At 72.2% G+C, this 57671-nt stretch carries 46 protein-coding genes, 1 tRNA gene and 1 riboswitch (2 of these 48 running past the window's edge); of the genes, 29 read left to right on the forward strand and 18 right to left on the reverse strand.

The genetic code is table 11. The features are described 5' to 3' along the window. Positions 1-209, forward strand: partial view of a phosphoenolpyruvate carboxylase gene (gene ppc, locus ACZ4D5_RS31785; protein WP_467775907.1) — the final stretch only. Its footprint begins 2536 nt before the window's first position; the window shows 209 of its 2745 coding nt (coding positions 2537-2745); its start codon lies beyond the left edge, outside the window; the stop codon is at positions 207-209. A gap of 199 nt (positions 210-408) precedes the next feature. Beyond that, positions 409-3342 (forward strand): hypothetical protein, encoded by a 2934-nt coding sequence (locus tag ACZ4D5_RS31790; RefSeq protein WP_467775908.1) that lies wholly within the window; start codon positions 409-411, stop codon positions 3340-3342. 266 nt (positions 3343-3608) lie between these two features. On the opposite strand, the gene ACZ4D5_RS31795 is transcribed toward ACZ4D5_RS31790, so the two are convergent. From ACZ4D5_RS31795 to ACZ4D5_RS31820, 6 genes are all read right to left on the reverse strand, one after another. Further along, positions 3609-4073 carry a hypothetical protein gene (locus tag ACZ4D5_RS31795; RefSeq protein ID WP_467775909.1) on the reverse strand — a complete coding sequence of 155 codons (465 nt, stop codon included), beginning with the start codon at positions 4071-4073 and terminating at the stop codon, positions 3609-3611. A gap of 79 nt (positions 4074-4152) precedes the next feature. Continuing rightward, entirely contained in the window at positions 4153-4755 is a 603-nt protein-coding gene (gene pth, locus ACZ4D5_RS31800) for an aminoacyl-tRNA hydrolase (RefSeq protein ID WP_467775910.1), read from the reverse strand. Positions 4756-4827: 72 nt separating this feature from the next. Then, positions 4828-5421 (reverse strand): 50S ribosomal protein L25/general stress protein Ctc, encoded by a 594-nt coding sequence (locus ACZ4D5_RS31805; protein ID WP_467775911.1) that lies wholly within the window; start codon positions 5419-5421, stop codon positions 4828-4830. Between the two features lie 203 nt (positions 5422-5624). Continuing rightward, the gene (locus tag ACZ4D5_RS31810) at positions 5625-6599 is read right to left on the reverse strand and encodes a ribose-phosphate diphosphokinase (RefSeq protein ID WP_362339488.1); all 975 of its coding nucleotides are present in this window, start codon (positions 6597-6599) and stop codon (positions 5625-5627) included. A gap of 115 nt (positions 6600-6714) precedes the next feature. Continuing rightward, complete coding sequence (gene glmU / locus ACZ4D5_RS31815) at positions 6715-8148, reverse strand: bifunctional UDP-N-acetylglucosamine diphosphorylase/glucosamine-1-phosphate N-acetyltransferase GlmU (protein WP_467776040.1); 1434 nt, start codon at positions 8146-8148, stop codon at positions 6715-6717. A gap of 171 nt (positions 8149-8319) precedes the next feature. Then, a tRNA-Gln gene (locus ACZ4D5_RS31820) sits at positions 8320-8391 on the reverse strand. Positions 8392-8727: 336 nt separating this feature from the next. Between ACZ4D5_RS31820 and ACZ4D5_RS31825 the strand changes: the two genes are divergently transcribed. Continuing rightward, positions 8728-10050 carry a sensor histidine kinase gene (locus ACZ4D5_RS31825; protein WP_467775912.1) on the forward strand — a complete coding sequence of 441 codons (1323 nt, stop codon included), beginning with the start codon at positions 8728-8730 and terminating at the stop codon, positions 10048-10050. A gap of 95 nt (positions 10051-10145) precedes the next feature. Here the strand turns inward: ACZ4D5_RS31825 and ACZ4D5_RS31830 are convergent, their stop codons facing one another. Next, a complete protein-coding gene (locus ACZ4D5_RS31830) occupies positions 10146-10706 on the reverse strand; it encodes an SUKH-3 domain-containing protein (RefSeq protein WP_467775913.1) in 561 nt (186 codons plus the stop codon). An 89-nt stretch (positions 10707-10795) separates the two neighbouring features. Then, positions 10796-11377: a YwqJ-related putative deaminase gene (locus ACZ4D5_RS31835; protein ID WP_467775914.1), complete on the reverse strand. Its 582-nt coding sequence runs from the start codon at positions 11375-11377 to the stop codon at positions 10796-10798. A 263-nt stretch (positions 11378-11640) separates the two neighbouring features. Between ACZ4D5_RS31835 and ACZ4D5_RS31840 the strand changes: the two genes are divergently transcribed. The 4 genes from ACZ4D5_RS31840 (at position 11641) to ACZ4D5_RS31855 (ending at position 17825) form a co-directional block, all read left to right on the forward strand. Further along, complete coding sequence (locus ACZ4D5_RS31840; protein WP_467775915.1) at positions 11641-12636, forward strand: SMI1/KNR4 family protein; 996 nt, start codon at positions 11641-11643, stop codon at positions 12634-12636. Positions 12637-12643: 7 nt separating this feature from the next. Then, the gene (locus ACZ4D5_RS31845) at positions 12644-15649 is read left to right on the forward strand and encodes an SUKH-4 family immunity protein (RefSeq protein ID WP_467776041.1); all 3006 of its coding nucleotides are present in this window, start codon (positions 12644-12646) and stop codon (positions 15647-15649) included. A 164-nt stretch (positions 15650-15813) separates the two neighbouring features. Continuing rightward, positions 15814-16803 (forward strand): LCP family protein, encoded by a 990-nt coding sequence (locus ACZ4D5_RS31850; RefSeq protein WP_467775916.1) that lies wholly within the window; start codon positions 15814-15816, stop codon positions 16801-16803. A gap of 119 nt (positions 16804-16922) precedes the next feature. Continuing rightward, a complete protein-coding gene (locus ACZ4D5_RS31855) occupies positions 16923-17825 on the forward strand; it encodes a cellulose-binding protein (protein ID WP_467775917.1) in 903 nt (300 codons plus the stop codon). 174 nt (positions 17826-17999) lie between these two features. Here ACZ4D5_RS31855 and ACZ4D5_RS31860 read toward each other — a convergent pair whose 3' ends face one another. The 3 genes from ACZ4D5_RS31860 to ACZ4D5_RS31870 form a co-directional block, all read right to left on the reverse strand. Further along, positions 18000-19610 carry a sodium/solute symporter gene (locus ACZ4D5_RS31860; protein WP_467776042.1) on the reverse strand — a complete coding sequence of 537 codons (1611 nt, stop codon included), beginning with the start codon at positions 19608-19610 and terminating at the stop codon, positions 18000-18002. A 17-nt stretch (positions 19611-19627) separates the two neighbouring features. After that, positions 19628-20065, reverse strand: coding sequence for a DUF485 domain-containing protein (locus ACZ4D5_RS31865; RefSeq protein WP_467775918.1), 438 nt, complete (start codon positions 20063-20065; stop codon positions 19628-19630). A gap of 111 nt (positions 20066-20176) precedes the next feature. Further along, positions 20177-21808: an MFS transporter gene (locus ACZ4D5_RS31870; RefSeq protein ID WP_467776043.1), complete on the reverse strand. Its 1632-nt coding sequence runs from the start codon at positions 21806-21808 to the stop codon at positions 20177-20179. A 296-nt stretch (positions 21809-22104) separates the two neighbouring features. Here ACZ4D5_RS31870 and ACZ4D5_RS31875 point away from each other — a divergent pair, with 296 nt between their 5' ends. Both ACZ4D5_RS31875 and ACZ4D5_RS31880 read left to right on the forward strand, forming a co-directional pair. Next, a complete protein-coding gene (locus ACZ4D5_RS31875) occupies positions 22105-22893 on the forward strand; it encodes an ABC transporter ATP-binding protein (protein ID WP_467775919.1) in 789 nt (262 codons plus the stop codon). Further along, positions 22890-25478 (forward strand): ABC transporter permease, encoded by a 2589-nt coding sequence (locus ACZ4D5_RS31880; protein ID WP_467775920.1) that lies wholly within the window; start codon positions 22890-22892, stop codon positions 25476-25478. Before ACZ4D5_RS31875 ends, ACZ4D5_RS31880 begins: the two co-directional genes overlap by 4 nt. Positions 25479-25570: 92 nt before the next feature. On the opposite strand, the gene ACZ4D5_RS31885 is transcribed toward ACZ4D5_RS31880, so the two are convergent. From ACZ4D5_RS31885 to ACZ4D5_RS31895, 3 genes are all read right to left on the reverse strand, one after another. After that, positions 25571-27055: a DUF2079 domain-containing protein gene (locus ACZ4D5_RS31885; protein WP_467775921.1), complete on the reverse strand. Its 1485-nt coding sequence runs from the start codon at positions 27053-27055 to the stop codon at positions 25571-25573. A gap of 134 nt (positions 27056-27189) precedes the next feature. Next, positions 27190-27597 (reverse strand): hypothetical protein, encoded by a 408-nt coding sequence (locus tag ACZ4D5_RS31890; RefSeq protein WP_467775922.1) that lies wholly within the window; start codon positions 27595-27597, stop codon positions 27190-27192. Next, on the reverse strand, positions 27590-28093 hold the full coding sequence (locus ACZ4D5_RS31895; RefSeq protein ID WP_467775923.1) for a SigE family RNA polymerase sigma factor: 504 nt from the start codon (positions 28091-28093) through the stop codon (positions 27590-27592). The genes ACZ4D5_RS31890 and ACZ4D5_RS31895 overlap by 8 nt, the downstream gene beginning before the upstream one ends. A gap of 330 nt (positions 28094-28423) precedes the next feature. Here ACZ4D5_RS31895 and mfd point away from each other — a divergent pair, with 330 nt between their 5' ends. Beyond that, positions 28424-31954, forward strand: coding sequence for a transcription-repair coupling factor (mfd, locus tag ACZ4D5_RS31900; protein WP_467775924.1), 3531 nt, complete (start codon positions 28424-28426; stop codon positions 31952-31954). 6 nt (positions 31955-31960) lie between these two features. On the opposite strand, the gene ACZ4D5_RS31905 is transcribed toward mfd, so the two are convergent. Further along, complete coding sequence (locus ACZ4D5_RS31905; protein WP_467775925.1) at positions 31961-32401, reverse strand: nuclear transport factor 2 family protein; 441 nt, start codon at positions 32399-32401, stop codon at positions 31961-31963. Positions 32402-32534: 133 nt separating this feature from the next. Next, positions 32535-32723: an antitoxin gene (locus ACZ4D5_RS31910; RefSeq protein WP_467775926.1), complete on the reverse strand. Its 189-nt coding sequence runs from the start codon at positions 32721-32723 to the stop codon at positions 32535-32537. 150 nt (positions 32724-32873) lie between these two features. Here ACZ4D5_RS31910 and ACZ4D5_RS31915 point away from each other — a divergent pair, with 150 nt between their 5' ends. The 3 genes from ACZ4D5_RS31915 (at position 32874) to ACZ4D5_RS31925 (ending at position 35170) form a co-directional block, all read left to right on the forward strand. After that, the gene (locus ACZ4D5_RS31915) at positions 32874-33581 is read left to right on the forward strand and encodes an MOSC domain-containing protein (RefSeq protein ID WP_467775927.1); all 708 of its coding nucleotides are present in this window, start codon (positions 32874-32876) and stop codon (positions 33579-33581) included. Further along, positions 33578-34315, forward strand: a complete 738-nt coding sequence (locus ACZ4D5_RS31920; protein WP_467775928.1) for an HNH endonuclease family protein — start codon at positions 33578-33580, stop codon at positions 34313-34315. Before ACZ4D5_RS31915 ends, ACZ4D5_RS31920 begins: the two co-directional genes overlap by 4 nt. Before the next feature lie 108 nt (positions 34316-34423). Then, positions 34424-35170 carry an N-acetyltransferase gene (locus ACZ4D5_RS31925; RefSeq protein ID WP_467775929.1) on the forward strand — a complete coding sequence of 249 codons (747 nt, stop codon included), beginning with the start codon at positions 34424-34426 and terminating at the stop codon, positions 35168-35170. Positions 35171-35189: 19 nt separating this feature from the next. On the opposite strand, the gene ACZ4D5_RS31930 is transcribed toward ACZ4D5_RS31925, so the two are convergent. Further along, a complete protein-coding gene (locus ACZ4D5_RS31930) occupies positions 35190-36002 on the reverse strand; it encodes a hypothetical protein (RefSeq protein WP_467775930.1) in 813 nt (270 codons plus the stop codon). Between the two features lie 221 nt (positions 36003-36223). Here ACZ4D5_RS31930 and ACZ4D5_RS31935 point away from each other — a divergent pair, with 221 nt between their 5' ends. The 16 genes from ACZ4D5_RS31935 to ACZ4D5_RS32010 all read left to right on the forward strand — a co-directional run bounded on the left by ACZ4D5_RS31935 (position 36224) and on the right by ACZ4D5_RS32010 (position 55693). After that, positions 36224-38296 (forward strand): N-6 DNA methylase, encoded by a 2073-nt coding sequence (locus tag ACZ4D5_RS31935; RefSeq protein WP_467775931.1) that lies wholly within the window; start codon positions 36224-36226, stop codon positions 38294-38296. A gap of 100 nt (positions 38297-38396) precedes the next feature. Then, complete coding sequence (locus ACZ4D5_RS31940; protein ID WP_467775932.1) at positions 38397-38984, forward strand: hypothetical protein; 588 nt, start codon at positions 38397-38399, stop codon at positions 38982-38984. 2 nt (positions 38985-38986) lie between these two features. Then, positions 38987-40555, forward strand: a complete 1569-nt coding sequence (locus ACZ4D5_RS31945; RefSeq protein ID WP_467775933.1) for a protein kinase domain-containing protein — start codon at positions 38987-38989, stop codon at positions 40553-40555. A 203-nt stretch (positions 40556-40758) separates the two neighbouring features. After that, positions 40759-41445 carry a SurA N-terminal domain-containing protein gene (locus ACZ4D5_RS31950; protein WP_467775934.1) on the forward strand — a complete coding sequence of 229 codons (687 nt, stop codon included), beginning with the start codon at positions 40759-40761 and terminating at the stop codon, positions 41443-41445. A gap of 42 nt (positions 41446-41487) precedes the next feature. Further along, a complete protein-coding gene (locus tag ACZ4D5_RS31955) occupies positions 41488-42510 on the forward strand; it encodes a nucleoside triphosphate pyrophosphohydrolase (protein WP_467775935.1) in 1023 nt (340 codons plus the stop codon). A 42-nt stretch (positions 42511-42552) separates the two neighbouring features. After that, the gene (locus tag ACZ4D5_RS31960) at positions 42553-44487 is read left to right on the forward strand and encodes a sel1 repeat family protein (RefSeq protein ID WP_467775936.1); all 1935 of its coding nucleotides are present in this window, start codon (positions 42553-42555) and stop codon (positions 44485-44487) included. Beyond that, positions 44484-45788 (forward strand): cytochrome P450 family protein, encoded by a 1305-nt coding sequence (locus ACZ4D5_RS31965; protein ID WP_467775937.1) that lies wholly within the window; start codon positions 44484-44486, stop codon positions 45786-45788. The genes ACZ4D5_RS31960 and ACZ4D5_RS31965 overlap by 4 nt, the downstream gene beginning before the upstream one ends. A 149-nt stretch (positions 45789-45937) precedes the next feature. After that, positions 45938-47020: a transglycosylase family protein gene (locus ACZ4D5_RS31970; protein ID WP_467775938.1), complete on the forward strand. Its 1083-nt coding sequence runs from the start codon at positions 45938-45940 to the stop codon at positions 47018-47020. A 194-nt stretch (positions 47021-47214) separates the two neighbouring features. Beyond that, a riboswitch (cyclic di-AMP (ydaO/yuaA leader) is annotated at positions 47215-47362 on the forward strand. Positions 47363-47367: 5 nt separating this feature from the next. After that, positions 47368-48093, forward strand: a complete 726-nt coding sequence (locus ACZ4D5_RS31975) for a transglycosylase family protein (protein ID WP_467775939.1) — start codon at positions 47368-47370, stop codon at positions 48091-48093. 335 nt (positions 48094-48428) lie between these two features. Then, entirely contained in the window at positions 48429-49715 is a 1287-nt protein-coding gene (eno, locus tag ACZ4D5_RS31980) for a phosphopyruvate hydratase (RefSeq protein ID WP_306338692.1), read from the forward strand. Between the two features lie 119 nt (positions 49716-49834). Next, on the forward strand, positions 49835-50314 hold the full coding sequence (locus ACZ4D5_RS31985) for an FtsB family cell division protein (RefSeq protein WP_362339517.1): 480 nt from the start codon (positions 49835-49837) through the stop codon (positions 50312-50314). Positions 50315-50337: 23 nt separating this feature from the next. After that, positions 50338-50871 carry a DUF501 domain-containing protein gene (locus ACZ4D5_RS31990; RefSeq protein WP_467775940.1) on the forward strand — a complete coding sequence of 178 codons (534 nt, stop codon included), beginning with the start codon at positions 50338-50340 and terminating at the stop codon, positions 50869-50871. Continuing rightward, the gene (locus ACZ4D5_RS31995; protein ID WP_467775941.1) at positions 50868-51839 is read left to right on the forward strand and encodes a Ppx/GppA phosphatase family protein; all 972 of its coding nucleotides are present in this window, start codon (positions 50868-50870) and stop codon (positions 51837-51839) included. Before ACZ4D5_RS31990 ends, ACZ4D5_RS31995 begins: the two co-directional genes overlap by 4 nt. 166 nt (positions 51840-52005) lie before the next feature. Further along, positions 52006-52356 (forward strand): hypothetical protein, encoded by a 351-nt coding sequence (locus ACZ4D5_RS32000; protein WP_467775942.1) that lies wholly within the window; start codon positions 52006-52008, stop codon positions 52354-52356. Between the two features lie 420 nt (positions 52357-52776). Beyond that, positions 52777-54180, forward strand: a complete 1404-nt coding sequence (locus ACZ4D5_RS32005; RefSeq protein ID WP_467775943.1) for an NAD(P)/FAD-dependent oxidoreductase — start codon at positions 52777-52779, stop codon at positions 54178-54180. A 202-nt stretch (positions 54181-54382) separates the two neighbouring features. Next, positions 54383-55693 (forward strand): class I SAM-dependent methyltransferase, encoded by a 1311-nt coding sequence (locus tag ACZ4D5_RS32010; protein ID WP_467775944.1) that lies wholly within the window; start codon positions 54383-54385, stop codon positions 55691-55693. Between the two features lie 63 nt (positions 55694-55756). Here ACZ4D5_RS32010 and ACZ4D5_RS32015 read toward each other — a convergent pair whose 3' ends face one another. Beyond that, positions 55757-57671, reverse strand: partial view of an ABC transporter permease gene (locus ACZ4D5_RS32015; protein ID WP_467775945.1) — the 3' portion only. It continues 602 nt past the right edge of the window; 1915 of the gene's 2517 nt are visible here — the last part of the coding sequence; the start codon falls outside the window, past its right edge — the gene reads right to left on this strand; its stop codon occupies positions 55757-55759.

Here is a 57671-nt window from a genome sequence, read left to right on the forward strand (position 1 = left end):
GGGAGCAGCTCCTCGACTCCCACCCGGCGCTGCAGCAGACCTTCGCGATCCGCGACGCCTACCTCGACCCGATCTCCTACCTCCAGGTCGCGCTGCTCAAGCGCCAGCGCGACGCGGCGGCCGCCGGTGACGAGCCGGACCCGCTGCTCGGCCGCGCCCTGCTGCTCACCGTGAACGGTGTCGCGGCGGGTCTGCGCAACACCGGCTGACGTCCGCGCGACACCGGCCGGCGTCCCGGACCGACCAGGGCCCCGCACCTCCTCGGGAGGCGCGGGGCCCCCGTCGTACGCCGATCGGCACCTAATCAGGTGAAACGGCGGTCGTACCGACTCGTCATGGGGCCGCTCGCGCCGCCTCGGGGAGCACAGTTGACGGGCCATCAAGTTCCCCCCGGCGGTCGGGAGCACTGTGATCCCCCTTCCTCTCCGGTCGCGCCGCGGTCTCACCGCGGTGACGGTCGTCCTCCTCGCGCTCCTCGCGGCGCTCGCCCTCGTGCCCTACGGCATCGCGCACGCGGACGCCCGGATGAATGTCCGCCTGGACCCGGCGACCTCGCCCGTGCCCTCCGGCGACCACGTCACGTACAACGGAAGCATTCAGTGCTCGATCCCGGGCGACTGCCGGTCGGTGACCGTCACCTTCACGCCGCCGCCGGGTGCCTCCGGGCCCGGCCAGGTGTCGCAGCCCTACCCGCCCGGCGTCACCGCCGTCACTCCGAACGCCGACGGCAGCGTCACCGTCACCTACGACAAGATCCCCAGCGGCCAGAGCTCGCAGCTCACCGTCAGCTGGCCCACCGAGGACTACTGGACGCCGCCGGGCGCGCAGACCGCGGGGATGTCCGCCACCGCCTCGAACGGCGACGGCACCCCCAGCACCGACGACGCCTCCGTCACGGTCACCGCCACGCCCAACCCGGCGATCAGGAAAGAGGGCCCGAAGGCGGCCCGGCCCGGCGACACCGTGGCGTACAAGGTCACCGCGACCAACGACCCGCGCGACTCCAACCGGCCGCGCGGCAACCTCGCCCTGGAGAACACCGTCCTGACCGACGTGCTCCCCGAGGGCGTGGACCTCGTCGACGCCACCCCCTCCGGCTACACCTACGACCCGGCGACCCGCACCATCAGCTGGCCCGTGGACACCGAACCCGGCCGCCCCGGCGACCAGTTGGCGCAGGTCAAGGAGTATCCGTACGGAGTCGTCCACGAGATCAGGGTCAAGGTGCGCGACGACGTCGCCGACGGCACGGTGCTCACCGACACCGCCTCCATCAGCGGTGACCCCTACGGCCCCGACACCGGGAAGATCACCGAGAGCGCCACGGCGGAGACGACGGTCGGCACCGGCTCGGGCGAGGTCTCCGGCACCCTCGACAAGTCCGTCGACACCCCGCTCGCGGGCGACGGCCAGCGCATCTCGTACGTCCTCAGGTTCGGCAACACCGGTACCGAGGCCGCCGACGCCCGCCTCGTCGAGGTGATGCCCGCGGGCTTCGACGCGCAGACGCTGCGCCTGTCGACCCCCTCCGGCGGTACCTACGGCGGCCGTTGGACGGTCGTGGTCACGCGGCGCGACGGCGGCACCGAGACGCTGACGCCCACCGACCAGCAGGTGAGCCTCGGCGAGGACCCCGTCTCCGTGCGCATCGACATCCCCGGTCTCGCCGCCGGGGCCAGCCTCGTCGCCCAGTTCACCGGCCGGGCCGACGCGTCCGAGGTCCCCGGCGGCAGCGGCGACGTACGCAACTGCGCGCAGCTGGAGCTGACGGGCAGCGGCGGCGGCAGTGCGCGCGAGGAGTCCTGCGCGGGATTCCGCATCGAACCCGAGGTCTCCCAGCCCGAGTTGACGAAGTCCACCGACCCGGCGCCCGTCGGCCCCGGCGGCACCCACACCTGGCGCATCACCATGCGCAACGACCGCTACCGCACCGACTCCTCGCCGCTGCGCCCGCACTTCGTCGACCTGGTGCCCCGTCAACTCTCGTACGAGGAGGGGTCCTGGGCCCTGGCGGACGGACAGCCCGCCTACTGCCCGGCCGCCGACCGCTTCACCGAGAAGGTCGGTGCGGGCCCCGACGGGCGCACCCGCGTCGAGCTGACCGCCGAGCGCGGCGCCGAGATCCCGGCGAACGACTCGACGTGCGTCTACACCTTCCGTACGACGGTCAAGCCCGGTGTCGCCAGCGGAACTTACGGCGGGACGCCGAGCGACGCCGACTACGCGGGCAACCGCGCCGGGCTCTACGACGCGCAGCGCCCCATCAACACCCGGCAGACCGACACCCACGACATCAACGGCAACGGCGACACGAAGGAGAACGTCGCCGAGGCCACCGACGACTTCGCCATCGCCCAGTCCGCGTCGCTCTTCGTCACCAAGGAGGTCAAGGGCGACAAGGACGACGACTTCAAGGGCTCGGCCGAGGTGCCGGGCAAGGAGGACGAGGTCGGGCAGTCGACGGCGGGCGGCACGGTCGAGTACCGCACGGTCCTCGGCAACATGGGCAACACCGACCTCACCAACGTCGTCGCGTACGACCTGCTGCCGGAGCCCGGCACCAAGGGCGTCACCAGCGGGCGGTACGGGGACGACGCGACCAGCGAGTGGCGGCCCGTCCTGACCGGGCCGATCGACGCGGGGTCGGCGCCGGTGACGATCACGTACTCGGAGAAGGCCGATCCGTGCCGGCCCGAGATGGACAACACCCCTGACGACAGCGCGCCGTTCCAGTGCGACGGGAAGCCGGACCCGAGCTTCGAGCCGGCCTCGGCGGTGACGGACTGGAGCAAGATCCGCTCCGTCCGCTTCGACTTCGACGGGCATGTGTTCACGGCGGGGGAGCGCTACACGCTGCGGTGGCGGATGAAGGTTCCCGAGCGGGCGGCGGGTGACGTGCCGTTCGAGGGCGGGGAGCGGACCTGGAACAAGATCGCGATCGCCGGTGACCGACGGGAGCCGGACGGGACGCTTCGTCCGCTCCTTGCGACGGAGGCGCCGTGGGTGGTCGCGGAGGTCGGCAAGTCGCCGTCGCCCACGCCTACGCCGACGCCGCCTACGCCGACCCCGCCGACCCCGACGCCGCCTACGCCGACGCCGCCCACTCCGACCCCGCCGACGCCCACGCCGCCGTCGCCGACTCCGCCGGAGCCGACGACTCCCGAGCCGACGACTCCCGAGCCGACGACTCCCGAGCCGTCGCCGTCCCGGAGCGAGCCGCCGGTTCTTCCGGACACGGGGTCCCCGATCGCTCCGTTGGCTGCTGCGGTTGCCGCGGTGCTGCTTGTGGCGGGCGGGGTGTTCTTCGCCGCTACGCGGCAGAGGCGGGGGAGGCACGCGTAGTTCTTCGGGCGCGGGTGGGCTGTGGCTGATCGCGCAGTTCCCCGCGCCCCTTGAGGGGGTGGTGCTCGTGGTGTTTCGGGTGCGGGTCTGTGGTTGCTCGCGCAGTTCCCCGCGCCCCTAAAAGGGCCCGCGCCCCGTCAGGGGCGCGGGGAACTGCGCGCTCAGCCAAGGACAGCCCGCGGACGAAGAACTGCAAGTACCGCCCCTTTGGGGGCGCGGGGAACTGCGCGACCAGCCGCGACGGAGCCGCAGCAAGGAACCGGCCCCTAGAACGTCAGCGTCACGAACGACGCCGTCAGCAAGGCGCCGCCCGCCAAGGCCATGCCCCACGCCGTGCGCGGCAGGCGCAGACCGCCCGCCACCACCACCGAGGCCAACAGCAACGCGCCGCCCAGCGGCAGCCACGCGTGGAGGAAACCGGGGCCGCCGGTGCGGACGGCCTCGTCCGTGCCCGGCCTCAGGGCCACCGGGATCCGCGCGCCCTTCCTCTCCGCGATGGAGCGGTCGATCTCCACGCGCGCGGGACCCTTCGTACCGCTCGAAGAACCGGAGGCATACGTACCGACGCATGTGTCGGACCCGCACCGCGTCACCGTCATCACGCCCCGCTCCCGCCCCTCCGTGAGCATCACGTGCCGCGCGGTGTCCCAGGACGCCCACACGCCCGCGGCGAGCAGCAGCGCGGCGAGCGCGCCCATGGCCGTGCGGCGTCCCAGGAGCAGCAGATTCATGGCCGGGATCCTTGGCCACTTGACTCCGCTCAGTCAACAGCGGGCACAACGGACCCCGGGCAGGATCTCGGGGCGAACCTCAGGAGTTGTACGTGCTCTGAGCGCGCTCCAGGCCCTCGATGACCAGCGCCTCGACCGCGTCGGCCGCCCGGTCCACGAAGTAGTCGAGCTCCTTGCGCTCGGTCGAGGAGAAGTCCTTGAGGACGAAGTCGGCGACCTGCATCCGGCCGGGCGGGCGCCCGATGCCGAAGCGCACCCGGTGGTAGTCGGAGCCCATCGCCTTCGTCATCGACTTCAGGCCGTTGTGGCCGTTGTCGCCGCCGCCCAGCTTCAGGCGCAGCGTGCCGTAGTCGATGTCGAGCTCGTCGTGGACCGCGACGATGTGCTCGGTCGGCACCTTGTAGAAGTCGCGCAGCGCCGTCACGGGGCCGCCCGAGACGTTCATGTACGACATGGGTTTGACCAGGATCACCCGGCGGCTCGCGAGGCCGGGCGGGCCGATGCGGCCCTCGACCACCTGCGCCTGTGCCTTCGCGGCCCGCTTGAACTTGCCGCCCATGCGGTGCGCGAGCAGGTCGGCCACCATGAAGCCCACGTTGTGCCGGTTCATGGCGTACTCGGGGCCCGGGTTGCCGAGGCAGGCGATCAGCCAGGGGGCGTTGGCGTCGGTCGTCACGTGCATGTCTCCTTCATACGCGGCAGCCGCCGCCCCCCGAGGGAGCGGCGGCTGCCGTGCCGGTGTGCGTCGCGAGGATCAGGCCTCGGCGGCCGCGTCGCCCTCGGCGTCACCCTCGGCCGGGGCCTCCTCGGCCTGCGCGGCCAGGACCTGCAGGACGACGGCGTCGTCCTCGACGGCCAGCGAGACGCCGGACGGCAGGGTGATGTCCTTGGCGAGGACGGACGCGCCGGCGTCCAGGCCCGCGATGGAGACGGTGACCGACTCCGGGATGTGGGTGGCCTCGGCCTCGACCGGAAGCGCGTTCAGGACGTGCTCGAGCAGGTTGCCGCCCGGGGCCAGCTCGCCCTCGGTGTGGACCGGGATCTCGACGTTGACCTTCTCGCCGCGCTTCACGAGGAGCAGGTCGACGTGCTCCAGGAAGCCCTTGAGGGCGTCGCGCTGGACGGCCTTCGGGATGACGAGCTCGGGCTTGCCCTCGACGTCGATGGCGATGAGCACGTTGGACTGGCGCAGGGCCAGGTTCAGCTCGTGGCCGGGCAGGGTGATGTGGGCCGGCTCGTTGCCGTGGCCGTAGACGACCGCGGGGACCTTGTTCTCGCGGCGGATGCGGCGGGCGGCGCCCTTGCCGAACTCGGTGCGGGCCTCGGCGGCGAGCTTGATCTCGGCCATGTCTACTCCTCGTAGGTCAGACGAATCGATGAAGGGGGTCCCCCTGCCCTTGAAGAGCTGGGGAGCAGTCACCCGGCCATACGACTTACTGGCCTGCTACGAAGAGCGCGTCGATAACGGACCGCCGCACCAAGAAGTGCGGCCTCCCTCGCCGAGCAACTTCAGAAGTCTACTCGGCCGGGAGGCCGCACCCAAAAGGATCTTTACTGCTCTTCGAAGAGGCTGGTCACGGAGCCGTCCTCGAAGACCTCGCGCACCGCGTTGGCGATGGTCGGGGCGATCGACAGGACCGTGATCTTGTCGAGCTCCAGCTCGCTCGGGGTGGGCAGGGTGTCCGTGAAGACGAACTCGCTGACCTTGGAGTTCTTCAGGCGGTCGGCGGCCGGGCCGGAGAGCACGCCGTGCGTGGCCGTGACGATGACGTCCTCGGCGCCGTGCGCGAAGAGGGCGTCGGCGGCGGCGCAGATCGTGCCACCGGTGTCGATCATGTCGTCGACCAGGACGCAGACGCGGCCCTTCACGTCACCGACGACCTCGTGGACGGTGACCTGGTTGGCGACGTCCTTGTCGCGGCGCTTGTGGACGATCGCCAGCGGGGCGCCGAGGCGGTCGCACCAGCGGTCGGCGACGCGCACGCGGCCGGCGTCGGGGGAGACGACGGTCAGCTTGTCGCGGTCCACCTTCGCGCCCACGTAGTCCGCGAGGATCGGCAGCGCGAAGAGGTGGTCGACCGGGCCGTCGAAGAAGCCCTGGATCTGGTCCGTGTGCAGGTCGACGGTGAGGATGCGGTCCGCACCGGCGGTCTTCATCAGGTCGGCGACCAGACGCGCCGAGATGGGCTCGCGGCCGCGGTGCTTCTTGTCCTGACGGGCGTAGCCGTAGAACGGCACGATGACGGTGATGGAGCGGGCCGACGCGCGCTTCAGCGCGTCGATCATGATCAGCTGCTCCATGATCCACTTGTTGATCGGAGCGGTGTGGCTCTGGATCAGGAAGCAGTCGGCGCCGCGCGCCGACTCCTGGTAGCGGACGTAGATCTCGCCGTTGGCGAAATCGAAGGCCTTCGTCGGCACGATGCCGACACCCAGCTTGTGTGCGACCTCCTCGGCCAACTCGGGGTGGGCGCGGCCGGAGAAGAGCATCAACTTCTTCTCGCCGGTCGTCTTGATCCCGGTCACAGCACTGTCTCCTCAGAGAGTTCGTCCCGCTGCCGTACTCACGCGTCCCGGTGCGTCGAGTCGGCCGATGTGTGCATCTATCACGGTACGCCGTGTTCGACGCACCTGTTTCCGGTCAGCTTTCGCTGTCCGCTTCCCGGGACGCCGCCTCCGCCGCCTTCGCGGCCGCGCTCCCCGGACGCTTGCGGGCCACCCAGCCCTCGATATTCCGCTGCTGGCCCCGGGCGACGGCCAGCGAACCGGCCGGTACGTCCTTGGTGATCACGGACCCGGCGGCGGTGTAGGCACCGTCCCCGACCGTGACAGGAGCCACAAACATGTTGTCCGATCCGGTGCGGCAGTGGGACCCCACCGTGGTGTGGTGCTTGGCCTGGCCGTCGTAGTTCACGAAGACGCTCGCGGCACCGATGTTGGAGTGCTCGCCGATGGTCGCGTCGCCCACGTACGAAAGGTGGGGCACCTTGGAGCCGTCGCCGATCGTGGCGTTCTTCATCTCCACGTACGTACCCGCCTTGGCCTTCACCCCGAGCCGGGTGCCCGGGCGCAGATACGCGAACGGACCGACGCTCGCCCCCGCCCCGATCTCGGCGCCGTTCGCGACGGTGTTGTCCACGCGGGCGCCCTCGCCCACCGCGGTGTCCGACAGGCGGGTGTTGGGGCCGACCTCGGCGCCCTTGGCCAGGTGCGTGGTGCCCTGCAGCTGGGTGCCGGGGTGCACGATCGCGTCGCGGTCGAAGGTGACCGTGGCGTCGATCCAGGTGGACGCCGGGTCGACGACGGTGACGCCCGCGAGCATGGCCTCGGTCAGCAGGCGGTCGTTCAACGTCCGCCGTGCCTGGGCGAGTTGGACGCGGTTGTTGATGCCCGCGATCTCCTCGTGGTCGTCCGCGACCGCGGCGCCGACGCGGTGCCCGGCCTCGCGCAGGATCCCGAGGACGTCGGTGAGGTACTCCTCGCCCTGGCTGTTGTCGGTGCGCACCTTGCCGAGGGCGTTCGCGAGGAGGCGGCCGTCGAAGGCGAAGACCCCGGAGTTGATCTCGCGGATCGCGCGCTGCGACTCGGTGGCGTCCTTGTGCTCGACGATCGCGGTGACGGCGCCGTTGGTGCTGTCGCGCACGATGCGGCCGTAGCCGGTCGCGTCCGGCACCTCGGCGGTCAGCACGGTCACGGCGTTGCCGTCGCCGCTGTGGGTGGCGGCGAGCTTCTGGAGGGTGGCGCCGGTGAGCAGCGGGGTGTCGCCGCAGACGACCACGACGGTGCCCTCGACGGTGCCGCCGAGCTCTTCGAGGCCGATGCGGACGGCGTGCCCGGTGCCGTTCTGCTGGGCCTGGTAGGCGGTGCGGACCTGCGGGGCCACGGTGCGCAGGTGGTCCTTGACCTGGTCGCTCTGGAAGCCGACCACGGTGACGAGCTGCTCGGGCGAGAGCGCCGACGCGGCGTGCAGCACGTGCCCGATGAGGGAACGGCCGCAGATCTCGTGCAGGACCTTGGGGAGGTCGGACTTCATCCGGGTGCCCTCACCCGCTGCGAGGACGACGACGGCTGCCAGTGGAGTCTCCCCTGCAGGAGCGGAGCCGACTGCTTGGGGAAGGTTGGCGCTCACGGGGGTGCCCTTCGGCTTCGGATGCTTGGGGTGTGGACATCCGCAGGATACCGGGGCGTAGGGGGACGGAAATGGGGGCGGGTCCCGACCGGTTGCGTCGGGACCCGAGAAGTGAGGCTCCCCCGCCAGGACTCGAACCCGGACAAATGGCACCAAAAGCCACGGTGCTGCCAATTACACCACGGGGGATGGATACGGCTTGGGCCGGACATCGCGTCAGGCTGTGGGCCGGGCCCCCCACACTATGCCGCACCGGGCGCCTTCCTCGCGACGGTCTTCGATCGGAGCTTTGCTCCGGCTTCGATCGGAGCTTTGCTCCGGCGCGACCCTTCGTGATCTCCGTCATGCGGTGATCGCACGGCGGCCGATGTCCGGAATGGGGGGTTCCGCCCCGAGAGCGCAGTCGCCTCAACAGTTCGAGGGATAACGGCGGGTTTCGCTTCCCCTCGAAGCGGGGGGCCCGAGGGATCACCGGGCCGGAAACTCAGCGGAAAACCGGGGTGGAACGCCCGTACGCTGGAAGACATGACCACGACGGGGGACGACCGCACCACGGCCATGACCGGCCCGTGGTGGTGGGAGCGGTGGCGCGGGGCCGCGCTGGACGCGGGGCTCGCCGCGCTGTCCGCGCTGGAGTGCGGGGCGGAGGGAGTGGCCTTCGCGCGGGACGCCGGGCTGCCCACGCCGGTGGGGGTCGGCTTCGGGGTGCTCGCGGGGTCCGCGCTGCTGATCCGGCGGCGCTGGCCGATCGCCGTCGTCCTCATATCGATCGCCATCACGCCCGCCCAGATGGGCGTCGTGCTGACCGTCGTCGGCCTCTACACCCTGGCCGCGTCCGAGCTGCCGCGCCGCATCATCGGCGCCCTCGCCGGCATGTCGATGGCCGGCACCCTGATCGTCGCCATGGTGCGCGCCAACCAGGACATCTCGGAGGGCGGCACCCCGCCGCCGGTCGGCAGCGAGTTCATCCCCTTCTTCGCCGTCGCCGCCGCGATCGGCGTGACCGCGCCGCCGGTGCTCCTCGGGCTCTACGTGGGCGCGCGGCGCCGCCTGATGGAAGGCATGCGCGAGCGCGCGGACAGCCTGGAGCGGGAGCTCCAGCTGCTCGCCGAGCGCGCCGAGGAGCGGGCCGAGTGGGCGAGGAACGAGGAGCGGACCCGCATCGCCCGCGAGATGCACGACGTGGTCGCGCACCGCGTGAGCCTGATGGTCGTGCACGCCGCGGCCCTGCAGGCCGTCGCGCGCAAAGACCCGGAGAAGGCCGTCAAGAACGCCGCGCTCGTCGGCGACATGGGCCGTCAGGCGCTGACCGAGCTGCGCGAGATGCTCGGCGTCCTGCGCACGGGCGACGGCACGAAGAGCGCGAAGCCCGCCGAGCCCGTGCCGCTGGCCGCCGTGGGGTACGCGGCCGCCGCCGCGGCGTCCCGCGCGGTCGACGAGGACGGCCCGTGCCTGGCCGAGCTGGACGAACTGGTGGGCCAGTCACGCGCCGCCGGCATGGCGGTCGACCTGTCGGTGGAGGGCGAACCGCGTGACTACGCGGCCGACGTCGAACAGACCGCCTACCGCGTGGTCCAGGAGGCGCTGACCAACGTCCACAAGCACGCGGCGGGCGCGAAGACGTACGTGCGGCTCGCGCACCGCTCGGCCGAGATCGCGATGCAGGTGGAGAACGAACCGCCGCCGGGTGAGGCAGCCGATGTCCGGCTGCCGAGTGGTGGCAACGGCCTGGTGGGCATGAAGGAGCGGGTCGTCGCGCTGGGCGGGGTGTTCGTGTCGGGGCCGACGGATGGGGGCGGCTTTCGGGTGTCGGCGGTACTTCCCGCTGCGAGCGCCGTGGCAGGTTGAGCACTTCGCGCTCTGCGGGTGCGTTGTGGTTGCTCGCGCAGTTCCCCGCGCCCCTTACGGGGCGCGGTTTCCGGCGCCCCTCATGGGAGCGCCGTTCAGCTCGCCGTCAGGCGGATCGGCTGGGCGCCCGTGATGAGCGTGGCCAGGGCCTGGTCGATGTGGGCGCCGATGAACCAGTCGCCGCTGTGGTCGAGGCTGTAGACCCGGCCCTCGGTGTCCATCGCGAGGAGCGCCTGCGTCTCCGTCTCCTCGCCGATGGGGCACACCTCGGACTCCAGGGCGCGGCCCAGGTCGCCGAGGGTGCGGGCCAGGTGCAGGCCGTACATGGGGTCCAGGTGCACGGTGGCCGGGGCTATCTGGCGGCCGGGGCCCTGCGGCGTGATGTGCAGACCGCCGAACTCCGCCCAGGCCTCGACGGCCGCGGGGAAGACCGAGTGCCGGTGCCCGGCGGGCGAGGTGTGGCGGCGCAGGGCGTCGGCCCAGATCTCGGCCTGCTTTATGTCCCAGCGCCCCGGACGCCAGCCGGCCGCGCGCAGGGCGGCGTCGACAGGGACGGGCAGGGGGGTCCCCCCTGCCCGAGCGAAGCCGAGAGCTTGGGGGAGGGTGGTGCCGCCCGCGCCCGGTGCGGCGGTCGTGGCGGTGTGGTCGGCGTGCATGGGGTGGCCCTCGTTCGGTCGGTCGGACGGTCGTGGGGGACGGGCGGATGGACGGTGGGGCGTCGGTCCGGCTGGTGTCCGGGCGACGGTCAGCCGTCGGCGGCCGCCGGGTCCACGACCCGTACCCCGAAGTGCGCCGTGAGAGCGGTGCAGGAGCGGCAGGGCTGCGCGAAACCGCCGTGCAGGGGGTCGCCGTCCTCGCGGATCCGGCGGGTGGTGAGCTTCGCGTGCTTGAGGGACTTGCGCGCCTCGCCGTTGGTCATCGGCTTGCGTGAGGCCCGCTTGGACCGGCTCGCGTCGGCCGCCGTGAGGTGGCGGGAGATGAGGATGGCCTCGGCGCACCGCCCGGTGAAGCGCTCGCGCTGGCCGCTGGTGAGGGTGTCGAGGAAGTCCTGGACGAGCGGGTGGAGCGCGGGCGGTTCCTCGCCGCGCCCCGCGGTACAGGTGAGCGTCGTCTGGCCGCGTACGGAGAGCGCCGCGGCCACGGTCGGCAGGATGCCGTCGCGGCGCTGGCGCAGGACCGGCGCCTGGGCGGCGGTGGCGCTCCAGCCGACGCGGGGATCGCCCGCGGCCGCGGTGGGGATCACTCCCGGTCCGTTCGCGCCGCCCGTGGTCGCGGGCGCCGTCGTGGACAACGTATGGCCGGACATGTCGCTCTGTGCCGTCTGCATCGTGCGTCTTCCCTCCCCCTGCTCGCGGTCGTCACCGCGTGTGCCACGCCCCCGCGTCGCGGGGGACAGCCTGCCAAATGGGGCGGGTGGTGCGGAAGCTGGGGCACTCCGACACGCCTGGCTTTCCGCCGGGTTTCGTCGCACGGTGACCGGCCGGTGGCTGCTGGTCATGGAACCGGAGGCCCGGTGACCGGTGTCGTCCTTGCGCATAGGCTGTGTCGCCAGAACCAGAACCTTCCACAGTGCCGCAGGGGGCAACCGCCATGACGACAGGTCGGCTGGGGCAGCAGTCCGCGCCGCCGAACGCGGCCTACGCCGGGCAGGTCGTGCACTTCCCGGACCCGGTCCGCGCCGCCCGCCACCCCAGAGGGGTGCGCGTGGACGAGCACGGTTACCCGGACTTCTCCCTCTACGCGAGAGCGGCCGCCGAGATCGCCGAACCCCCGGAGGGCTTCGGCGTCGACGAGCTGCGCCTGACGGACTACGTCTCGGCGAACGCGGCGATGGCGGCGGCGGGGCACGACCTGTGGGACACGATTCCCGCGGTGGCGACCCCGCACGGCTGGACCTGGCACCACGTGCCGAACAGCCGCCGCATGGAGCTGGTGCCGGTCGAGGTGAAGGCGCTGCTCCGGCACCACGGCGGGATCGCGACGACGACCGTGGACCAGAACAAGAGGGGGACGCGCCCGCTGCAGGAGACGCGCCCCGCGCACTTCGGCCTGCCCAAGACGTCGGTCGCGGTGACCGAGCAGCAGGTCCAGGGCGTCGAGGAGGACCTGGGCTACCGGCTGCCCGGCGCCTACCGCACCTTTCTGAAGGCGGCGGGCGGCTGCGCGCCGGTCGGCGCCGCGCTCGACGCGGAGCTCGGGCTCCTCGTGGACCAGCCGTTCTTCACGGTGCGGGACGAGGCCGCGGTCAACGACCTCGTGTACGTCAACAAGTGCCTGCGCGACCACCTCACCAAGGACTACCTGGGTGTCGGCTTCGTGCAGGGCGGTCTGCTCGCCGTGAAGGTCAAGGGCGACCGGATCGGCTCGGTGTGGTTCTGCGCGTACGACGACGCGCGCGACGTCTCGGAGGCGGCCGCGTGGCCGCCCGCCGAGCGCGTGCGGCAGCTGCTGCTGCCGTGCGGCGACGACTTCGACGCGTTCCTTTCCCGGCTCGCGGGCAACCCGCCGGAGCTGGAGACCGTGGCGAACCTGATGGTGGACGGCGGCTTCGCGCACGCCGTCCCCGTGTCCTCGGGTGGGGAGTGACGTGGCGATGGTGACTTTCGCGCAGGCGCAGGAGCGCGCCGAGGAGTGGATCAACGGCGATGTGCCGGGCTATCAGCACCGTGAGGTGCGGGTCCGGGAGTTCGACCTGGGGTTCGTCGTCTGGGCCGAGGACCGCGAGAACGGTCCCGTCTCCGACGGCGGCAGCCAGCGGCTCGTCATCGCGCGGGACAGCGGCGAGGCCACGCTGTGGCCGGGCCTGCCCGTCGGTGAGGTCATTCGCCGGTACGAGGAGGAGTACGGCCTGCCGGACACGGGACCGCAGGACGCGGCCCCCGCGCCGCCGGAGCGGGTGGACCTGAACCAGACGTCGTTCCTGCTGAGCCCTCCGGAGTGGCTCCAGGAGGCGGCGGACAAGATGGGGATCCCGGACCGGCGTACGGGGGACTCCGCGGGTGGTTCCGCGAGTGACTCCGTGAGCGACGCGGTGTCCGATTCCGTGAGTGACTCCGTGTCCGACGCCGTGCCCGACGCCGTGTCCGGCCCCATGGGGAGCTCGGGCTCCTCGGGTGCTTCGGGTGCTTCGGGCGTTTCGGATGCGGAGCCTGCGGCCGCGGCGCCCGCGGCCCCGGGCGGCGGCACGCCGTGGCCCGCGGCCGGCGCTCCGGAGGACGGCGCGCCCGCCCGTGACGACAGCCTGCCCGTGACTTCGCCGGGCGTGCCCGCGGGGGCGACCCCCTGGGCCGGTACGGACACCAACGCCGATGCGGGCGAGGACCATTCGGTGCCGCTGCCCGCCACGGTGTTCGCGCCGCCGCTGGCCGGTCTCGACGAGGACGACACCCCGCCGCCGGGCGTCGCGCCGGACGCCAAGACGGCCCTGATGCACGGCGGCAGCCAGCTCCCGAAGACGGCCATCGCCCCGGCCCTGGACGGTCCCGAGGCTCCGGGCGGCCCTGCGACTCCGGGCGCTCCCGCGGCTCCCGGCGTTCCCGCGGCCCCTGCCGCCCCGCCGGCCAACTCTCCGCAGCCGCCTGCCGGTTCGCCGGTACCGCTTCCTCCGCCGGGGGCGCCCGCGGCTGGCGGTGCGTCCGCGTACGGGTATCCGCAGGGTCCCGGTGCCGCTTCGGGTGGCGTCGGGGGTGACTCGCCGCAGCCGCCTGCCGGTTCGCCGGTGCCGCCTCCGTCGGGGGCGTCTGTGGGTGGCGGTGCGTCTACGTATGGGTATCCGCAGGGGGCGGGGGCTTCCAGTGGCGCTGGGGGTAACTTGCCGCAGCCGCCTGCCGGTTCGCCGGTGCCGCCTCCGTCGGGGGCGTCTGTGGGTGGCGGTGCGTCCGCGTACGGGTATCCGCAGGGTCCCGGTGCCGCTTCGGGTGGCGTCGGGGGTAACTCGCCGCAGCCGCCTGCCGGTTCACCGGTGCCGCCGCCTTCCGGGCCCGGTGCTCCCGGTACCCCCGCCGGTGGGTACGTCCCGACGCAGCTCGTCTCCTCGCTCGGTCCGGACGGGCCGAAGCCGCCGGAGGCTCCGGGTGCGCCCGGTGCTCCGCAGCCTCCCGGTCCGCCCGGTGCTCCGGGTACGCCTCCGGGCGGTGGGGTCCACCATGCCGCGACGATGTTGGCCGATCCGAGCCTCGGCGGTCCCGGTGGGATCAAGCCGCCGGGTGCGCCCGGCGCTCCGGGGGCGCCGCAGCCTCCCGGTCCGCCCGGTGCCCCTGGGGCGCCGCAGCCTCCCGGTCCGCCCGGTGCTCCGGGTACGCCTCCGGGTGGTGGGGTGCACCATGCCGCCACGATGCTCGCCGACCCGAGCCTCGGCGGTGGGATCAAGCCGCCGGGCGCCCCCGGTGCCCCCGGTGCGCCGCAGCCGCCCGGTCCCCCGGGCGCACCCGGTGCCCCCGGTGGGGCCACGCCGCCTCCCGGTGGTGGCGTCCACCACGCCGCGACGATGCTGGCCGGACCCGCGGTCGGCGGTCCCGGCGCGCCCGGCATGCCTCCGCCGCCCGCTCCCGGGCAGCCGGGGCCCGGTGCGCCCGGCGCCCCCGGTGGCCGGCCGCCGTACGGCTATCCGCAGCCGCCCACCGGCCAGCCCACCGTCGGCCCCGGCTACCAGGCCGTGCTGCGCTACCGCGCCGCCGACGGCTCCGAGCAGCAGCTCATCCGCCGCTCGGCGCCCGGAACCCCGCACCCGGAGTGGCAGATCCTGCACGAGCTGCGCGGCATGAACGTGCCGCCGCAGCAGGTGCTCGAACTCCACACCGAGCTGGAGTCCTGCGAGCTGCCGGGCGCGTACTGCGCCCGCATGATCCGCGAGACCTGGCCCCAGGCGCGCATCACGTCCATCGCCCCGTACGGCAAGGACCACGCGTCCCGCCAGGGCGGCATGCAGCAACTCCTGGCCCACCAGGGCGAGTTGCACCAGGTCGCGGACGGCCCGGCACGCCCGGCCCCCGTGCGCGCGCCGCTGCAGCAGGTGCCGCCCGCCCCGGCGATCCCGCCGGAGGGCATCGCGCAGGAGCTGGCCGCGGCCTTCGGCCCCGGCATCTTCCGCTTCGACCAGCGTGCGGTGTCCCGCCAGGGCGTGCCGGACATCGTGGCGCACACCCTCGTGGTGGCGGGCCTGCCCGTCGACTTCGGTCCGTTCTTCTGGGCGCAGGCCCAGCCGGGGCGCCCGGTGCCGACGCTGGCCGAGCTGGCGCAGGAACGCGGCGTGCAGCCGGCGTCCGACGCGGGCTCGTACCTGGTCATGGGCAGCGACTTCGGCCGCGCGCTCTGCGTCCAGTACGGCACGGCGAACATCGTGGCCGTGCCGGTGGAGGCGGGGCCCGGCGGTGCGCCGGTGCCGCCGCAGTTCGTGAACACGGGGCTGCCGGAGTTCGCGCGGTGCATGGCGCTGCTGGGTCGTATGTGGCGTCTGCGGTTCGGGTTGAACCAGGAGCAGGCGGGGCGGTGGACGGTCGACTTCCAGAGTCAGTTGGCCGCGCTGGACGCTGCCGCTTTGGCTTCGCCGGAGAGTTGGTGGTCGGTGTTGCTGGAGCAGATGTGGGACGGGTTGCTGTAGGTCTTCGGGTGCGGGTCGTCTGTGGCTGGTCGCGCAGTTCCCCGCGCCCCTGAGGGACTGCGCAGTTCCCCGCGCCCCTGAAAGACTGCGCAGTTCCCCGCGCCCCTTGACAGGGGTGCGGGGCTCGACCTGCGTGAAAGCCCGCGTGGCCCGATCATGCGCTCATGGCAGACAAGGGTTCGCGGGCGGGCAGGCGGCGGTGGCCCAAGAGGGTCGCGCTGAGCCTGCTGGCCCTGGTCGTACTCGTCGCCGCGTACGGAACCGGCCTGTATTTCTGGGCCGGTTCGCGGCTGCGGACCACCGACGCCTTCGCGGCGTACGAGAGCAGGCCCGGCCAGGGCAAGGGCACCGACTGGCTGCTCGTCGGGTCCGACAGCCGGTCCTCGCTCACCCCCGAACAGCGCAAGGAGCTCCACGTCGGCAACGACCAGGGGCTGAACACCGACACGATCATGGTCCTGCACCACGGGGACAGCGGGCCCTCACTGGTCTCCGTCCCGCGTGACTCGTACGTCGCCATCCCCGGGCACGGCAAGGGGAAGATCAATTCGGCGTACGCGATCGGCGGCGCCCCGCTGCTGACCCAGACCGTGGAGCAGGCCACGGGGCTGCGCATCGACCACTACGCCGAGGTGAACTTCCTCGGCTTCGTCGACGTGGTGGACGCGCTGGGCGGCGTCGGGATCTGCGTACCCGAGGGCGGTCTGCACGACGAGAAGTCGGGGGCCGACTTCGAGGCGGGCTGTCAGGACATGGACGGGGTGCAGGCGCTGCGGTACGTGCGGGCCCGCTACTCCGATCCGCAGGGCGACCTGGGGCGGGTCAAGCGGCAGCAGCAGCTGGTGAGCGCGGTCGCGAAGAAGGCCACGAGCCTCTCGGTGCTGCTCCCGCCGTGGAACCTGATCCCCTTCCTGAGCGCCTCGCTCGACGCGCTCACCGTCGACAAGGACACCGGCGTGGGGACGCTGGCCCATATGGGGATCGAGATGGAGGGGCTCTCCAGCGGCTCGGGGGCCACCACGACCGTGCCGGTGGCGAGCGAGCCGGAGATCGCCGGGGTCGGCGACGTCGTCGTGTGGGACCAGGTCAAGGCCGATCGACTCTTCGAAGCGCTCAGAAATGACACCCCGATTCCGGCTTCTGGCGTCAATTGACGCATCCTTGACCGGGTGGGGTGGGCGGAGTGTCGCGTTATGAGCGCTTCCGCTTGATCCATCAAGATGTGCGCCAATCGCGTTGTACGCGCGTGGTACGTCGGAGAGGGGATCCAAGGATGAGCAGCAGCGGTGCACCGTCGTCGCCGCACGGCTTCGTCACCGTGCGCGGACGCGGCTACCGTCCCGCGCAGGTGGAGGCGTACGCCGCCGGTCTTTCACAGGAGCGGGACGGCGCGTGGGAGCGTGCCGCCCGGCTGACCGTCCTGGCCAGGGACATGGAGGCGGAGGCCGAGCACCTGCGGGACGTCGTGTCGCGGCTCGCCCCCCAGACGTACGAGACGCTCGGCGCGCGGGCCCAGGAGATCCTCGCGCTCGCCGAGGCCGAGGCCGCCGCCGTGCGCGAGGCGGCGCGGGACGAGGCGCAGCGGCTGACCGAGGCGGCCGAGGCCGGGGCGCGCGAGGTGCGCGACGCCGCGCGCGCCCACGCGGAGCGGATCGGCGCCGACGCCGACGAGCGGGCGAGGCAGCGGCTGCTCGCGGACAGGACCACGGCCGACGAGATCAGGATCGCCGCCCGGCGCGACGTGAAGGAGTGGCGCGGCGAGGCGCTCGCCGCGCTGCGCGAGATGCGGCAGCGGTGCGAGAGCCTGCTCGCCGAGCAGGAGAAGGAGCAGGCCGAGCGCTGGGAGGCCGCGGAGCGCGAGGCCGCCGAGCGCGAGGCGGCGTCGGACGCGCGGGACGCGGAGCGGATGGCCGCCGCCGAGGCCAGGCTCTCCGAGGCGGGGCGGGCCCTCGCCGAGGCGGAGGAGTCCGCGCGGCACCGGCAGGAGGACGCCGAGGCGCGCGGCGCGGAGCTGGTCGCGGAGGCCGTCCTGGTCGAGGAACGGCTTGCCCGCGAGACCGAGCGGGTGCTGCGCGAGCACGGCGAGGAGTGGGACGAGGTGCGGGCGCACATGGACCACGTGCGCAGCAGTCTGGCCGCGCTGACGGGGCGTGCGCCCGCGGAGGACACCCCCTAGCCCCGTCGCCGCGCAGAGTCATGCGTCGGCCGCGTCGCCGCGCAGAGGGAATCCGCTGGTCGCGCCCGCCGGTCGGCGGGGGCTCCGGGGCGCGCCCATCGCCTCGGGGTCACTCCTGGGCCGCGACCGCCGTCCGGTGGCCCTCTGGTCGTGCGCCCGCGGAGGGGATACTCCCTAGCGGCGCCCGCCACCGTGCCCGTCGCTCAGCGACGTCGTCGTACCACCCCCCGCCAGGATCTGCCCCTCCACCTCCTCGTACTGCCTGCGCTGGTCCTGCGCGCCCCTGCGGTCCGACAGGCGTGTGCCGAGCCAGCCGAGGAGGAAGCCCAACGGGATCGAGGCGATGCCCGTCGTGGTGAAGGGGAACCAGGCGAAGTCGTGGTTCGGGAAGGCCGCCCCGGGGCTGCCGGAGACCAGGTTCGTGCCCGTCATCAGGACCGTGGCGCCGAGCGTGCCGCCGAGCAGGGTGCAGAGCAGGCCGGTGCGCGTGTAGCGGCGCCAGAAGAGGCCGTACACCAGGGCGGGGGCCAGGGCGGACGCGCCCAGGCAGAAGGAGAGGGTGGCCAGGGGCTGCAGGCTGTGGTCCTTGACCAGGACCGCGAGGAGGATCGCCGGGACCCCTATGGCAAGGGCGGAGACACGGGCCAGCGTCATCTCGCGCCGGGGCGAGGGCGGACGGCGGCCGTGCGCGAAGACGTCGTGCGCGAGGGAGTTGGCGCAGGCGAGGATCATGCCGGCCACCGACGCGAGCAGCGTGAGGAAGAGCGCCGTGGTGACCGTCGTGAAGAGCAGCGTCTCGACGGTGGAGCTGTGGTCGCCGAACGCCGCGCGGGAGCCGAGGAGATAGGCCGTGTTGCCCTGCGGGTCGTCCTTCGCGAGGGCCGCGCCGCCGACCAGCGCGGCCGCGCCGAAGCCCACCACGGTGATGATCAGGACGAAGAGGGAGACCGCCGAGACCGCCCAGGACATGGAGCGGCGTATCTCGCGGGCGCTGCGCGCCGTGTACATCCGCATCGTGACGTGCGGGAGCGCCGCGCCGCCGAGGACCACCGTCAGCTCCGAACTGATCATGTCCAGGCGGGGGTTGGGGCTGTGGGCGAACTGCAGTCCGGACCGGAGGAAGGCGGGCCCCGCCCCGCTGCCGCGCTGGGCGGCGGCGAGCAGCGCGCCCGGGTCCCAGTCGAAGCGGCGCAGTATCAGTACGGCGACCACCGCGCCGGAGCCGAGGAGCATGACGATCTTCAGGATCTGGATGAGGGCGGTGCCCTTCATGCCGCCGATCGCCGCGTAGCTGATCATCAGGGCGCCGAGCGCGACGATGCAGCCGGTCTTCAGGCCCTCGTCGGAGAAGCCGAGGATGAAGGCCAGCAGGTCGCCCGCGCCCGCCAGTTGGACCAGCATCAGCGGGAGCAGTGCGGCCAGGGTCGCCACGCACACGGCGACGCGGACGGCGCGGCCCGGCATGCGGCGCGCCAGGACGTCGCCCATGGTGAACCGGCCCGCGTTGCGCAGGGGTTCGGCCAGCAGGAACATCAGCAGGGTCAGGGAGAGCGCCGTGCTCAGGGCGAGGACCACGCCGTCGTACCCGAGGAGGGCGATCACGCCCCCGGTGCCGAGGACGGTGGCCGCCGAGATGTAGTCGCCCGCGATGGCCAGGCCGTTGCGCATCGGGGAGAGCGCGCCGTAGCCGGTGTAGAACTCGTCGAGGTCGTCCCGGTCGGGCACGGTCAGGACGCAGAGCAGCAGCGTGAGGGTGACCACGGCGGTGAAGGCCACCAGGGACATGGTCTGCGCTTGGTCGCTCACGCGTGGCCCCCGCTCGCCCGTGCCGCCGCCAACTCGGCCTGCTTGCGCAGTCGTTCGGCCAGCGGGTCCAGGCGACGGCGCGCCGTGCGCTCGTACAGGACGAGGGCGAGGCAGGTGACGGGGAGCTGGCACAGGCCGAGCAGCAGGCCGGTGCTCAGGCCGCCGGAGACGGTGCCGGTCATCAGGGACGGCGCGAAGGCGGACAGGGCGAGGAAGAGGGTGAAGTAGCCGAGGGCGGTGAGCGTGGCGACGCGGCGCTGTCCGCGGTAGGCGACGCGCAGCTTGCGCAGGTCGCTGTGGCGGCCGGGCGCCGGATGGCGGGGGAGGCGGGGCGCGGGCGGGGCCGGGGGCGGCGGTGGCGGCTGCCAGGGGTAGGTGAGGTGCGGCTCGTGCGGTGGGGGCGGGGGCGGTGGGTCGTACGGTGGGTGGCTCATCCCGGTTCTCCTTGCGCGGCTTCCGGTCCGGTGGTGCGGACCGCAGGGAGCGAGGGGAGCCGAGACGTTACTTGTAAGTAGGGGTGGTGTGTGGGGTTTTCGACAAACCGATCAGTCGGCCTGTTGCGTGGGTGACAACTGCTCTTCCTGTGGGGCCTGTTGTTCCTCCTGGAGTACGGGGAAGCGCCGTGGCGCCACGAACAGCAGCACGAGGAGGGCCGCCACCGCCGCGCAGCCCGCGCCCACGTACACCCAGTCGACCGCCGCGTCCACCGCGCGCCGCAGCCGCTCCGGGTCGGCCACGGCCGCCGGGTCGTCGAGCGAGCGGGCCACCGAGTCCAGCGAGCCCGCCCCGCCGAGGCGCGAGGCCAGCACGCCGTTGGCGACCGCGCCGAAGAGGGCCGCGCCCGCGGTCTGGCCGATCTGCCGGCAGAAGAGGACGGACGCGGTGGCCGTGCCGCGCTCGGACCAGCCGACCGTGGACTGGACGCCGACGATCAGCGGCAGTTGGAAGAGGCCGAGGGCCGCGCCGAGCAACAGCATGAGCAGGGCGGGCTGCCACGCGCTGCCGGGGTAGGGGAGCAGCGGGAAGGCGAAGAGCGTGAGGGCGGCCGCCGCGATGCCGAGCACCGCGCAGTTGCGGAACCCGATCCGCCGGTAGACGTGCTGGCTCAGGGCCGCCGACACCGGCCAGCTCAGCGTCATCGTGGAGAGCACGAACCCGGCGGCGACCGGCGCCAGTTGGAGCACCGACTGGGCGTACGTGGGCAGGAACACCGTCGGGGCGACCATCAGCAGGCCGAGCGAACCGAGGGCGAGGTTCACCGCCGCGATGGTGCGCCTGCGCCAGACCCAGCCGGGGATGATCGGGTCCGCGGCCCCGCGCTCGACGAGCACGACGACGGCCACCAGGGCGAGGCCGGTGCCGAAGAGCGCGAGGGAGGGCGCGGAGAGCCAGTTCCAGGCGACGCCGCCCTGGACGAGCGCGGTGAGCAGCACGCCGCCGCAGGCGAAGACGGCGAGCGCGCCGGGCCAGTCGACGCGGCCGAGGGGGGCCCTGACGCGGCTCGGCTCGTGCAGGTGCCGCGCGATCAGCCAGAGCGCGACGGCGCCCACGGGCAGGTTGATGAGGAAGATCCAGCGCCAGTCCGCGTACGAGGCGAGGAGGCCGCCGAGCGCGGGGCCCGCGATGGCCGAGCCCGCCCACACGGTGGACAGCTTCGCCTGGATCCTGGGGCGTTCCCGCAGCGGATAGAGGTCGGCGGCGAGCGTCTGCACGGTGCCCTGGATGGCGCCGCCGCCGAGGCCCTGGACGATGCGGAAGGCGATGAGCGACGCCATGTCCCAGGCGCCCGCGCACAGCGCCGAACCGACGAGGAAGAGGACGCTGCCCGCGATGAGGACCGGCTTGCGGCCGAAGGTGTCGGAGAGCTTGCCGTAGACGGGCAGGCTGACGGTCACCGCGAGCAGATAGCCGGAGAAGAGCCAGGAGAAGACGGAGAAGCCGCCGAGGTCGCCGACGATCTGCGGCACCGCCGTCGCGACGATCGTGGAGTCCAGGGCGGCCAGCGCCATGGAGAGCATCAGGGCGGCGACGACCGCGCCCCGGCCCCGTATCGCGTCCCGCCCGCTCGCGTCCGCGCGCACGCCCACCGAGATTCCTTCCCCCTGCACCAGTTGCTGAGGGCCACTTTCCCACCCTGCGGGGGGTGGAGGGCAGGGGGTGGACGACCCTGAGTTGATCTCCACCGGCGGGTGGAGACCCCCTAGGGGAGCCTCCGCACTACGGACCGGGGAGCGTTCGTCCCGGCGGATGACGATGCGGGCCGGGGCGGTCCTTAGATTGTCCTTACGAGCCGGACGCGGGGCCGGCGCGGACAACCGCACCACGGGGGTGGGGTTTTCCCCCGCAGAAGACTGCGCCGAGCACCAGCGCGCGGGACCCCCTCACGGCACCAGACTCGAATCGCGCGGCGAACACCCTCGACCGCGCGGCGCACACCCGCGACTCATCACATGACCGACATAGGAGAAAAACCGTGACAACGGCTGTAACCACACCCAGGCACGGGGGCACTGGCGGGCGGACGGCCGTGGCGGCACGGGCGCGCCAGGTCGTGAAGGCCTACGGCTCCGGGGAGACCCGCGTGGTGGCCCTCGACCACATCGACGTGGACATCGCCCGCGGGCAGTTCACCGCGATCATGGGTCCCTCCGGCTCCGGCAAGTCCACCCTGATGCACTGCCTCGCGGGCCTCGACACGGTCAGCGGCGGGCAGATCTTCCTGGACGAGACCGAGATCACCGGCCTCAAGGACAAGAAGCTCACGCAGCTGCGCAGGGACCGGATCGGCTTCATCTTCCAGGCGTTCAACCTCCTCCCCACCCTCAACGCCATCGAGAACATCACGCTCCCGATGGACATCGCGGGCCGCAGGCCCGACCGCGGCTGGCTCGACCAGGTCGTGGAGACCGTGGGCCTCGCCGGGCGCCTCAAGCACCGGCCCACCGAGCTCTCCGGCGGCCAGCAGCAGCGCGTCGCCGTGGCCCGCGCGCTCGCGTCCCGCCCCGAGATCATCTTCGGCGACGAGCCGACCGGAAACCTCGACTCCCGTGCGGGAGCGGAGGTGTTGGGCTTCCTGCGCCGCTCGGTCACCGAGCTCGGCCAGACCATCGTGATGGTCACGCACGACCCGGTCGCCGCCTCGTACGCGGACCGCGTCCTGTATCTCGCCGACGGCCGGATCGTCGACGAGATGCACCACCCGACCGCCGACCAGGTCCTGGACCGCATGAAGTCGTTCGACGCCCGGGGGCGCACGTCATGACCGTCCTCAAGACCTCGATGCGCAACTTCTTCGCGCACAAGGGCCGCATGGCGCTCTCCGCGGTGGCCGTGGTCCTCTCGGTGGCGTTCGTGTGCGGCACGCTCGTCTTCTCCGACACCATGGGCACCACCTTCGACAAGCTCTTCGCCGCGACCTCGTCCGATGTGACGGTCACCCCCAAGTCCGCCGACGACGAGGGCGGTTCGCCCCGCAGCGGCAAGCCCGAGTCGATGCCCGCGTCCGTCGTCGCCGAGGCGAGGAAGGCCGACGGCGTGAAGTCCGCCGAGGGCGCGGTCAGCAGCGAGAGCGTGACCGTCGTCGACTCCGACAACAAGAACCTCGGCCCCACCAGCGGCGGCCCGACCATCGCGGGCAACTGGACGCACAACGACCTGCGTTCGATGGACATCACCTCCGGCCACTCACCGCGCGGCCCCACCGAGGTCATGGTCGACGCCGACACCGCCGACAAGCACGACCTGAAGATCGGCGACGAGCTGCGCACCATCACCGCCACCGGTGACCGCACCGCGAGGATCTCCGGCATCGCCACCTTCAAGGTGACCAACCCCGGCGCCGCGATCTTCTACTACGACACCGAGACCGCCCAACGCCAACTCCTCGGCGCCACAGGACGGTTCACGCACGTCAACCTCACCGCCGACGCGGGCGTCAGCGACGCGCGGCTGAAGGAGAACGTCACCGAGGCCTTCGGCGCCTCCGTGTCCACGTACGACATCAAGACGCAGAAGGAGAGCGCGGACGACGGCCGCAAGGACGTCGGCGGCTTCCTCGACGTCATGAAGTACGCGATGCTCGGCTTCGCCGGAATCGCCTTCCTCGTCGGCATCTTCCTCATCATCAACACCTTCTCGATGCTGGTGGCCCAGCGCACCCGCGAGATCGGCCTGATGCGCGCCATCGGATCCAGCCGCAAGCAGGTCAACCGCTCCGTGCTCGTCGAGGCGCTGCTGCTCGGCGTGTTCGGCTCGGTCCTCGGCGTCGGCGCGGGCATCGGCCTCGCCGTCGGCCTGATGAAGCTCATGTCCGGCATGGGCATGGAGCTCTCCACCGGCGACCTCACCATCAACTGGACGACCCCCGTGGTCGGCATGGTCCTCGGCGTCGTCGTCACCGTCCTCGCCGCCTACCTCCCCGCACGACGGGCGGGCAAGGTCTCGCCGATGGCCGCGCTGCGCGACGCGGGCACCCCGGCCGACGGCAGGGCGAGCGCGCTGCGCGCCGTGATCGGCCTGGTCCTGACCGGCGTCGGCGTCTTCGCCCTCTACACCGCCTCACAGGCCGACAAGGCCAAGGACGGGTCGCTCTTCCTGGGCGGCGGCGTCGTCCTGACCCTCATCGGCTTCGTCGTCGTGGGACCGGTGCTCGCCTCCGGCGTGGTCCGCGTCATCAGCGTGGTCCTGCTGCGGATGTTCGGCCCCGTGGGACGGATGGCCGAGCGCAACGCCCTGCGCAACCCGCGCCGCACCGGCGCCACCGGAGCGGCCCTGATGATCGGCCTCGCGCTGGTCGCCTGCCTCTCCGTCGTCGGCTCCTCGATGGTCGCCTCCGCCACCGACGAGCTCGACAAGTCGGTCGGCGCGGACTTCATCGTCCAGCCCACCCAGCCCGGCATCTCGATCACCCCGAAGGCCGCCGAGGCCCTGGGCAAGGCCGAGCACGTCTCCCACATCACGCGCTACAAGCAGATCGACGCGGACCTGACGACGCCCGACGGCAAGATCGTGGACGGCGTCGGCCTGAGCGCCGCCGACCCGACGTACGCCAAGGACCTGCGCCGCGAGACGACCGCGGGCACGCTGAGCGCCGCGTACGGCAAGGACGCCATGTCGGTCGGCGACGAGTTCGCCAAGAAGCACGGACTGAAGGTCGGCGACGAGCTGAAGGTCGCCTTCGACCACGGCAGGACGGCGGAGCTGAGGCTCGCGGCGATCACCTCGGACGACGGCTCGGTCGACAAGGGCGCGATGTACACCAACGTCACGACCCTGGAGAAGTACGTCCCCGCGGACCGGATGCCGCAGGACGACATCCTGTTCGCCACGGCCGACAAGGGCCAGGAGGACGCCGCGTACGCATCCCTCAAGGAGTCCCTGGAGGCGTACCCGCAGTACAAGGTGATGGACCAGACCGACTTCAAGCAGACGCTGAAGGACCAGGTCGGCCAGATGCTCAACATGGTCTACGGCCTGCTCGGCCTCGCGATCATCGTCGCGATCCTCGGGGTGGTGAACACCCTGGCCCTCTCCGTGGTGGAGCGCACCCGCGAGATCGGCCTGATGCGGGCGATCGGCCTCTCGCGCCGCCAGCTGCGCCGCATGATCCGCATGGAGTCGGTGGTCATCGCCCTCTTCGGCGCGCTGCTCGGCCTCGGCCTCGGCATGGGCTGGGGGGCGACGGCGCAGAAGCTCCTGGCCCTTGAGGGCCTGAAGGTCCTGGAGATCCCGTGGCCGACGATCGCGGCGGTCTTCATCGGGTCGGCGTTCGTGGGCCTGTTCGCCGCGCTGGTCCCGGCCTTCCGGGCGGGCCGGATGAACGTCCTGAACGCGATCGCCACCGAATAGCCACCGCCACGGGGGAGCGGGGGAACCGGCCCCGGCGGGTGCGTGGTGCGCCCGCCGGGGCCGACGGCTGTCCGGGCCCGGCCCCGCCGTCGTTACGCCTTGCGGAGCAGGACGTAGCCGTAGGCGTTGGCCTCCGCGACGTAACGGGCCCCCGGGTGCAGCTGGTGGGCGTACGCGACCGGGTCCTTCGTCCAGCCCGAGCGGACGTCCAGGGCGAGGTAGTCGGGGACGACCGGGCGGGCCGCGCCCACCCAGAAGACGCGGGCGCGGGAGGTGAGCCTGCTGATCGGCCCTATGTTCGCCTCGACGGTGGCGCCGTCGGGGACGCGCTCCAGCAGCCGCTCCCTGGCGGTCACCTGCCTGCTCTTCTCGTACGTGGCCGACTCGGTGAGGCCGGCCAGCGGCAGCGCGGTCGTCAGGGCGAGCGCGGCGGCCGCGACACAGGCGGGCAGCCGGTCGGCGTACGTGCGCAGCCACGGCTTCCCGCTGCGCCGCGCGATGTCGACGGCGTCGACGAGGGCGAGGGCGACGACCGGCATCAGGACCGCGCTGTAGTGCCAGTCGGTGCCCCAGTAGTGCTCGTCTCCGGAGAGGAAGCGCCAGCCGAGGGTGGGCAGCGCGACCAGGAGCAGCGGCGAGCGCAGGGCGAGCAGCCCGGTGGTGGGCAGCAGCAGCCACAGCAGGGTGCGCAGCTTGGTGTCGAGCCCCTCGAAGAGCCCGGCGGTCGCGCCGCCCTCGCCGACCTTGTTCCAGTAGTCGTACGAGCCGACCGAGTTGAAGGCGGGGATGACCAGGGTCAGCGTCACGAGGGCGGCGACGGCACCGAAGGCGGCGACGCCGAGGGCGTAGGGCAGGGCCTTCGGGTCCGAGCGGCGGCACCGGATCGCCACGACGACGGCGAGCGCGGCGAGGGTCACGCCCAGGTCCTCCTTGACGAGGACGAGGGGCAGCGCCCACAGCAGGGCGGCCCGCCACCGCTGCCGGAGGAGTGCCTCCAGGGAGAAGGCGATCAGGGGCACGGCGAAGCAGATCTCGTGGAAGTCGAAGTCGACGGCGCGCTGGATCCCCCAGGACAGGCCGTACGCGACCCCGACGGCGAGCCCGGAGGCGCGGCCGAGGAGCCGGGTCGCGGCGCGCGTCACGGGGATCGCGGAGACGGCGAAGAGCAGCGCCTGCGCGACGAGCAGCGTGACGGGCGAGGGAAAGACCCGGTAGGCGGGGGCGAGCAGGGCGGTGACGGGGCTGAAGTGATCGCCGAGGATGTTCGCCCCCGGCCCCTTGAGATCGGCCACCGGCACCTGGAGGTGCGCGTAGGCGCGCACGGCCTGCTCGAAGATCCCGAGGTCCCAGGAGCGGCTCTCCATGCGCCGGAACCGGCAGACGGACACCAGGGCGTACGCGGCGAACAGGGCGGCGGCGAGGAGGTGGGGGGCGCGGTCCCAGAGGCGGTCTTCCGCACGGACCGCGGCGGCCGGGTCGCTCTGGTCCCGCGCGGTTATCCGCTCGGGCGCGCTCCCCGGGACGGGGTCGTCGACGACGCCCTCGACGGCGGGGGCATCGGACTGGGGTCCGGACATGGGGTGGCTTTCTGGTCGACGAGAGATATCGGGCCCCTCGGTTCGAGGGGCCGAGGTCACATTCAGCCCCTCCGGCGTTTGAGGAGCGGGGTCCGGGGCGGAGCCCCGTGGGACGGTGGCGCGCACGGAAGAAGTCAGCCCCCCGAGGCAGGTGCCGTCGTCGGGGTGGAGGTATCGGCCGGCGGCGAAGACGTACCGGGCGGCGGAGCCGACGAGGACGGCATCCGCGAGGGCACCCGCGTATGCGAGGACGCACCCGGCGGCGACGCCGACGACGTGGGGCTCGGCGGCGCGGCGGGCCGCACCGGCTCACTCCCCTCACCCATCCGCAGCGCGGCGACCGCCGCGCCACCGGACAGCACGCACACGGCGGCCGCGGCGGCCACCGCGTACGTCCGCCGTCTGCGCCGCAGGCCCCGCGCGGCCACCTGCCCCGCGGGCACGGGCGCGGCGAGCCGCCCGCCGGATTCCGCGGCCCGCTTCAGCGCGAGGGCGAGGCCGTCGTCGGCGTCCGCGTCGGCCTCGGCCCTTGGCTCAGTCACGGTGCTCCTCCGGGGTCGGCGCGTCGTCGAGGTGCGGTGCGAGAGCCGCCCTGGCACGGGAGAGGTGGGACTTCACGGTCCCGGCCGCGATCCCGGTCTCCGCGGCGACCTGCTGCACGGACAGGTCGCACACGTAGTGCAGCACCGCCACCCGCCGCTGCCGCTCGGACAGCTGCCTGAGCGCGGCGACCAGCGCGACGGTGCCCGGGTCCGGCGCGGGCACGGTGCCCGCCCGTTCCCCGTGGTGGCGCCGCCAGGCGTCCGCGGTCCGCCCGCGCCGCCGCCACCGGCTGACGGCGAGCCGCCAGGCGACGGTCCTGATCCACGCCTCGGGCCCGGCGTCCCGCTCCAGGCGGCCGCGGCGGGCCCAGGCGCGGACGAAGGCCTCCTGGACCACGTCCTGTGCCTCGTGGAGGTCGCCCGTCATCAGATACACCTGCCCGACCAGCGGTCTCACGGAGTGCGCGTAGAACGCCTCGAACTCCTCGTCGGTCAAGTGGTCTCCCGGTGCGTGTGGTGCAGGGCGGTGCGGGTGGGTCCTGTGCGGCTCGCGACGTGCTGTGTGGCTCTCCAAGGCAGTACGCCTGGGACGCGCGTCCGGTTTACACGGTGCTACGGGCTTCTTCGGGCTTCTTCCGGACGGGTGTTTTTCCGGACATTGTGCGGGAGGGGGGCGCGCGGCCCCTCGCGCGGGGCTCATCACGACCGGGCCGCGCCTGTCGGTCCCAAGTCGTACGCTGGAGACCCCCGGCCCGTGCGACGTGCCGGGCGTCTCGCGTTGCCCACCCACCCCCGGTCACTCCGGTACCTGGACGGAAAGCCCTCCATGAGCCTGCACGGTCTGCTCGACGCTGTCGTCAAGGACTCCGCACTCGCCGAAGCGGTCAAGGCCGCGACCGACGGCCACCGCATGCACGTCGACCTGGTCGGCCCGCCCGCGGCCCGGCCCTTCGCCGTGGCGGCGCTGGCCCGCGAGTCCGGCCGCACCGTCCTCGCCGTGACGGCCACCGGCCGCGAGGCCGAGGACCTGGCGGCGGCGCTGCGCACGATCCTGCCGCCGGACGGCGTCGCCGAGTACCCCTCCTGGGAGACGCTCCCGCACGAGCGCCTCTCGCCCCGCTCGGACACGGTCGGGCGCCGCCTCGCGGTGCTGCGGCGCCTGGCCCACCCCAGCACGGACGACCCGGAGACCGGTCCGGTCTCGGTGATCGTCGCGCCGGTCCGCTCGGTGCTCCAGCCGCAGGTCAAGGGGCTCGGCGACCTGGAGCCCGTGGCCCTGCGCACGGGGCAGACCACGGACCTGGACGAGACGGTCGAGGCGCTCGCCGCGGCGGCGTACTCCCGTGTCGAGCTGGTCGAGAAGCGGGGCGAGTTCGCCGTGCGCGGCGGCATCCTGGACGTCTTCCCGCCGACCGAGGAGCACCCGCTCCGCGTGGAGTTCTGGGGCGACGACGTCGAGGAGATCCGGTACTTCAAGGTCGCCGACCAGCGCTCCCTCGAAGTCGCCGAGCACGGCCTGTGGGCGCCGCCCTGCCGTGAGCTGCTGCTCACCGACGAGGTCCGGGAGCGGGCCGCCGCCCTGGCCGAGCGCCACCCGGAGCTGGGCGAGCTGCTCGGGAAGATCGCGGAGGGCATCGCGGTCGAGGGCATGGAGTCCCTCGCCCCGGTCCTGGTGGACGACATGGAGCTGCTGCTCGACGTCCTGCCGAAGGGCTCCATGGCCGTGGTCTGCGACCCGGAGCGGGTGCGCACGCGCGCGGCCGACCTGGTGGCGACCTCGCACGAGTTCCTGCAGGCCAGCTGGGCGGCGACGGCCGGTGGCGGCGAGGCGCCGATCGACGTGGGCGCGGCGTCGCTGTGGGGCATCGCGGACGTCCGCGACCACGCGAGCGACCTCGGGATGATGTGGTGGTCGGTGAGCCCCTTCGCCGCCGACGTCGACCTCGACGAGGACACGCTCAAGCTCGGCATGCACGCCCCGGAGACGTACCGCGGCGACACCGCGAAGGCGCTCGCGGACACCAAGGGCTGGCTGGCGGACGGCTGGCGCACGGTCTATGTGACCGAGGGCCACGGCCCCGCGGCCCGCACCGTCGAGGTCCTCGGCGGCGAGGGCATCGCGGCCCGCCTGGACGCGGACCTCACCGAGCTGACCCCCTCCGTCGTGCACGTCTCCTGCGGCTCGATCGACTTCGGCTTCGTCGACCCCTCGCTGAAGCTTGCCGTGCTCACCGAGACCGACCTCTCCGGGCAGAAGGCGGCGGGCAAGGACGGCCAGCGCATGCCGGCCCGCCGCCGCAAGACGATCGACCCGCTCACCCTGGAGTCCGGCGACTACATCGTCCACGAGCAGCACGGCGTGGGCCGCTACATCGAGATGGTGCAGCGCACCGTCCAGGGCGCCACGCGCGAGTACTTGGTCGTGGAGTACGCCCCCGCCAAGCGCGGCCAGCCCGGCGACCGGCTCTACATCCCCACGGACCAGCTGGAGCAGATCACCAAGTACGTGGGCGGCGAGGCCCCGACGCTGCACCGCCTCGGCGGCGCCGACTGGACCAAGACGAAGGCGCGCGCGAAGAAGGCGGTCAAGGAGATCGCCGCGGACCTCATCAAGCTGTACTCCGCGCGCATGGCGGCGCCCGGCCACAGCTTCGCCCCCGACACCCCCTGGCAGCGCGAGCTGGAGGACGCCTTCCCGTACGCGGAGACGCCCGACCAGCTCACCACGATCGCCGAGGTCAAGGAGGACATGGAGAAGACGGTCCCGATGGACCGCCTGATCTGCGGCGACGTCGGTTACGGCAAGACGGAGATCGCGGTCCGCGCGGCCTTCAAGGCGGTGCAGGACGGCAAGCAGGTGGCGGTCCTCGTCCCCACGACGCTCCTGGTCCAGCAGCACTTCGGCACGTTCTCCGAGCGGTACTCCCAGTTCCCGGTCAACGTACGGGCGTTGAGCCGCTTCCAGACCGACACCGAGTCCAAGGCGACGCTGGAGGGCCTGAAGGACGGCTCGGTCGACATCGTCATCGGCACGCACCGCCTCTTCTCCTCCGAGACGAAGTTCAAGGACCTGGGCCTGGTCATCGTCGACGAGGAGCAGCGCTTCGGCGTGGAGCACAAGGAGCAGCTGAAGAAGCTCCGCGCGAACGTGGACGTCCTGACGATGTCCGCGACGCCGATCCCGCGCACCCTGGAGATGGCGGTCACCGGCATCCGCGAGATGTCGACGATCACGACCCCGCCGGAGGAGCGCCACCCGGTCCTGACCTTCGTCGGTCCGTACGAGGAGAAGCAGATCGGCGCGGCCATCCGCCGTGAACTCCTGCGCGAGGGCCAGGTCTTCTACATCCACAACCGCGTCGAGTCCATCGACCGCGCGGCGGCCCGGCTGCGCGACATCGTCCCCGAGGCGCGCATCGCGACGGCCCACGGCCAGATGTCCGAACAGGCCCTGGAACAGGTCGTGGTGGACTTCTGGGAGAAGAAGTTCGACGTCCTGGTCTCGACGACGATCGTCGAGTCGGGCATCGACATCTCCAACGCCAACACCCTGATCGTCGAGCGTGGCGACAACTTCGGCCTGTCCCAGCTCCACCAGCTGCGCGGCCGTGTCGGCCGTGGCCGCGAGCGCGGTTACGCCTACTTCCTCTACCCGCCGGAGAAGCCCCTCACGGAGACGGCCCACGAGCGCCTCGCCACGATCGCCCAGCACACGGAGATGGGCGCGGGCATGTACGTGGCGATGAAGGACCTGGAGATCCGCGGCGCCGGAAACCTCCTGGGCGGCGAGCAGTCGGGCCACATCGCGGGCGTCGGCTTCGACCTCTACGTCCGCATGGTGGGCGAGGCGGTCGCCGACTACCGCGCGTCCCTGGAGGGCGGCGTGGAGGAGGAGCCGCCGCTGGAGGTCAAGATCGAGCTCCCGGTGGACGCGCACGTCCCGCACGACTACGCCCCCGGTGAGCGCCTGCGCCTGCAGGCCTACCGCGCCATCGCCTCCGCCAACACGGAGGAGGACATCACGTCCGTACGCGAGGAACTCACCGACCGCTACGGCAAGTTGCCGGAGCCGGTGGAGAACCTCCTCCTGGTGGCGGGCCTGCGGATGCTGGCGCGTGCGTGCGGCGTCGGCGAGATCGTCCTGCAGGGCACCAACATCCGCTTCGCCCCGGTGGACCTGCGCGAGTCCCAGGAGCTGCGCCTCAAGCGCCTGTACCCGGGCACCGTCATCAAGCCGGCGGCGAACCAGATCCTGGTGCCCCGCCCGAAGACCGCGAAGGTCGGCGGCAAGCCGCTGGTCGGCCGCGAACTGCTCGGCTGGGTGGGGGAGTTCCTGGCGTCGATCCTGGGGTCGTGACGGACCTCAGGGGGTGCACGCCGCCGCGATCGAGAGGCTGTTCTCGTAGAGGTGGTGGCGGGTGATGCGGCCGTCCTCGACGGTCAGGCGCAGGGCGAAGGGGCCCTCGAAGGACTTGCCCGTGGCGCGGACGGTTCCCCAGAGGCGGCCCATCAGGACGGCGTCGGTGCCGTCGACGAGGAAGGTGTCGACCGTGGCGCCGGAGTCCTCGGCGACCGTGTGCTCGGCCATCTCCGCGGCCTGGGCGGCGCATTCGGCGCCGGTGGAGCGCGGCCGGATCCACGGGACGACGGGGTTCTCGGCGAGCAGCCAGTCGACCTCGTCGGCGAAGATCTCGGTCATGCGCGCGGTGTCCCCGGCCAGCCGGGCGGACAGGAACTCCTGGACTGCGGCGCGGGTCGCCTCGGCGGCGGAAGCGGTCGTGGCGGCAGGCGTTTCGGTGGTCATGGTGCTCTCCTTCGGCGGTCGGCCCGGGGCGGGCCCTGCTCGATGTGCACGAGCGTGCCGGACCGGGGGAGAGCGGTCGATTACCCCAGGAGTAAGGGAGCTGCTCCTGGGGTGATCGACGGTGCGCCCGGGATCAGGACGGCTGCTGGTCCTCCGGCTTGTCCTCGCCGAGGCCCAGGCGTTCGTGTGCCTGCTGCTGGGCCTTGTCGACCTTGTCCGCGTACTTGTCGCCGGTCTTCTCGTTGATCTCTTCTTCCGCGGCGTTCGAGATGTCCTTGGCCTTGTCCTTGGCCTGGTCCTTGAACCTGTCGAAGATGCCCATGCGGAGAGCTCCTTGCGGGCGGGGGAGGGGGACTCACGATCGACGATACGTCCGGTCTTTCCGTTTTGCTCGCTGGGGCGAGATATGGTCTGGACCACTTGGTCGCTACGGTGGTGGCCGCGAGAGTCCGCCCAGGGGAGGGAGAGCGCCGTGCCGCTCAAGGTCGTGGGTCTGAACCGTTTTCCGGTGAAGTCGATGCTCGGTGAGGAGCACGACCGGCTGGAGTTCGACGGGACCGGCGTCGTCGGCGACCGGCTGTGGGCCCTGCGGTTCCCCGACGGCAAGCTGGCCAGCGGCAAGAACCACGCCCGCTTCCGCCGCGTCCCCGGACTCCTCGAACACCACGCGACGTACGACGGGGACGGCCTGCCCGTCGTCACCGCGCCGGACGGCGCGACGCTGCGCCCCGGCGATCCACGCATCCCCGAACGCTTCGGCGAGGGCGCCGAGTTGGTCCGCGCGGGCGAGGAGAGCCACAAGGACGTCTCCGACGTCTCCGTCATCGGCACCGCCTCGCTCCGCGCGCTCGGCGACCTGCTCGGTGACGCCGACCCCGTCGACGTACGGCGGCTGCGCAAGAACATCGTCGTGGAGACCGACGAACCGTGGATCGAGGAGAGCTGGGTCGGCCGCGAGATCGTCCTCGGCGGCTCCGGCGAGGGGGGCGGGGCCCTGCGCCTGCGCGCCGTCAAGCGGGTCAAGCGCTGCGTCATGGTCACCCAGGCCCAGCCCGGCCTCCCCGTGGACAACCGCGTCCTGAAGACCCTCACCGCCGCCCGCGGCATGTGCATCGGGATCCACACGGAGATCGTGACGCCCGCGCCGCTCGCCCTCGGCGACACGGTGGTCGCCCGGTGAACCGTCGCGCCACCTCACGTGCCACCGCGGCCCTGCTCGCCCTGGTCGCCGTCCCCGCGCTCCTGACCGGCTGCGAGTTCGGCACGAAGGACAAGGCGGAGAGCGGCGCCGGCGGCCCCGACGCCAAGGCGGGCTCCGCGCTCGCCGCCGTCGACACGCTCACCGTCAAGGGCCGCGCGCCCAAGACCGGTTACGACCGCGGCCGGTTCGGCAGCGCCTGGGCCGACACGGACTCCAACGGCTGCCCCACCCGGGACGACATCCTCAAGCGGGACCTCGAGGACGTCAGGTTCCAGGGCGGCGACTGCAGGGTCGCCTCCGGGACGCTCGCCCCCGACCCCTACAGCGGCAAGGACGTGACGTTCCGGCGCGGCCGCAGCCAGGTCGACATCGACCACCTCGTCGCCCTCTCGGACGCCTGGCAGAAGGGCGCCTTCCAGTGGGAGCCGAGCAAGCGCATCGCCTTCGCCAACGACCCGCTCAACCTCCTCGCGGTCGACGCGCGCCCCAACCGCAGCAAGGGCGACGGCGACACGGCGACCTGGCTGCCGCCGAACAAGGCGTACCGCTGCACGTATGTGGCCGGACAGGTCGCGGTGAAGAAGAAGTACGGGGTGTGGGTGACGGGGGCGGAGCGGGACGCGATGAAGAAGGTGCTGAACGCGTGCCCGGACGAGAAGCTCCCGTCGGGGTCGGCTCCGACCATGGCTCCGCCGCGCTTCCACGCGCGCTGAACCACCCCCAAGGGGCCCTTGGGGGCGCGGGGAACTGCGCGACCAGCCACGACGAACCCGCACGTAAATAGATACCTGTTCCTCATCGCAGCGCATACCGTGCGGAACATGGACCTGCAGATCACTACCTTGGCCGAGCGGCCGGAACTCGCAGAACCGCTCTGGCACCTCGCCGAGGACTGGCCCGAGTTCATCCTCCACGACCCCGTGGGCTGGTCGCTGATCGGACAGATCGTCGCGGACCTCCCCGAGTACGTCCTCGTCGCCACCGACGAGGACGCCGGGGGCAAGGTCGTCGCCCGTGCCCTCAGCGTGCCCCTCGCCCTGCGGGGCCGCGGCGGCGAACTGCCCGACGGCGGCTGGGACCAGGTCCTGCTGTGGGCCTTCTCCGACCTGCGGCACGGCAAGGAGGCGGACACGGTCAGCGCCATCGAGATCACCGTCGACGAGGCGGCGCGCGGCAAGGGCGTCTCCGGGCGGATGCTCGCGGCCATGCGGGAGAACGCCCGCGCCCGCGGCTTCGCCGAGGTCGTCGCGCCCGTGCGCCCCAACGCCAAGCACCTCGAACCGGCCGCGCGGATCGACGAGTACGCGTTCCGCACCCGCGGGGACGGCCTGCCCCACGACCCGTGGCTGCGGGTGCACGTCCGGGCGGGCGGCGTGATCGAGAAGGTCGCGCACGCCTCCATGACGGTGTCCGGCTCGACCGCGCAGTGGCGCGAGTGGACGGGGCTTCCCTTCGACCGGGAGGGCTTCGTCGAGGTGCCGGGCGCGCTGGTGCCGGTCCACTGCGAGCTCGCCCGCGGGTACGCGGTGTATGTCGAGCCGAACGTGTGGGTGCGGCACGTGTTGTGACCTGCGGCCGACCGCAGGGCTACTTCATGTCGACGACATCGCCGATGGGGGGCGTCGTGGAAACGGGCTTGTCGTAGTCGGTGAACGTCACGTACTCCGGCTCCGTGGCTTTCTTGTTGACGATCTTCAGCAGATACGGCTTGCCTTCCGTCGCGACGTAGATCGTGCAGTCGTCCGGGCCGGAGCGCGCGGAGATCTTGAGCGCGGGGACGCCGTCGACGGTGGTCGTCGGGCCTCTGCGGGCGCCGGAGTCGATCTCGTCGATGGTGTCGAGCAGGTCGTCGAGCTCGCACATGGCGGCGAGGTCCTCGGCGTCGCTGTCCGAGCCCTCCATCCGGGCCCAACTGCCCGAGAACGTGTCCACCAACCTCCGTGCCACGGCCGGGGACTCGTCCTTGCCCAGGGTGCGCAGCATCTCCTCGTCGTACTTCACGTAGACGAAGTCGTCACCGGGGACCCTCAGGTCGAACGAGCCCTCGCCGTCCACGGCCAGGTTGCCCGCGCACCGGCCCGAGGTGTCCATCGCCAGGTTCACCTTCATCCGGCCGGCTCCCTCGTCCGTGAGCCTGCCCGAGACGCGGGCCGACTCGGCGTCGGTCGTCGCGTCGAAGGCCTCGTCGATGATCTCGTCGCCGGTCATGCCGGCGAAGGGGCCCTTCGGCTCGTCGGCCCGCTTCGTGGGGTCGGCCGACCCCACGGAACCCGCCTTGCCGGAGCCCGCCTTGCCGGAGCCCGCACTCTCGGTGCCGCAGGCGGTGAGCCCGACGGCCGCGGCGGTGGCGAGACAGGCCGCGACGAGCGCGGGTCGGCGCGGGCGCAGGTGATGACGCATGGAGATCCCCAGGGAGGTCGTACGGGAGCCCCATCAGATCAGGAGTGTGTGAACCGGGTCAACACGGAGCAAAATGATCGCCAAGTTCACGCGCGTGAAGTCATCTGCCGGACGTGCTGGATATGCTCGGGCCCGCGCGTGGGGGGACGACCCGTGCGGGAGGGGACCGCGCGGGAGAGGGTCCGCGCGGGAGAGGGTCCGCGCGCGAGGGGAGCCGCCACATGACGTCGCCGGACGACGCCACCGAGGTCACCGCCGCCGGAATCGCCCGGCTCGCCGGAGTCGGCCGTGCCGCCGTCAGCAACTGGCGGCGCAGGCACGGCGACTTCCCCCGGCCCGTCGGCGGCACCGAGACCAGCCCGTCCTTCGCGCTCGCCGAGGTCGAGCGCTGGCTGCGCGCCCGGGGCAAGCTCGTCGAGGTCCCCCTCCGCGAACGCGTCTGGCAGCAGCTCGCGGGACACCCCGCGGGCCCCGTCACCGCCCTGCTCCACGCGGGCTGCGCCCTGCTCCTGGTCCGCGACAGGCCGCCCGCCTGGCTCGCGCTGAGCGCCGTGTCCGACGAGCGGATGGCGCAGCTCCTGCCCGGCGAGCTCGACGAGGTCGTCGCGATGCGGTTCGGCGTACGGCGAAGGCGTGCCGTCCGCGTCCCCGGACCCGCCGAACTCCTGCCCTCCGTACCGCTGTTGCGCGGCGTCGCCGAGCTCGCGGCCGAGCTGGGCGCGAAGCAGACGTACGAGTTCCTGCTCGGCCGGCACACCGACGCCAACCCCCGCCAGTACACGCTCACCCCGGCGGGCCCCGCCGAGCTGATGGCCGGACTCGCCGGGGGCGCCGCGCCCGCGCGCACCGTCCTCGACCCCGCCTGCGGCACCGGCGCCCTGCTGCGCGCCGTCCCGCCGCGCCCCGACCGGTACCTGTACGGCCAGGACAGCTCCCCCGAGCTCGCCGCCCTCACCGCGCTGCGCCTGGCCCTGCACTCCGACGCGACCGTGCGCACCATGGCCGCCGACACCCTGCGCGCCGACGCCTACGACGACCGCAGGGCCGACGCCGTGCTCTGCCACCCGCCGTTCAACGAGCGCAACTGGGGCCACGACGAACTGGCCTACGACGCCCGCTGGGAGTACGGCTTCCCGGCCCGCGCGGAGTCCGAACTCGCCTGGGTCCAGCACGCGTTGGCCCGCCTCACCGACGACGGCACCGCCGTCCTGCTGATGCCGCCCGCCGCCGCGTCCCGCCGCTCGGGCCGCCGCATCCGCGCCGACCTGCTGCGCCGCGGGGCACTGCGCGCCGTCATCGCCCTGCCGGCCGGCGTCGCGCCGCCGTACAACCTGCCCCTGCACATCTGGGTGCTCCGCAGGCCCGCCCCCGCGACGCGGCCCGCGCCGCCCGAGCTGCTGCTCGTGGAGACCGCGGGGATCCTGGCCGCCGGCGGCCGCGACAAACAGCTGTGGCCCGCCGTGCGGGACGCCGTGCTCGACCTCTGGCGGGCCTTCGACACCCGCGGCACGTTCGACGAGCGCCCCGGCGTCGCCCGCCGCGTGCCGGTGCTCGAACTCCTCGACGACGAGGTCGACCTGGCGCCCGCGCGCCGCCTTCCGCCGCCCACCGCGGGCGGCGGCGCGACGGAGCTCGCGACCGTGCGCGAGGGCCTGGGCGAGGCGCTGCGCAGGGCCGCCGACCTCACGCCGCCCCTGGCCGGGCGGGACGGCGCCGACGACCTGCCGCACGCCCCGCTGACCACCGTCGGCGAACTGGCCCGCGCGGGCGCCCTGTCCCTGCACACCGGCGGCGCGACGGGCGGCGGCCTGCCCGTCCTCACCGACCACGACGTCCTGACCGGCGGCGCACCCTCCGGACCGCCCCACGAAGGCACGGCGGACGACACCCCCGTACGCACCGAGCCCGGCGACGTGGTCGTCCCCGTCCTCGGCGGCGGCGCGGCGGCCCGCGTGATCGACGAGGCCACCGCGGGCGCGGCCCTGGGGCGCGGCCTCGCCCTGCTGCGCCCCGACCCCGCCGTCCTCGACCCGTGGTTCCTCGCGGGCTTCCTGCGCGGCACCGCGGGCCACCGCAGGGCGAGCAGCTACGCGTCGACCTCGGCCCGGCTCGACGTCCGCCGCCTCCAGCTGCCCCGCCTTCCGCTCGCGGGCCAGCGCGGCTACAGCGAGCGCTTCCGGCAACTGGCCGCCTTCGAGGACGCCCTGCGCCACGCGGCGCTGCTCGGCGAGCGACTGGTGCGCGGCATGCACGACGGACTGACGGAAGGAACCCTTCCGCCGGGCTCCGCGTGATCCGGACGACAACGGTTCGATACAACCCGGGACCGGTCGCGGCGGTCGGCCTATACGCTCGAATCCTCATCCGTTCGTTCATCAGGCACCAGGAGCAGCCATGCACGGCCACGGCTACGCGCCGCAGCAACCGCAGCCTCCTTCCGGGGGCACGCATGTGACGCTGCGCGTGTTGTTCGTGGTGCTCGCGGTGATCACCTGCGGCCTGCTCGCGTGGGCCGCGATGCTCCGGCTCGCGTTCGTGACGCGACGGGCGCTCGACTGGGCCCTGTTCGCCTTCGTGGCCGCGCTCGACGTCACGGCCCTCGTGCTGATCGCCGTCGACCCGGGCAAGGAGGAGTTCGAGAGCACCGGCAACGCGGGCATGGTGATCATGCTCTGCACGCTGATGGCCGCCCTCGCCTATTACCTGTACGCGGACATACGCCACTTCAGCCCGTACCGGCAGCCGCAGTTCACCGGCCACGTACCGCCGCAGACGCAGCCCGCCTACGGCTACCCCCAGCAGCCCGCCCCCGCGCAGGACCCGATCCACCTCCAGCCGACCCGGTTCGCGCCGCCGCCGACGCCACCGACGGCGCAGACACCGCCCCCGCCCACGCGTCCCGCCCCCGCCCGCATCAACCAGGTCCGGGCCGAGCTCGACGAGCTCAGTGACTATCTGCGCAAGCAGGAAGGCGGCAGCTGACCGTGACACCGGGGACGTCGCCGGGGACGGGGGCGACGGGCGGCCGCGTCGTCGCCGGGCGCTACGAACTCGCCACCCTCATCGGCCAGGGCGGCATGGGCCAGGTCTGGACGGCGTACGACCAGCGCCTGGACCGCCGCGTCGCCGTGAAGCTGCTCCGTCCCGACCGGGTCGCGGGCGCCGAGGCCGAGGAACTGCGCCGCCGCTTCGTGCGCGAGTGCCGCGTCACCGCGCAGGTCGACCATCCGGGCCTGGTCACCGTGCACGACGCGGGCAGCGAGCCCTCCGAGGACGGGGCCCTCTTCCTCGTCATGCAGTACGTCGACGGCGCGGACCTCGGCGACCACCTCGCCGAGCACGACCCCTACCCCTGGCAGTGGGCCGTCGCCGTCGCCGCCCAGCTGTGCGCGGTGCTCTCCGCGGTGCACGCCGTGCCGATCGTGCACCGCGACCTCAAGCCGCGGAACGTCATGGTCAAGCAGGACGGCACGGTCTCCGTCCTCGACCTCGGCATCGCCTCGGTCATGGACACCGACACCACCCGCCTCACCCACACCGGATCGCCGATCGGCAGCCCCGCCTACATGGCGCCGGAGCAGGCGATGGGCGGCGCCGTCGGCCCGTACACCGACCTCTACGCCCTCGGCGTCCTGCTGCACGAACTCCTCAGCGGCGACGTGCCGTTCTCCGGATCCACCGCCCTCGGCGTCCTCCACCGCCACCTCTACGAACCGCCGCTCCCGGTCCGCCGCCTGCGCCCCGAGGTGCCCGAAGCCCTGGAGTCCCTCGTCCTGCGGCTGCTCGCCAAGGACCCCCAGCACCGCCACGCCAGCGCCCAGGAGGTCTACGAGGAACTGGCGCCGCTGCTGCCCGCCCGCGGCATCCCCTCCGGCCGCCCTCTCGACCCCACGCGCCCCTTCCTGCGCCCGCACGCCCCGTGGCCGGACCGCGCGGCGACCCCCGCGCCCGCCCCCGACATGCCGTCGCAGCCGCCGAGTTCACCGCCCCAGCAGGACGTCGCCCGCGCCGTCGACGACGTCAAGCGCCTGCTCGGCGAGGGCCGCATCACCCAGGCCGTGGACATCCTCGGCGCGATCCTGCCGGCCGCCGCCGCCAAGCACGGCGAGCACTCGCCCGTCGTCCGCACCCTGCGCAAGCAGTACGCCGCCACGCTCATGGACGACGGCCAGTACCGCCGCGCCCTGCCCGAGCTGCGGCGCCTTGCCGACGAGCGCGCCGCCGAGTCCGGCCAGGCCGACCCGCACTCGCTCCAGTTCCGCTACGAGGCCGCGCAGTGCCTGGAGCAGCTCGGCGAACCGGCCGCGGCCCTCGCCGAGTACCGCGCGCTGCTCCCTTATTACGAGAACCACTACGCGACGGACGACCGGCAGCAGCCCCTGGAGATCCGCCGCCGCATCGGCCACCTGCTGCTCGCCCTCGGCGACCGGGCCGCCGCCCACGACACCCTGGTCCGCCTCCTGCACGACGCGGAGCGGCTGCACGGCCCCGGCCATCCCTTCCCCGTGGAGATCCGGCGCACCCTGCAGTGGCTCGGACAAGTGCGCGGCTAGCGCTCGTACGGCGGCGCCGAGGGTGCCCCAACTCCCGGGAAATCGTTGGTCGAATAGGTGTCGAATGGCTGGCCGAGAAGACGGCCACTGCCTACCATCGATCACCGCAAGACTTTGTGCGCCCGCCCGTCGCCCGACCACCACCCCAGGTGGAGGCGCTTGCGCGCCACAGTGATTTGCACAATCTCCAACGGGAGGCTCACTTGCACCGCCGTCGTCGCACCGCGCTCATCCTCTCCGCCGCCGCGATCGCCGCGGCCCCTCTCCTCACCGCCTGCGGCAGCAAGGCGCACCCCGGCGCCGCGGCCGTCGTCGGCGGCGACCGCATCACGGTCGCGCAGCTGGAGAGCCGGGTGAACGAGGTGCGGGACGCGCAGCGGGCCGCCATCCCCGACGACGCGCAGTACTCGCAGGCCATCGCCAAGTCCGGCGGCCTCACCCGCAGCACGCTGCACACGATGGTCCTGGACAAGGTCCTGCACCGCGCCGCCGCCGACGCCGGGGTGAGCGTCACGCGCCGCGACATCCAGACCATGCGGGCGAGCCTGGTGCAGCAGGCGGGCGGCGAGAAGGCCCTGGAGCAGGGCTGGCTGCAGCAGTACAGCGTCGCCCCCGCCCGCCTCGACGACAGCCTGCGTACGGAGATCGAGGCGCAGAAGCTCGCGAAGAAGCTGGGCGCGGACATGAACTCCCCCCAGGGCCAGGCGCTCTTCTGGAAGTCCCTCTCCGCCGCCTCCAAGAAGCTCGACATCGACCTCAACCCGCGGTACGGCACGTGGGACGTCGACAAGAACAAGCGGGCGGACAGCAAGACGCCGTGGGTGCGCGAGGTCGGCGACGCCGGGGAGCCCGAGGGCACCGGCGCGGTGCCGCAGGACCCGCAGGCGTAGGAGGGCCGGGGCGCTGTCAGTGGGCTGGGTTACGTTCGACGGGTGAACGACACCGAGACCACGCCCCCGGCCGACGCCACCGACCCCTCCGAGGAGGCCGTCGGTCGCGTCATCCTGCTGACCACCAGCCACCGCGTCGCGCCCGGCCTGCTGTCCTGGCCCGCCTGGCAGGCGCTGCACGGTGCGGACGAGGTGCTGTGCGCCGACGCCACCCACCCCCAGCTGCCGTATCTGCGCGAGGCGGGCGTGCGCGTCGAGCAGGCGGCGCCCACCGCCCAGGAGCTGGTGGACGCCTGCGCCGGGGGGCGTACGGTCCTGGTGATCGCGACCGCCGAGGGCGACCGCCCCCTCACCGACGGCCTGGCCCGGCTCGCCGGCTCGGGCCGCGTCGCCATGCCGGACCTGGAGCTCCTCCCCGCCTCGTACGACCTGCCGGGCGCGCGCCTGCTCGACCTGGTCCAGGTCATGGACCGGATCCGCGCGGAGTGCCCGTGGTCCTCCCTCCAGACGCACAAGGGCCTCGCGAAGTACGCGATCGAGGAGGCGTACGAACTGGTCGAGGCGATCGAGGAGGGCGACAGGCAGGAGCTGCGCGAGGAGCTCGGCGACGTCCTGCTCCAGGTCGTCTTCCACGCGAGGATCGCCGAGGAGGCGACCGGCGAGTCCGAGGACGAGGAGCCCTTCTCCATCGACGACGTGGCGGGCGGCATCGTCGAGAAGCTCATCCACCGCCACCCGCACGTCTTCGGCGACGACTCGGCGCGGACTCCGGAGGACGTGAGGGCGCACTGGCTCCGCACGAAGGCGGAGGAGAAGCAGCGCACCTCGGTCACGGAGGGCATCCCGCTCGGCCAGCCCGCCCTGGCCCTCGCGGCGAAGCTGGCATCCCGGGTGCGGACGGCGGGACTTGGGGTGCCGGTGCCGACGGGGGAGGGCGTGGGGTACGAACTGCTCGCGCTGGCGCTGCGGGCCGAGTCGGAGGGAGTCGACCCGGAGGCGGCGCTCCGCGTGGCCGCGCGGGCGTACAGGGACGCGGTTCGCTCCGCTGAGGCCTCGGGGGCTTAGTACGGTTGCCCCCTCAGGCGGTTCGAGAGCGTGGGGGCTTGTGTGGCAGAGGAGTTGGAGGTGCTGGCCGCCGAGGCGGCCGACGTCCTCGTGGCGGCGATGCGGGGGGACGAGGACCGCTGGCGGGCGGCTCGGGACGCGTTCGTGATGTTCTTCCAGCACTCACGTGTCGTGGCGGCCGACACCGACCTCGACGTCGACCGGATGCGCGCGGCGAGGCAGACCGTGGACCCGGCGCAGCTGGGGACGGCCTGGGCCGAGGTCCTGCTCCACTGCCTGCGGACCGGCGGACGGACGCGGGAGGGCCGCCTCCGGCTCGTCATGGCCGCCCTGGAACTCGAATCCGGCCGTGCCGTGCCACCGGCTGCCAGTGCCGGGCCCGACACGATCGACTACGCGCCCCCCGCCTGGTACACCGCTCAGACCACGAACACGGAGAACGCCGACGAACCGGCCGCACCGCTCGAACCCGCCGCGCGCAACTCCGTCACCGGCGGCGCGCAGAGCTCCGTCGTACAGGCGAGCACCATCCAGTCCCTCACCCTCAACACGCTGCCCCCGTCCCCGCCCCTCGCCCCCGCCGACAACTGGCCCCGCATCGACCAGCTCCGCCGCCTCGGCCTCGGCGTGCGCCCCACCCGCAGGACCGCCGGTACGACGGCCCTGCCGCCCTACGTCGCCAGGGACTGTGACGACGAGCTGTCCGTCCTCCTGCGGCAGGCCGCGCACTACGGCGGCCTCGTCGTCGTCACGGGCGGGCCCCTGTCGGGGAAGACCTCGACGGCGTGGGCGGCCCTGCGGGCGAGCGTGGCCGAGGACGCCCGGGTCTTCGTCACGGGCGGCGGAACGGACCTGCGCGACCTGCCGGACCAGCTCCGGGACCGCGCCGCCGAAGGCACCCACGTGGTGTGGCTGGACGACCTCGACGGCCACCTCGCCGAACCCGGCACCCCCGGTGTCCTCGCCCGGCTCACCCATGACCGCGTCCTGGTCCTGGCGACGATGCGGGACGAGGCGTACGACCGCCACCGCTTCGGGCACCACCCCGCCGCCCGCGCCCTGAGCGTCGCCCAGACCGTCGAGGTCCCCACGGAGTGGAGCGAGGCGGAGCTGGCACGCCTCGCGACGGTGGACGACGCGCGCCTCACGGACGCGGTCCGCTGGCGCGGGGACCTCGGCATCACGCAGTTCCTCGCGCTCGGCCCCGACCTGTGGGAGGAGTGGCGCAGGGCGCGGCGCGGACGGCGGCTCGGCCACCTCCTGGTGCGCGCGGCGATCGACCTCGCCCGGCACGGGGTCACCGAGGCGGTGCCGCTGGAGGCCCTCACCAAGGTGGCGGACGAGTACGCGGAGCAGCCCGAGGTGAGGGAGGAGACGTACACGGAGGCGCTGGCGTGGGCCGCCTCGCTCCGGACGGGCGCCGCCGGACTGCTCCTGCCGGGAGCGGAGGAGGAGACGTGGCGGGCCTGCGGCACGCTCGTGGCGGACGCCCTGCGCGCGCCGGACTTCCCGGCCGCCGACCAGTACGTCTGGTGGGCCATGGTCAAGGCAGTGGAGCAGCACCGCCCGGCGGAGCACGGCTCGATGCTGGCGGCGGCCAGGTCCGACCTGCGGGCGCGTGCGGAGGCGGGCGACGTCGACGTGATGCGGGCCCTGGGGGAGTTCGCCGGCAGCGCGGGGGACATCGCGGACGCCAGGCACTGGTACGGCAGGGTGGTGGACCTCGACCGGGGCAGCGCGCTGTCCGTCGGCGAGGACCTCCTGGAGCTCGGCGAGTACGCCGAAGCCGCCCGGTACATGGAGATGGCCGCGGCCGACGGCGGCCGCTGGGCGGCGAGCGCACTCGCCCGGCTGCACGTCGACCGCGCCGAGCACTGGCTCGCGCGCGCCGCCGAACAGGGCGACGAGAGGGCCGCCGCCACCCTCGCTCACCTGCGGTCCGGCCGGGAGAGGAAGCCGGATACCGTCAAGGAGTGACCGAAAAGACCGCTCCGTCCGCGGCCGCGGACGCCCCGGAGACCACCCCGCCCGAGGCCCAGGGGCCCGAGCTCTTCACCTGGGAGTTCGCCACCGACCCCTATCCCGCTTACGCATGGCTCAGGGAGAACGAGCCCGTCAGCAAGCAGCGGCTGCCCAGCGGGGTCGAGGCCTGGCTGGTCACCCGGTACGCGGATGCGCGGCAGGCCCTCGCCGATCAGCGGCTGAGCAAGAATCCCGCCCATCACGACGAGCCCGCGCACGCGAGGAGCAAGACCGGGATCCCGGGTGAGCGCAGCGCCAACCTCATGACGCATCTGCTCAACATCGACCCGCCGGACCACACCCGCCTGCGGCGCCTCGTCTCCAAGGCGTTCACCCCGCGCCGCGTCGCGGAATTCGCGCCGCGCGTCCAGGAGCTGACGGACCAGCTCATCGACCGGTTCGCGGAAGAGGGCACCGCCGACCTCATCCACGAGTTCGCCTTCCCCCTCCCCATCTACGCCATCTGCGACCTCCTCGGCGTCCCGCGCGAGGACCAGGACGACTTCCGCGACTGGGCGGGCATGATGATCCGCCACGGCGGAGGCCCGCGAGGCGGCGTCGCGCGGTCCGTGAAGAAGATGCGCGGCTATCTCGCCGAGCTGATCCACAGGAAGCGTCTCGAACCCGGCGACGACCTCATCTCCGGCCTCATCCGCGCCTCCGACCACGGCGAGCACCTCACCGAGAACGAGGCGGCCGCGATGGCCTTCATCCTTCTCTTCGCGGGCTTCGAGACGACCGTCAACCTCATCGGCAACGGCATGTACGCCCTGCTCACCCACCCCGAGCAGCGCGAGCGCCTGCAGAGGGCGGTCCAGGAGGGCGACACCGCACTCCTGGAGACCGGCGTGGAGGAACTGCTCCGCTTCGACGGCCCCGTCGAGCTCGCCACCTGGCGCTTCGCCACCGAGCCGCTCAGCGTCGGCGGGCAGGACATCGCGGCCGGCGACCCCGTCCTCGTCGTCCTCGCCGCCGCCGACCGCGACCCCGCCCGCTTCGACGACCCCGACACCCTCGACCTGTCGCGCCGCGACAACCAGCACCTCGGATACGGGCACGGAATCCACTACTGCCTCGGCGCCCCGCTCGCCCGCCTGGAGGGCCAGACCGCCCTCGCGACGCTCCTGCGCCGCCTCCCCGACCTGCAACTCGCGGCGGATCCTGCCGATTTGCGGTGGCGTGGTGGGCTGATCATGCGCGGACTGCGCACCCTGCCCGTGGAGTTCACGACCGCACAGAAAACGACGTCCGATTGACGCCGAACTGACGGGCCATCACGGATGTGACTTTTACGTGATCTCCGCTGCATCGACTTGTGACAAGCGTTCGACTGCGGCTACGTTCACGACGACTTGAGCGCCCCAGGCGCACAAGTCGCCGCAATAGTCTCCCGAAAGGCAACCGCATGCTCTCCGGCAATGGTCGTCACCGACGCCCCCGCCAAGCCCCGGCCCTCATCGTCGCGGCAGGAGTCACCGGATCAGCCATCGCCATCCCGCTGCTCGGCGCGACCAGCGCCAGTGCCGCAGAGACCACGACGTGGGAGAAGCTCGCCGAGTGCGAGAGCGGCGGCGCGTGGAGCGCCAACCCCGGCAACGGGTACTACGGGGGGCTCCAGCTCTCCCAGGAGACGTGGGAGCGGTACGGCGGCCTCGCGTACGCGCCGAGCGCCGACCAGGCGAGCCGCTCGCAGCAGATCGCCGTCGCCGAGCAGATCCTCGACGACCAGGGCACCGCCGCCTGGCCGAGCTGCGCCCCGATCGCGGGCCTGACCCAGGACGGCGCCGCGGCCGACGTCGACCCCGGCGCCCCGGTCACGCCGCAGCCCTCGGACCCGTCCGACCCGTCCGACCCCTCCGGCTCCGAGGACGCCAAGGACAAGGACAAGGGCGACGACAAGGGCAAGGACAAGGACTCCAAGGCCCCCGAGGGCTCGGAGAAGGAGAAGGAGAAGGGGGAGACGGACGAGCCGTCCGACGACGCCTCCAAGACTCCGGAGCCCTCCGACGAGGCGAGCGACACGCCCGGTTCGGACGACGAGTCCCGAGAGAAGAATCACGACAAGTCCGGTGAAAAGGGCGGCAAGGAAGACCAGGAGGACAAGGGCGAGAAGGGCGACGGCAAGGGCGGCTCCGGCAAGTCCGGCCAGAAGGACACCACTTCGCCCGAGTCCGAGGACTCGACCGACCCGTCCGAGGGCTCCGGGGACTCGTCCGGCGGCCGCCACCGCGGCGACCGCGCCGACGAGAGCCCGTCCGGCGGCGAGGGCGACCGTCCGGGACGGCACGCGTCGCGCGGCGGCGACCGCACGGACGAGGTCGCCGACGGGACGTACACGGTGCGCTCCGGAGACAACCTCTCGGCCATCGCGCACGACCTCGACGTCGACGGCGGATGGCACGAGCTCTACAGCGAGAACAAGAAGACCGTCGGGGCCGACCCGGACCTCATCCTCCCCGGTCAGAGCCTCGATCTGGGCGAAAAGTAACGGAAGTTGACGAAGAGTCGGGCGGGTACTTCGCGCCGTATGTCCGGTTTGGCGCGAGTGAGAGATGGGTCTCAGAAGGCCTGATCGTCTTTGAAATTCGGTGGATTGCGTGGCTACGGTCGTGACCGCTCGCCACTGCGGGCCCCGCCGGTCGGTACGCCGAATCCTGCCAACGGCCGGACGGGAACAGTCGTCGCTCAAGAGCGCCGTAGGCAGGAGCGGGGGACCCAAGGTAAGTGCCGGAAACGGCTAGGGGTGAAGTCGCGCTCTAGGAAGCGCGGCCGGGCAACCACATCGGCCCGAACCCGACAGCTCACCTCGCAGGCGTCGGTGTAGGGGATCAACTCATGCTGCTTTCCGGCAAGGGCAAGCACCGTCGCCCGTCCAAGGCCACCCGTGTCGCCACGCTCGTCGGCGTCACCGGCGCGGCCGTCGCCGCCCCGCTGATGGCGGCCGGTTCGGCCAACGCCGCCACCGGTGCCGAGTGGGACGCGGTCGCCCAGTGCGAGTCCGGCGGCAACTGGTCCATCAACACGGGCAACGGCTACTACGGCGGCGTGCAGTTCTCCGCCTCCACCTGGGCCGCGTACGGCGGCACCAAGTACGCGCCCACCGCCGACAAGGCCAGCAAGGCGCAGCAGATCGAGATCGCCGAGAAGGTCCTCGCGGGCCAGGGCAAGGGCGCCTGGCCGAGCTGTGGCGTCGGTCTCTCGGGCGCCGCGTACAACGGCGGCGGCTCGCAGGAGCAGGCCAAGCCGCAGCAGCAGACCAAGCCGCAGCCGCAGAAGACGCAGCAGCAGGCCGCTCCGCAGCAGCAGGCCCCGCAGCAGCAGGCCGCGCCGAAGCCGCAGCCGACGCCGCAGACCGAGACCAAGAAGACCGTCGAGACCCCGACCGGCAAGACGGTCAAGAAGGGCGACGGCGAGTACAAGGTCAAGACGGGCGACACCCTGTCCAAGATCGCCGAGGACCACAAGGTCAAGGGCGGCTGGCAGAAGGTCTACAAGCTCAACGGCGACATCATCGACGACGCCGACTTCATCTACCCGGGCCAGCAGCTGCACCTCAGCTAAGGGCTCCACACCGGCCGTGCCTCGGCGGACGCACGGCCGGCCCCCGTCCCCACGGGCTCCCGGCCCCGGTGCGCGTATCCCCCGTACGCACCGGGGCCGGGCCATGTCCGCCGCCGGCGAACCGGAGCCCGCGGTCCGCGCGGCCCGGCCCCGTGTTCGCCCCTAGCGAGCTACCGGCCAGTAGAAACACGGGCTTCCGTCCCGTTTCCCGGGTATTTGGGCCCTTGGCCGTCCCACGGGACGGGCGGTCGGCTGGCCGAAGCTCCGGAGCCCGTTAGGCTCAGGAGACGCAGGGCCGAAGCGGCCCGCGTAAAAGCGTCACATCCCAGAAGGAGATGCTCGTGCCGTCCATCGACGTCGTCGTAGCCCGGGAAATCCTGGACTCCCGAGGCAACCCCACGGTCGAGGTCGAGGTCGGCCTCGACGACGGCAGCACGGGTCGTGCCGCCGTTCCGTCGGGTGCCTCCACCGGTGCCTTCGAGGCCATCGAGCTTCGCGACGGTGACCCGAACCGTTACCAGGGCAAGGGTGTCGAGAAGGCCGTCCTCGCCGTCATCGAGCAGATCGGCCCGGAGCTCGTCGGCTACGACGCCACCGAGCAGCGCCTGATCGACCAGGCCATGTTCGACCTGGACGCCACCGACAACAAGGGCTCGCTCGGCGCCAACGCCATCCTCGGCGTCTCGCTCGCAGTCGCGCACGCCGCCTCCGAGGCCAGCGACCTGCCGCTGTTCCGCTACCTCGGCGGCCCGAACGCGCACCTGCTGCCCGTCCCGATGATGAACATCCTCAACGGTGGGTCGCACGCCGACTCCAACGTCGACATCCAGGAGTTCATGATCGCCCCGATCGGCGCGGAGTCCTTCTCCGAGGCCCTGCGCTGGGGCACCGAGGTCTACCACACCCTCAAGAAGGTCCTGAAGGACAAGGGCCTGTCGACCGGCCTCGGCGACGAGGGCGGCTTCGCCCCGAACCTGGACTCCAACCGCGCCGCGCTCGACCTCATCCTCGAGGCCATCAAGCAGGCCGGTTACGTCCCCGGCGAGCAGATCGCGCTCGCCCTCGACGTCGCCGCGTCCGAGTTCTACAAGGACGGCAAGTACCAGTTCGAGGGCAAGGAGCGCTCGGCCGCCGAGATGACCGAGTACTACGAGGAGCTCGTCGCCTCGTACCCGCTCGTCTCCATCGAGGACCCGCTGTTCGAGGACGACTGGGCCGGCTGGAACGTCATCACCGAGAAGCTCGGCGACAAGGTGCAGCTGGTCGGCGACGACCTGTTCGTCACCAACCCGGAGCGCCTGGCCCGCGGCATCGAGGAGAACTCGGCCAACGCCCTGCTCGTCAAGGTCAACCAGATCGGTTCGCTGACCGAGACCCTGGACGCCGTCGAGATGGCCCAGCGCAACGGCTTCAAGTGCATGATGTCCCACCGCTCCGGCGAGACCGAGGACGTCACCATCGCCGACCTGGCCGTCGCCACCAACTGCGGCCAGATCAAGACCGGCGCCCCGGCCCGCTCCGAGCGCGTCGCGAAGTACAACCAGCTCCTGCGCATCGAGGAGATCCTCGACGACGCCGCGGTCTACGCCGGCCGCAGCGCCTTCCCGCGCTTCAAGGGCTGATCACGCACGAAGCCCGGTCGTGACGCCGGGTTACCTACGTCCCCGCACGCGGTCCCGTACCGTGTGCGGGGACGTAGGTACGTTGAGGCACTGTCGCGCTGCACTGGGGAGGCGGAACCATGGCCAAGGCCGGGACCAAGGACCGGTTCTCCACGGCGACCCGCCTCAAGCTGCTCGGCGAGCAGACCGCCGAGCGGGTCTACCGCTCCCAGACCAAGCGCCAGGCCCGCCGCTCCCGGCTCACCGGCCGCGCCGCGCTCCTCGCGCTCGTGCTCTGCTCGCTCGTCGTCGCGCTCGCGTACCCGATAAGGCAGTACGTCTCGCAGCGCGCCGAGATCGACGACCTGCGCCGGCAGAAGGCCGAGCGCCAGGAGGACGTCGAGAAGCTGCGCGACGAGAAGGCCCGCTGGCAGGACGACGCGTACGCGGAGCAGCGCATCCGGGACCGGCTGCACTACGTGATGCCGGGCGAGACCGGATTCACGGTGATCGACCCCGCGGCGGCGAAGAGCCGGCGCACGGACCAGGGGGCGGCCACACGCCCTTGGTACTCGAACGTCTGGGACGGCGTCGACAAGGCCGACCGCCCCGACGACTGACCCACGGACATGGAAAGACAGGCATGGAAACGCCCCCGCCGAGCACCCCGCGCACCGAGCCCACCGACGCCGACGTCGAGGCCTTCAAGCAGCAGCTCGGCCGCCCGCCGCGCGGCCTGCGGGCCATCGCGCACCGCTGCCCCTGCGGACAGCCCGACGTCGTCGAGACGGCGCCGCGCCTCCCGGACGGGACGCCCTTCCCGACGACGTACTACCTGACGTGCCCGAGGGCGGCCTCCGCGATCGGCACCCTCGAGGCCAACGGCGTCATGAAGGAGATGTCGGAGCGCCTCAAGACGGACCCCGAGCTGGCCGCCGCCTACCGCAGGGCCCACGAGGACTACATCGCGCGCCGCGACGAGATCGAGGTCCTGGAGGGCTTTCCGAGCGCGGGCGGCATGCCGGACCGCGTGAAGTGCCTGCACGTCCTGGTCGGCCACTCGCTGGCCGCGGGCCCCGGCGTGAACCCGCTGGGCGACGAGGCCATCGCGATGCTGCCCGAGTGGTGGGCCAAGGGCGCGTGCGTCACGCCGTGCGCCACCGAGGGCGCCGAGTGACCCGCGTCGCCGCCGTCGACTGCGGCACGAACTCGATCCGCCTCCTCGTGGCGGACGCGGACCCGCTCACCGGTGAACTGGTCGACCTGGACCGGCGGATGACGGTCGTGCGGCTCGGCCAGGGCGTGGACGAGACGGGCCGCTTCGCCCAGGAGGCGCTGGACCGCACCTTCGCCGCCTGCCGCGAGTACGCCGCCGTCATCAAGGAGCACGGCGCCCAGAAGATCCGCTTCGTGGCGACCTCCGCGTCCCGCGACGTGGAGAACCGCGACGACTTCGTCCGCGGCGTCCTGGACATCCTGGGCGTCGAGCCTGAGGTCATCTCCGGCGACCAGGAGGCGGAGTTCTCCTTCACGGGCGCGACCAAGGAGCTGACCGGCCGCGACGACCTGGCCAAGCCGTATCTGGTCGTGGACATCGGCGGCGGCTCCACCGAGTTCGTGGTCGGCACGGACCACGCGCGGGCGGCCCGCTCGGTCGACGTCGGCTGTGTCCGCATGACCGAGCGCCACCTCGTACGCGACGGGGCCGTCACCGATCCGCCGACGCAGGAGCAGCTCGACGCGGTCCGCGCCGACATCGAGGCCGCGCTCGACCTGGCCGAGGAGACGGTGCCGCTCAAGGAGGCCGGTACGCTCGTCGGCCTCGCGGGGTCGGTGACCACCATCGCCGCGATCGCGCTGGGCCTGGAGAGCTACGACTGGCAGGCCATCCACCACTCCCGCATCCCGTACGAGCAGGTCGGCGAGATCGTGAACCGCCTCGCGCACGCCACGCACGACGAGCGCGCCGCGATCCCGGTGATGCACCCGGGCCGCGTCGACGTCATCGCGGCGGGCGGCCTCGTGCTGCTCGCGATCATGGAGCGCATCGGCGCCCGCGAGGTCGTCGTGAGCGAGCACGACATCCTGGACGGTATCGCCTTCACAGTGGCAGGAGAGGTCGAGGCGGGTAAGCGAGGGATCTGACCTGCGGCTAAGCGGCCCCGATACGTTCTTTGAACGTGTCGGGGCCGTCGTCTGTACCGGGGGAAACCACTTTCAGGCGTACGGGTGGCTCCGGTGCGGGCATAGTCGGTGGGACCGCGGCTGCGGCGGAGTGGCCGCGCGGCGCAGACGGTGCTCCGGGGGAACCATGGAAGTGACGGTTGGGACGCACGTCTACACGGTGCCGCTGTGGTGGGCGGTGGTGGTCTGGCTTGCCGTGTCCACCGTGCTCCTTGTGCGGGAAGTGACGAAGAAGATCCAAGAAGGACGCCGCCGTCAGCAGCGTTCGTCCGAGTCCGCGACGGACTTCTTCCGGCAGTGTGGCGCCGTCCCCAGAACGACCCCACCGTTCCGTCATCCGAACGTGAGCCCTGGCGGCGCCGGTGGCGCTTCTCCCGCACCGCCGCCGCGGGGAGAAGGCATCCCCTGGCGCCTGCGGCTCTCGGTGGCCGCGGAGATCGCCGGAATCCTCGGACTGTTCGTCGCCCTTCTCAAGTAGGGCCAAGCTGCCTCGGAGACCAGGAACACCAACGGTGGTGGGAGGGCGTTCGACGGCACCCGGCGCCCTCTCCACGACACGGCGTCGGAAAACTTCGTGAAGTTCTTCACAAGGAATTCGGCCCTGATGGGCGAGGTTCGGGGCCCTTTGGCCCCCGAAAGGGGGGTCCTGGGGCTCCCGGCCGTGTGACCGGGATGCTTCAGGGGTGTGGCCGGAGTGTGTCGCGGTCCAGTGGTCCACTCCCCGCGGGGCCCCGGAGCGGCAGCTCACAAGGGGTGAGCAACGACTCGCGTTACACCGTGGTTCCCGTGCGACGCCATGACCTCCGTCACGTGGGCGGCGAAGTGTAGCAGAGCCCCTCTCCATCCTTGTGAAGGGGCGCACGAGCGACCCCCGGCGGGCAGGTGGATACTCGATGGCATGAGCACCACGGAGCGTCCCAGGATCCTCGTAGTAGGCGGTGGGTACGTAGGCCTGTACGCAGCTCGGCGCATCCTCAAGAAGATGCGCTACGGCGAGGCGACCGTCACGGTCGTCGACCCCCGGTCGTACATGACTTACCAGCCCTTCCTCCCCGAAGCCGCCGCCGGCAGCATCTCGCCTCGGCACGTCGTCGTCCCGCTGCGACGCGTTCTGCCGAAGGCCGAGGTTCTCACCGGCCGGGTCACCACCATCGACCAGGACCGCAAGGTCGCCACGATCGCCCCCCTCGTGGGCGAGGCGTACGAGCTGCCTTTCGACTACCTCGTCATCGCGATGGGCGCGGTCTCCCGCACCTTCCCGATCCCCGGCCTCGCCGAGCAGGGCATCGGCATGAAGGGCATCGAGGAGGCCATCGGCCTGCGCAACCACGTCCTCGAGCAGCTCGACAAGGCTGACTCCACGACGGACGAGGAGGTCCGCCGCAAGGCGCTGACCTTCGTCTTCGTCGGCGGTGGCTTCGCGGGTGCGGAGACCATCGGCGAGGTCGAGGACATGGCCCGCGACGCGGCCAAGTACTACAACAACGTGAAGCGCGAGGACATGCGCTTCGTGCTCGTCGACGCCGCGGACAAGATCCTCCCCGAGGTCGGTCCCAAGCTCGGCCAGTACGGCAAGGAGCACCTGGAGAGCCGCGGGGTCGAGGTCTACCTCTCGACGTCGATGGACTCCTGCGTCGACGGCCACGTGGTCCTCAAGAACGGCCTCGAGGTCGACTCCAACACGATCGTGTGGACCGCGGGCGTCAAGCCGAACCCGGCGCTGTCCCGCTTCGGTCTGCCGCTCGGCCCGCGCGGCCACGTCGACACCCAGACGACCCTCCAGGTCCAGGGCACCGACTACATCTGGGCCGCGGGCGACAACGCCCAGGTGCCGGACCTCGTCGGCCGCAAGGCCGGCAACGAGAACGCCTGGTGCCCGCCGAACGCCCAGCACGCGCTGCGTCAGGCGAAGGTCCTCGGCGACAACGTGATCTCCGGCATGCGGGGCTTCCCGCAGAAGGAGTACAGCCACGCCAACAAGGGTGCGGTCGCCGGTCTCGGCCTGCACAAGGGCGTCGCGATGATCGTCATGGGCAAGATGAAGATCAAGCTCAAGGGCCGTCTCGCCTGGTACATGCACCGCGCGTACCACGGCATGGCGATGCCGACGTTCAACCGCAAGATCCGCGTCTTCGCGGACTGGACGCTCGGCATGTTCCTCAAGCGCGAGGTCGTCTCCCTGGGCGCCCTCGAAGCCCCGCGCGAGGAGTTCTACGAGGCCGCCAAGCCGGCCCCGAAGCCGCCGGTCGCCGCCGAGCCGTCGCCCGCGGTGAAGGCCGAGGAGAAGGCCAAGGCCTCCTGACCTCGCGTCACTGATCCACCCCGAAGGGGGCTGCCCGCCATCCGTGGTGCGGGCGGCCCCCTTCGGCGTACCCGGAAGCAAGTAGATGCCCCCAGCATCTATTTTGCCGATCCGTGACGCGGCAACGGGACTGCGCGTGCGGTTCTTTGGTGTTTACGTGGTGTTGGACCGTTCCGGGATGTGTGTCACGGAGGTGTGCGCCATGCAGGACGCCGCACAGCGGCTGAAGAACCTTGCCGAGCAGCTCATGGGAGCCCCGCTGCCGGTACGTATCCGGGCCTGGGACCGGTCGGAGGCGGGGCCGCCGGGTGCGCCCGTCCTCGTGGTGCGCAACCGCCGCGCGCTGCGCCATCTCCTGTGGAAGCCGGGCGAACTGGGCCTGGCGCGCGCCTGGGTGGCCGGAGACCTGGACGTCGACGGCGATCTCTACGAGGTCCTCGACAGGATGGCGGAGTTCATCTGGGAGCGGGGCCCGCGGCAGGAGGGGGACGGCAGGAACCTGCGGGACGCGCTGCGCGACCCTGAGGTCCGCGCCGCCGCCCGCTCGCTGTTCGCCCTCTCCGCGCCCTTCCTGCCGCCGTCCCCGCCGCCGGAGGAGATGCGCAGACGCGGCCGACTGCACCTGCACACCAAGGGCAGCGACCGGCAGGCCATCAGCCACCACTACGACGTCGGCAACGACTTCTACGAGCTGGTGCTCGGCCCCTCGATGGTCTACTCGTGCGCGTACTGGGAGTCGCCCGAAGGCACCCTGGAGAACGCCCAGCGCGACAAGCTCGAACTCATCTCCCGCAAGCTCGGCCTGCGGCCCGGCATGCGCCTGCTCGACGTCGGCTGCGGCTGGGGCTCGATGGCGATCCACGCGGCGCGCGAGCACGGTGTGAGCGTCGTCGGCGTCACCCTCTCCCAGGAGCAGGCCGCCTACGCCAGGAAGCGGATCGCCGAGGAGGGCCTCACGGACCGGATCGAGATCCGCGTCCAGGACTACCGCGACGTACGCGACGGGCCGTACGACGCCATCAGCTCCATCGGCATGGCCGAACACGTCGGCTCCAAGCGCTACTTGGAGTACGCGATGGACCTGTACGCCCTCCTCAAGCCTGGCGGCCGGCTGCTCAACCACCAGATCGCGCGGCGCCCGCAGGAGGACGAATCGGCGTACACGGTCGACGAGTTCATCGACGCGTACGTCTTCCCCGACGGCGAGCTCGCGCCCGTGGGGACCACCGTCGGGCTCCTGGAGCGCGCCGGGTTCGAGGTGCGCGACCTGGAGTCGATACGGGAGCACTACGCCCTCACACTGCGCCGCTGGGTCGCGAACCTGGAGGCGAACTGGGCCGAGGGCCAGCGGCTCACCTCGCCCGGCCGCGCCCGCGTCTGGCGGCTCTACATGGCCGCCTCCGCGCTGGCCTTCGAACGCAACCGGATCGGCGTCAACCAGGTCCTGGCGGTGAAGACCCCGCAGAGCGGCGGGTCGGGGATGCCGCTGCGGGCCAGGGAGTGGACCTCGTAGCCGGCCGCGTACGCGAGAAGGGGCCCTGGACGGATCACCGTCCAGGGCCCCTGCCGCGTACCGCTACTCGGCCTTGATCGCCTGCAGCGGGTTCAGCCGCGCGGCGCTCCGCGCGGGCCAGACCGCCGCCAGGACGCCGACCAGGGCCGCGATGCCCAGGAAGATCACGATCCGGCCGACCGGGATCTCCATGGCGTACGTGGAGACCGAGTCGGCGATGGAGCCGCCCGCGATCCAGCCCATGAAGAGGCCGAGGCCGATGCCGAGCACCGCGCCGAACAGCGAGATGATCACCGCTTCGAGGCGCACCATCTGCTTGACCTTCGCGCGGTCCAGGCCGATCGCCCGCAACATGCCGATCTCGTGCTTCCGCTCGAAGACCGACATCGCCAGGGTGTTGATGACGCCGAGCACCGCGATCAGGATGGCCATCGCCAGGAGGCCGTACAGCATGTTCAGCAGCATGTTGATGGCGCCGCCGACCTGGTTGCTGATCGCGTCCTTGTCCTGGATGGTGATCGCCGGGTTGTCGCCGAGGGCCTTGACGATGGAGTCCTCGGCGTTGTCGGACGCGCCGTCCTTCATCTTCACCAGGACCTGCTTGTCGACGACCTTGTCGAGGTGCGGGTCGACGGTGGAGGTGGCGGCGAAGACGCCGCTGAGCATCTCGTTGCCCTCGTAGACGCCGCCGACCTTCAGCTCGACCGTCTTGTTGTCGTCGTCGAACTTCACCGGGATGGTGTCGCCCGTCTTCAGGCCCTTGTCCTTGGCCATGTCACGGTCGATGAGGACCGAGTCGCCGCCCAGGCCCTCGATCGAGCCGCTGTCGAAGTCGAGGCCGATCAGCTTGTCGATGGCCTTGGGGTCGACGCCGTTGATGGTGGTGTACGAACCGTCCGCCTCGCCGTAGGCGCTGCGCATCGGGCTGCTCGCCTCGACGCCGGGGAGCGCGGCGAGCTTCTCGCGGACCTCGGGGGCCAGCGGCTGGAAGTTCGCCATGGAGACCGCGTAGTCGGCCTTCAGGGAGCCCGCGGCCATCTTGTTGATGGCGGTGCTCATGGACGTCGCGACGACCGTCATCGCCGTGATGAGGGTCAGGCCGATCATCAGGGCCGCGGCGGTGGAGGCGGTACGGCGCGGGTTGCGCACCGAGTTGAGGCGGGACAGCTTGCCGGTGACGCCGAACGGCTTCAGGAGCGGGGCCGAGGCGGCGATGAACGGGCGGGACAGGAGCGGCGTGAGGACGATGACGCCGACGAGCACGACGCCCGCGCCGCCGGACTTCACGTAGTTGTCCTCCATGAAGAGCATGAGCACGCCGAGGGCGACGATGATCGAGCCGATGGTGTTGCGCACGATCAGGCCGCGCGTGGTCGGCGTCGCGTGCACGCTGTTCATCGCGGCGACCGGGGGGATCCGCGCGGCACGGCGGCCCGGCAGCCAGGCGGCCAGCATGGTCACGACCACGCCGATCAGGAGCGCGACCACGATGGTCGTCGGGGCGATGACCAGCGGTCCGTCGGGCAGCGAGGCACCGGCGGAGTTCATCAGGGACTCCAGGCCCACGGCCACGCCGATGCCGAGCGCGAAGCCCGTGACGGCGGCGACCAGGCCGACGAGGAACGCCTCGATGAGCACGGAGCGCGTCACCTGGCGGCGCGAGGCGCCCACGGCCCGCATGAGCGCGAGCTCCTTGGTGCGCTGGGCGACCAGCATGGTGAAGGTGTTGGCGATGATGAAGATGCCGACGAAGAGCGCGATGCCGGCGAAGATCAGCAGGACCTGGCTCATCGAGCTGGTCTGCTGTTCGATCATGTCGTCCTGCTGGGTCTTGAGCTCCCCGCCCGTGATCGTCGAGGAGTCCTTGGGCAGGATCTTCTCGACCGAGCTCTTCAGCGCCGCCTCGGAGGTGCCCGGGGCCGCCTTCACGTCGATCTCGTCGTACTGCGTCTTGTTCAGCGCCTTGAACGCGGTCTTG

The organism is Streptomyces sp. NPDC025651 (assembly GCF_055558735.1).

What these genes read in the sequence shown, in the direction of transcription:
- mfd (WP_467775924.1), top strand. Translation starts at nt 28,424, where the DNA reads ATGAGCCTGCACGGTCTGCTCGACGCTGTCGTCAAGGACTCCGCACTC.
- ACZ4D5_RS31835 (WP_467775914.1), bottom strand. Translation starts at nt 11,377, where the DNA reads ATGCAGACGGCACAGAGCGACATGTCCGGCCATACGTTGTCCACGACG.
- ACZ4D5_RS32010 (WP_467775944.1), top strand. Translation starts at nt 54,383, where the DNA reads ATGCAGGACGCCGCACAGCGGCTGAAGAACCTTGCCGAGCAGCTCATG.
- ACZ4D5_RS31885 (WP_467775921.1), bottom strand. Translation starts at nt 27,055, where the DNA reads ATGTCCGGACCCCAGTCCGATGCCCCCGCCGTCGAGGGCGTCGTCGAC.
- ACZ4D5_RS31985 (WP_362339517.1), top strand. Translation starts at nt 49,835, where the DNA reads ATGGCCAAGGCCGGGACCAAGGACCGGTTCTCCACGGCGACCCGCCTC.
- ACZ4D5_RS31865 (WP_467775918.1), bottom strand. Translation starts at nt 20,065, where the DNA reads ATGAGCCACCCACCGTACGACCCACCGCCCCCGCCCCCACCGCACGAG.
- ACZ4D5_RS31935 (WP_467775931.1), top strand. Translation starts at nt 36,224, where the DNA reads ATGACGTCGCCGGACGACGCCACCGAGGTCACCGCCGCCGGAATCGCC.
- ACZ4D5_RS31855 (WP_467775917.1), top strand. Translation starts at nt 16,923, where the DNA reads ATGAGCAGCAGCGGTGCACCGTCGTCGCCGCACGGCTTCGTCACCGTG.
- ACZ4D5_RS31975 (WP_467775939.1), top strand. Translation starts at nt 47,368, where the DNA reads ATGCTGCTTTCCGGCAAGGGCAAGCACCGTCGCCCGTCCAAGGCCACC.
- ACZ4D5_RS31905 (WP_467775925.1), bottom strand. Translation starts at nt 32,401, where the DNA reads ATGACCACCGAAACGCCTGCCGCCACGACCGCTTCCGCCGCCGAGGCG.
- ACZ4D5_RS31840 (WP_467775915.1), top strand. Translation starts at nt 11,641, where the DNA reads ATGACGACAGGTCGGCTGGGGCAGCAGTCCGCGCCGCCGAACGCGGCC.
- ACZ4D5_RS31990 (WP_467775940.1), top strand. Translation starts at nt 50,338, where the DNA reads ATGGAAACGCCCCCGCCGAGCACCCCGCGCACCGAGCCCACCGACGCC.
- pth (WP_467775910.1), bottom strand. Translation starts at nt 4,755, where the DNA reads ATGCACGTGACGACCGACGCCAACGCCCCCTGGCTGATCGCCTGCCTC.
- ACZ4D5_RS31805 (WP_467775911.1), bottom strand. Translation starts at nt 5,421, where the DNA reads ATGGCCGAGATCAAGCTCGCCGCCGAGGCCCGCACCGAGTTCGGCAAG.
- ACZ4D5_RS31925 (WP_467775929.1), top strand. Translation starts at nt 34,424, where the DNA reads ATGGACCTGCAGATCACTACCTTGGCCGAGCGGCCGGAACTCGCAGAA.
- ACZ4D5_RS31795 (WP_467775909.1), bottom strand. Translation starts at nt 4,073, where the DNA reads ATGAATCTGCTGCTCCTGGGACGCCGCACGGCCATGGGCGCGCTCGCC.
- ACZ4D5_RS31825 (WP_467775912.1), top strand. Translation starts at nt 8,728, where the DNA reads ATGACCACGACGGGGGACGACCGCACCACGGCCATGACCGGCCCGTGG.
- ACZ4D5_RS31860 (WP_467776042.1), bottom strand. Translation starts at nt 19,610, where the DNA reads ATGTCCCTGGTGGCCTTCACCGCCGTGGTCACCCTCACGCTGCTGCTC.
- eno (WP_306338692.1), top strand. Translation starts at nt 48,429, where the DNA reads ATGCTCGTGCCGTCCATCGACGTCGTCGTAGCCCGGGAAATCCTGGAC.
- ACZ4D5_RS31845 (WP_467776041.1), top strand. Translation starts at nt 12,644, where the DNA reads ATGGTGACTTTCGCGCAGGCGCAGGAGCGCGCCGAGGAGTGGATCAAC.
- ACZ4D5_RS32000 (WP_467775942.1), top strand. Translation starts at nt 52,006, where the DNA reads ATGGAAGTGACGGTTGGGACGCACGTCTACACGGTGCCGCTGTGGTGG.
- ACZ4D5_RS31850 (WP_467775916.1), top strand. Translation starts at nt 15,814, where the DNA reads ATGGCAGACAAGGGTTCGCGGGCGGGCAGGCGGCGGTGGCCCAAGAGG.
- ACZ4D5_RS32005 (WP_467775943.1), top strand. Translation starts at nt 52,777, where the DNA reads ATGAGCACCACGGAGCGTCCCAGGATCCTCGTAGTAGGCGGTGGGTAC.
- ACZ4D5_RS31930 (WP_467775930.1), bottom strand. Translation starts at nt 36,002, where the DNA reads ATGCGTCATCACCTGCGCCCGCGCCGACCCGCGCTCGTCGCGGCCTGT.
- ACZ4D5_RS31910 (WP_467775926.1), bottom strand. Translation starts at nt 32,723, where the DNA reads ATGGGCATCTTCGACAGGTTCAAGGACCAGGCCAAGGACAAGGCCAAG.
- ACZ4D5_RS31940 (WP_467775932.1), top strand. Translation starts at nt 38,397, where the DNA reads ATGCACGGCCACGGCTACGCGCCGCAGCAACCGCAGCCTCCTTCCGGG.
- ACZ4D5_RS31880 (WP_467775920.1), top strand. Translation starts at nt 22,890, where the DNA reads ATGACCGTCCTCAAGACCTCGATGCGCAACTTCTTCGCGCACAAGGGC.
- ACZ4D5_RS31830 (WP_467775913.1), bottom strand. Translation starts at nt 10,706, where the DNA reads ATGCACGCCGACCACACCGCCACGACCGCCGCACCGGGCGCGGGCGGC.
- ACZ4D5_RS31970 (WP_467775938.1), top strand. Translation starts at nt 45,938, where the DNA reads ATGCTCTCCGGCAATGGTCGTCACCGACGCCCCCGCCAAGCCCCGGCC.